At 68.5% G+C, this 40,903-nt stretch carries 38 protein-coding genes and 2 pseudogenes; 27 read left to right on the forward strand and 13 right to left on the reverse strand.

Translation table 11 applies throughout. The annotated features are described in order from the left end of the window. Nucleotides 1–925, forward strand: a 925-nt coding sequence (locus PO768_RS13315; protein WP_272646446.1) for an ATP-binding protein, incomplete at its 5' end; no start/stop codon positions are given. On the opposite strand, the gene PO768_RS13320 is transcribed toward PO768_RS13315, so the two are convergent. Then, on the reverse strand, nucleotides 912–2,198 hold the full coding sequence (locus PO768_RS13320) for a patatin-like phospholipase family protein (RefSeq protein ID WP_272646447.1): 1,287 nt from the start codon (nucleotides 2,196–2,198) through the stop codon (nucleotides 912–914). The two genes, PO768_RS13315 and PO768_RS13320, sit on opposite strands and share 14 nt — an antisense overlap. 84 nt (nucleotides 2,199–2,282) lie before the next feature. Continuing rightward, nucleotides 2,283–5,786, reverse strand: a complete 3,504-nt coding sequence (gene dnaE / locus PO768_RS13325; protein WP_272646448.1) for a DNA polymerase III subunit alpha — start codon at nucleotides 5,784–5,786, stop codon at nucleotides 2,283–2,285. Between the two features lie 37 nt (nucleotides 5,787–5,823). On the opposite strand from dnaE, the gene PO768_RS13330 reads away from it, so the two are divergent. From PO768_RS13330 to PO768_RS13365, 8 genes are all read left to right on the forward strand, one after another. Further along, nucleotides 5,824–6,744, forward strand: a complete 921-nt coding sequence (locus tag PO768_RS13330; RefSeq protein WP_272646449.1) for a peptidylprolyl isomerase — start codon at nucleotides 5,824–5,826, stop codon at nucleotides 6,742–6,744. Between the two features lie 40 nt (nucleotides 6,745–6,784). Further along, nucleotides 6,785–7,576: a sulfurtransferase gene (locus tag PO768_RS13335; RefSeq protein WP_272646450.1), complete on the forward strand. Its 792-nt coding sequence runs from the start codon at nucleotides 6,785–6,787 to the stop codon at nucleotides 7,574–7,576. Beyond that, nucleotides 7,573–8,541 (forward strand): alpha/beta fold hydrolase, encoded by a 969-nt coding sequence (locus PO768_RS13340; protein WP_272646451.1) that lies wholly within the window; start codon nucleotides 7,573–7,575, stop codon nucleotides 8,539–8,541. Before PO768_RS13335 ends, PO768_RS13340 begins: the two co-directional genes overlap by 4 nt. A 70-nt stretch (nucleotides 8,542–8,611) precedes the next feature. Next, entirely contained in the window at nucleotides 8,612–9,406 is a 795-nt protein-coding gene (locus PO768_RS13345) for an ABC transporter substrate-binding protein (protein WP_137940840.1), read from the forward strand. Between the two features lie 19 nt (nucleotides 9,407–9,425). Next, complete coding sequence (locus tag PO768_RS13350; RefSeq protein ID WP_272646452.1) at nucleotides 9,426–10,118, forward strand: ABC transporter permease; 693 nt, start codon at nucleotides 9,426–9,428, stop codon at nucleotides 10,116–10,118. Then, complete coding sequence (locus PO768_RS13355) at nucleotides 10,115–10,801, forward strand: ABC transporter permease (RefSeq protein ID WP_272646453.1); 687 nt, start codon at nucleotides 10,115–10,117, stop codon at nucleotides 10,799–10,801. The genes PO768_RS13350 and PO768_RS13355 overlap by 4 nt, the downstream gene beginning before the upstream one ends. Nucleotides 10,802–10,828: 27 nt before the next feature. Then, nucleotides 10,829–11,944 carry a succinylglutamate desuccinylase/aspartoacylase family protein gene (locus tag PO768_RS13360; protein WP_272646454.1) on the forward strand — a complete coding sequence of 372 codons (1,116 nt, stop codon included), beginning with the start codon at nucleotides 10,829–10,831 and terminating at the stop codon, nucleotides 11,942–11,944. Nucleotides 11,945–11,951: 7 nt separating this feature from the next. Continuing rightward, a complete protein-coding gene (locus PO768_RS13365; protein ID WP_272646455.1) occupies nucleotides 11,952–12,722 on the forward strand; it encodes an ABC transporter ATP-binding protein in 771 nt (256 codons plus the stop codon). A 16-nt stretch (nucleotides 12,723–12,738) separates the two neighbouring features. Here PO768_RS13365 and PO768_RS13370 read toward each other — a convergent pair whose 3' ends face one another. Together PO768_RS13370 and PO768_RS13375 are read right to left on the reverse strand one after the other, a co-directional pair. Next, a complete protein-coding gene (locus tag PO768_RS13370) occupies nucleotides 12,739–13,620 on the reverse strand; it encodes a YbgC/FadM family acyl-CoA thioesterase (RefSeq protein WP_272646456.1) in 882 nt (293 codons plus the stop codon). Continuing rightward, nucleotides 13,617–14,534, reverse strand: coding sequence for an alpha/beta hydrolase (locus PO768_RS13375; RefSeq protein ID WP_269840423.1), 918 nt, complete (start codon nucleotides 14,532–14,534; stop codon nucleotides 13,617–13,619). The genes PO768_RS13370 and PO768_RS13375 overlap by 4 nt, the downstream gene beginning before the upstream one ends. Nucleotides 14,535–14,631: 97 nt before the next feature. On the opposite strand from PO768_RS13375, the gene PO768_RS13380 reads away from it, so the two are divergent. Further along, entirely contained in the window at nucleotides 14,632–15,789 is a 1,158-nt protein-coding gene (locus PO768_RS13380) for an iron-containing alcohol dehydrogenase (RefSeq protein WP_272646457.1), read from the forward strand. A gap of 394 nt (nucleotides 15,790–16,183) precedes the next feature. On the opposite strand, the gene aceA is transcribed toward PO768_RS13380, so the two are convergent. After that, on the reverse strand, nucleotides 16,184–17,482 hold the full coding sequence (aceA, locus tag PO768_RS13385) for an isocitrate lyase (RefSeq protein ID WP_440401830.1): 1,299 nt from the start codon (nucleotides 17,480–17,482) through the stop codon (nucleotides 16,184–16,186). A 253-nt stretch (nucleotides 17,483–17,735) separates the two neighbouring features. After that, nucleotides 17,736–18,338 (reverse strand): MarC family protein, encoded by a 603-nt coding sequence (locus PO768_RS13390; RefSeq protein WP_137940848.1) that lies wholly within the window; start codon nucleotides 18,336–18,338, stop codon nucleotides 17,736–17,738. A gap of 38 nt (nucleotides 18,339–18,376) precedes the next feature. On the opposite strand from PO768_RS13390, the gene PO768_RS13395 reads away from it, so the two are divergent. After that, nucleotides 18,377–18,847, forward strand: a complete 471-nt coding sequence (locus tag PO768_RS13395) for an Lrp/AsnC family transcriptional regulator (RefSeq protein WP_272646458.1) — start codon at nucleotides 18,377–18,379, stop codon at nucleotides 18,845–18,847. On the opposite strand, the gene PO768_RS13400 is transcribed toward PO768_RS13395, so the two are convergent. After that, nucleotides 18,816–19,736 (reverse strand): LysR substrate-binding domain-containing protein, encoded by a 921-nt coding sequence (locus tag PO768_RS13400; protein WP_272646459.1) that lies wholly within the window; start codon nucleotides 19,734–19,736, stop codon nucleotides 18,816–18,818. The genes PO768_RS13395 and PO768_RS13400 overlap by 32 nt on opposite strands. A gap of 137 nt (nucleotides 19,737–19,873) precedes the next feature. Here PO768_RS13400 and PO768_RS13405 point away from each other — a divergent pair, with 137 nt between their 5' ends. Beyond that, nucleotides 19,874–20,278, forward strand: a complete 405-nt coding sequence (locus tag PO768_RS13405; protein WP_272646460.1) for a RidA family protein — start codon at nucleotides 19,874–19,876, stop codon at nucleotides 20,276–20,278. Beyond that, nucleotides 20,275–21,390 (forward strand): NADH:flavin oxidoreductase, encoded by a 1,116-nt coding sequence (locus tag PO768_RS13410; RefSeq protein WP_272646461.1) that lies wholly within the window; start codon nucleotides 20,275–20,277, stop codon nucleotides 21,388–21,390. The genes PO768_RS13405 and PO768_RS13410 overlap by 4 nt, the downstream gene beginning before the upstream one ends. 27 nt (nucleotides 21,391–21,417) lie before the next feature. Here PO768_RS13410 and xerD read toward each other — a convergent pair whose 3' ends face one another. The 3 genes and pseudogenes from xerD to PO768_RS13425 all read right to left on the reverse strand — a co-directional run bounded on the left by xerD (nucleotide 21,418) and on the right by PO768_RS13425 (nucleotide 24,049). Beyond that, nucleotides 21,418–22,332, reverse strand: a complete 915-nt coding sequence (gene xerD / locus PO768_RS13415) for a site-specific tyrosine recombinase XerD (RefSeq protein ID WP_272646462.1) — start codon at nucleotides 22,330–22,332, stop codon at nucleotides 21,418–21,420. 61 nt (nucleotides 22,333–22,393) lie between these two features. Continuing rightward, nucleotides 22,394–23,371: pseudogene (locus PO768_RS13420) on the reverse strand (tripartite tricarboxylate transporter substrate binding protein BugE). 114 nt (nucleotides 23,372–23,485) lie between these two features. Further along, nucleotides 23,486–24,049, reverse strand: a complete 564-nt coding sequence (locus PO768_RS13425; protein ID WP_272646463.1) for a chalcone isomerase family protein — start codon at nucleotides 24,047–24,049, stop codon at nucleotides 23,486–23,488. 154 nt (nucleotides 24,050–24,203) lie between these two features. On the opposite strand from PO768_RS13425, the gene PO768_RS13430 reads away from it, so the two are divergent. After that, nucleotides 24,204–25,112: an AEC family transporter gene (locus PO768_RS13430; protein WP_272646464.1), complete on the forward strand. Its 909-nt coding sequence runs from the start codon at nucleotides 24,204–24,206 to the stop codon at nucleotides 25,110–25,112. Here PO768_RS13430 and queG read toward each other — a convergent pair. Continuing rightward, complete coding sequence (queG, locus tag PO768_RS13435; protein WP_272646465.1) at nucleotides 25,062–26,192, reverse strand: tRNA epoxyqueuosine(34) reductase QueG; 1,131 nt, start codon at nucleotides 26,190–26,192, stop codon at nucleotides 25,062–25,064. The genes PO768_RS13430 and queG overlap by 51 nt on opposite strands. Between queG and tsaE the strand changes: the two genes are divergently transcribed. Then, entirely contained in the window at nucleotides 26,193–26,669 is a 477-nt protein-coding gene (gene tsaE / locus PO768_RS13440) for a tRNA (adenosine(37)-N6)-threonylcarbamoyltransferase complex ATPase subunit type 1 TsaE (protein ID WP_269840145.1), read from the forward strand. It abuts the gene before it with no gap. Next, complete coding sequence (locus PO768_RS13445) at nucleotides 26,666–28,072, forward strand: N-acetylmuramoyl-L-alanine amidase (RefSeq protein WP_272646466.1); 1,407 nt, start codon at nucleotides 26,666–26,668, stop codon at nucleotides 28,070–28,072. The genes tsaE and PO768_RS13445 overlap by 4 nt, the downstream gene beginning before the upstream one ends. 10 nt (nucleotides 28,073–28,082) lie before the next feature. Here PO768_RS13445 and PO768_RS13450 read toward each other — a convergent pair whose 3' ends face one another. After that, nucleotides 28,083–28,733 carry a DedA family protein gene (locus PO768_RS13450; protein ID WP_272646467.1) on the reverse strand — a complete coding sequence of 217 codons (651 nt, stop codon included), beginning with the start codon at nucleotides 28,731–28,733 and terminating at the stop codon, nucleotides 28,083–28,085. Nucleotides 28,734–28,794: 61 nt separating this feature from the next. On the opposite strand from PO768_RS13450, the gene mutL reads away from it, so the two are divergent. The 9 genes from mutL to PO768_RS13495 all read left to right on the forward strand — a co-directional run bounded on the left by mutL (nucleotide 28,795) and on the right by PO768_RS13495 (nucleotide 39,367). Further along, on the forward strand, nucleotides 28,795–30,681 hold the full coding sequence (gene mutL, locus PO768_RS13455; protein ID WP_272646468.1) for a DNA mismatch repair endonuclease MutL: 1,887 nt from the start codon (nucleotides 28,795–28,797) through the stop codon (nucleotides 30,679–30,681). A 33-nt stretch (nucleotides 30,682–30,714) separates the two neighbouring features. Then, entirely contained in the window at nucleotides 30,715–32,028 is a 1,314-nt protein-coding gene (locus PO768_RS13460) for a pseudouridine synthase (protein WP_272646469.1), read from the forward strand. Then, nucleotides 32,025–33,245, forward strand: a complete 1,221-nt coding sequence (locus PO768_RS13465) for a Bcr/CflA family efflux MFS transporter (RefSeq protein ID WP_272646470.1) — start codon at nucleotides 32,025–32,027, stop codon at nucleotides 33,243–33,245. The genes PO768_RS13460 and PO768_RS13465 overlap by 4 nt, the downstream gene beginning before the upstream one ends. Beyond that, entirely contained in the window at nucleotides 33,242–34,177 is a 936-nt protein-coding gene (gene miaA, locus PO768_RS13470) for a tRNA (adenosine(37)-N6)-dimethylallyltransferase MiaA (protein WP_272646471.1), read from the forward strand. The genes PO768_RS13465 and miaA overlap by 4 nt, the downstream gene beginning before the upstream one ends. Beyond that, nucleotides 34,164–34,829, forward strand: a complete 666-nt coding sequence (locus PO768_RS13475) for an ABC transporter ATP-binding protein (protein WP_272646472.1) — start codon at nucleotides 34,164–34,166, stop codon at nucleotides 34,827–34,829. The genes miaA and PO768_RS13475 overlap by 14 nt, the downstream gene beginning before the upstream one ends. Nucleotides 34,830–35,587: 758 nt before the next feature. Beyond that, a complete protein-coding gene (locus PO768_RS13480) occupies nucleotides 35,588–37,495 on the forward strand; it encodes an FtsX-like permease family protein (RefSeq protein ID WP_442953228.1) in 1,908 nt (635 codons plus the stop codon). Further along, nucleotides 37,496–37,933: a nucleotidyltransferase substrate binding protein gene (locus PO768_RS13485; protein ID WP_272646474.1), complete on the forward strand. Its 438-nt coding sequence runs from the start codon at nucleotides 37,496–37,498 to the stop codon at nucleotides 37,931–37,933. It abuts the gene before it with no gap. Beyond that, entirely contained in the window at nucleotides 37,930–38,277 is a 348-nt protein-coding gene (locus PO768_RS13490; RefSeq protein WP_272646475.1) for a nucleotidyltransferase family protein, read from the forward strand. Before PO768_RS13485 ends, PO768_RS13490 begins: the two co-directional genes overlap by 4 nt. A gap of 4 nt (nucleotides 38,278–38,281) precedes the next feature. Continuing rightward, a complete protein-coding gene (locus PO768_RS13495) occupies nucleotides 38,282–39,367 on the forward strand; it encodes a lipocalin-like domain-containing protein (RefSeq protein ID WP_272646476.1) in 1,086 nt (361 codons plus the stop codon). Here PO768_RS13495 and PO768_RS13500 read toward each other — a convergent pair. Further along, nucleotides 39,364–40,173: a GGDEF domain-containing protein gene (locus PO768_RS13500; RefSeq protein ID WP_272646477.1), complete on the reverse strand. Its 810-nt coding sequence runs from the start codon at nucleotides 40,171–40,173 to the stop codon at nucleotides 39,364–39,366. The two genes, PO768_RS13495 and PO768_RS13500, sit on opposite strands and share 4 nt — an antisense overlap. A gap of 107 nt (nucleotides 40,174–40,280) precedes the next feature. Here PO768_RS13500 and PO768_RS13505 point away from each other — a divergent pair, with 107 nt between their 5' ends. Beyond that, nucleotides 40,281–40,622 (forward strand): hypothetical protein, encoded by a 342-nt coding sequence (locus PO768_RS13505; protein ID WP_272646478.1) that lies wholly within the window; start codon nucleotides 40,281–40,283, stop codon nucleotides 40,620–40,622. A gap of 86 nt (nucleotides 40,623–40,708) precedes the next feature. Beyond that, nucleotides 40,709–40,903: pseudogene (locus PO768_RS13510) on the forward strand (hypothetical protein); the annotation flags it as partial.

The following is a 40,903-nucleotide window of genomic DNA, read 5'->3' on the forward strand; positions in this document are numbered from 1 at the left end:
GCCACCCGACGGCCCGGGCCGGCCGCCCCCGCAGGCGGCCGGCCTGCCCACCGATGCGCTGCTGCTGGACTACGGCGTGCGCCTGCTGGTGATCGCGCTGGCGGCCTGGTTCGGCTCGCGCTGGGTGGCCGCGCCGGTGCGCCGCCTGGTGCAGGCCTCGCAGACCCTGAGCGAGACCCTGGGCGACCAGCAGCCCCTGCCGGCACTCGATGAACACAGCGGCAGCCAGGAGGTGCGCGAGGCCGCCCGGGTCTTCAACCGCATGGCCCGCGAGCTGCAGCGCCAGTTCAGCGAGCGCGGCCTGATGATGGCGGCGATCTCGCATGATTTGCGCACCCCGCTGACGCGGCTGCGCATGCGGCTGGAAACCATGGACGCGGCACCGGCGCTGCGCGAGCGCTCGGTCGCCGACATCCGCGAGATGAACGGCCTGATCGACACGGTGCTCGAGTTGTTCCGCAGCCAGACCCAGGCCGCCGAACCGCTGCAGGACACCGATATCGACGCGCTGCTGCAGGCGCTCAGCGATGACCTGATCGAGCAGGGCCAGCCGGTGGTCTACACCGCCGCGCCGGCCATTGCGCGGGCCCATCCGCTGGCGCTGCGCCGGGTGCTGGGCAATCTGCTGGGTAATGCCCTGCGCTATGGCGGCCGCGCCGACATCGGTGTCGAGTCGCGGGGCCGCCAGGTCTGCATCCGCATCGACGACGCGGGGCCCGGCATCCCGCCGACCCAGCTGGAGGCGGTGTTCCAGCCCTTCTACCGGCTGGAGGGCTCGCGCAACCGCGACACCGGTGGCATGGGCCTGGGCCTCTATATCGCCCGCGACCTGATGCAGCGCCAAGGCGGCAGCCTCCAGCTGATCAATCGCCCCGAGGGCGGCCTGCGCGCCGAACTGCGGCTGCCGCTGGCTACGCCGGGCTGAGGGTCTCGGCAAAACCGGCGCGACGCTTGCGCATCGCGGCCGGATCGACGCTGGGCGCCTGGGCCGGCCAGCCGAAGAAGCGCTGCACATCGGCACGCCGCGCCAGCGTGTCGGCCATGCCCAGCATGATCAGCTCGCCGGTGAACGAGGGCTCGAACAGCAGATAGCTGGTCAGCGCCGAGCCGCTGGCGGCCTTGCCCTCGCCGGCCACGCCGACGCTGCGCAGCAGCGCCTTGATCGGCGGCGGCAGGCTGGCCTGGTGCTCGGCCGCCAGATCATCGAGGCGCCGGCTCGGCGCGATCACCAGCACATCGAGCGGCCGCAGCGGCGTCGCGCGGCGGGCCTCGGGCGTCAGCAGGCCCAGCGTGTTGTTGATGCGTTGCAGGCGCTCGACATCGACCGCCAGCGCATCCAGAAAGATGTTCGACAAGGCATGGCCGGCGATCTGCGCCATGCTCGGGTGGCCCTCGACCAGCACCTCGCGGCGCGCCCCCGGCGGCTCATGCATGCGACCCGCGCCTATCACCAGCACCCGGTCGGCGCCCAGGTGCACGGCCGGCGAGATCGGCGCGCTCTGGCGCATCGAGCCGTCGCCGAACCATTCCTGCCGGCCGTCCAGGTCCAGCAGCTCGGCCGGGAAGATGAAGGGGATGGCCGACGAGGCCATCAGATGCTCGATCGACAGCCGTGTCTTCACGGCCACCCGCTGCGAGCGCAGCCAGGGCTCGAACGGCAGCTGGGTCTGGTAGAAGGTCACATGCTGGCCCGAGGTGTAGCTGGAACCGCTGATCGCCAGCGCCTGCATATGGCCGGCCGCCAGCATCTCGTCGAGCCGCTCCATGCGCACCCAGCGGCGCAGCAGGGCACCGAGCGGCGCATTGTCCAGCAGGCTGCGCGGGCGCGAGCGCTTCCAGCGCGCCAAGGCCCAGCCCAGGCTCATCATCGTCATCCAGCGCGCGCCGGTGCGTATCACGCCGAAGGAGTCGGCCGCATAGACCTGCTCGACATGCAGGTTCTGCCACAGATGCGTCAGCCCGTCGACCGCACCATCGAAGTCGTCGGCATTGCAGGCCAGCGTGGCGGCATTGATGGCGCCGGCCGAGGTGCCGGCAATCACCTTGAAGGGATTGCCCTCGACGACGCCGGCATCGCGCTTGAGCTGGGCCAGCGCCGCCAGCACACCGACCTGGTAGGCGGCGCGCGCGCCGCCGCCGGTCAGTATCAGACCGGTGGTCGGAACAGGAACTTGAGCATAGGGCGGCACTTTCTTCACTGCGACAGCTTACGTCCTGTTGCAAGCTCGCAAAGCCAGAACTACGGGGGAGTCGCGGTCAAGCGACAGGATGTCCGAACCTGCTCAAGCCTCATAGACGATCTGCGGCGGCTCCGGGCTGATCGCTGCGAAGCGCTGCAGCGCTTCGTCGCAAGGCCAGAAGCGGCTGTCCTCGCCGAGGTCGATCTTGGCCTGGCCGCTGGCCAGGAAGTGGTGGGTCATGACCTTCAGACCCTGGTTGACGACGCCCTGTTCGCCCTGCTGCTGGCGCGCCGGCCATTGCTTGACCACCTCGTCCAGCGGCGGCAGCTTGTTCTTGACCGGCACATAGACATAGCGGCCGAAGCGTGCCCGCGCGCCGGCCAGATCCCAGACCGCCTGCACGGTCAGGCGCAGGCCGCCTGAGAAGCGGTCGTTCTGCACCTTGCCCTGCACGATGATCAGCTCGTCGTCGGCCAGCAACTCCTTGTGGGCATTGATCAGCTCCTCGTTGGCCACCGCCTCGATCGCGTCGCTCTTGTCGTCGAGCTTGAAGATCGCGACGCGGCCGCGGTGGCCGTTGATGATGCGCAGATCGCCGACGATGCCGGCCACCATGATGGGCTCGCGGCTGTCCTGCAGATCGGCGACGCGGCGCTTGACCATGCGCCGCACCTCCTCGCCGCTCTGGTCGAAGAGATGGCCGCTGAGGTAGTAGCCGATCGCGGTCTTCTCCAGGCTCAGCCGTTCCTTGATGCTCCAGGGCCCGGCCTGCACCAGCGGCGGCTCGGCGGTCGATGAGCCATGGGTGTCATCGAAGTCGAACAAGCCGCCCTGGTCGACGTTCTGCGCCAGACCCTCGGCATAGGTGTAGCCCAGCGCCACGCTGGCCAGCAGGCGGGCGCGGTCGGGTTCGATCGCGTCGAAGGCGCCGGCCGTGATCAAGGCCTCGACCACGCGCTTGTTGACCTGCTTGCGGTCGACCCGGGCGCAGAAGTCGAAGAAGCTCTTGAACGGCCCGCCCTCCGTGCGCGCCGCGACGATGGCGTGGATCGCGCCGACGCCGGTGCCCTTGATCGCGCCCAGGCTGTAATTGATCTTGCGTTCCGACAGCGGCTCGAAGCGGTGCACGCCCAGGTTCACATTGGGCGGTTCGAACTCGATGCCGAAGAGCTTGGCATCGTTCATCAGAACCTTGAGCTTGTCGGTGTCGTCCGACTCGATGGTCATGTTCGCGGCGAAGAACTCGGCCGTGAAATGCACCTTCAGCCAGCCGGTGTGATAGGCCAGCAGCGAGTAGGCGGCGGCGTGCGACTTGTTGAAGCCGTAGCCGGCGAACTTCTCCATCAGGTCGAAGACCTCGTCGGCCTTGTCCTGATCGATGCCCTTCTCGGCCGCGCCCTTGCGGAACAGCTCGCGGTGGGCGGCCATTTCCTCGGCCTTCTTCTTGCCCATCGCGCGGCGCAGCATGTCGGCGCCGCCCAGCGTGTAGCCCCCCAGCACCTGGGCGGTCTGCATCACCTGCTCCTGGTAGACCATGATGCCGTAGGTTTCGGCCAGCACGGCCTCGGCCAGCGGGTGCGGGTACTCGACCTTCTCCTTGCCGTGCTTGCGCGCGACAAAGGTCGGGATCAGGTCCATAGGCCCCGGCCGGTACAGCGCGTTCAGCGCAATCAGGTCTTCCAGCCGCGAGGGCTTGGCCTCGCGCAACATCTTCTGCATGCCGCTGGATTCAAACTGGAACACCGATTCGGTCAGGCCGTCGGAAAACAGCTTGTAGGTCTTGCGGTCGTCCAGAGGAATCGTCTCGAAGGCGAAGTCCTTGTGCTGCGGATAGCGCGTGGTGATGAATTCCTTGGCCAGCTCCATGATGGTCAAGGTCGCCAGGCCCAGAAAGTCGAACTTGACCAGGCCGATCGCCTCGACGTCGTCCTTGTCGTACTGGCTGACCGCCGAGCTCGAGCCGGGCTGCTGGTACTGCGGGCAGAAATCGGTGATCTTGCCCGGCGCGATCAGCACGCCGCCGGCATGCATGCCGATATTGCGCACCATGCCCTCGACGCGCGCGGCCAGTTTCAAGAGACCCGCCACCTCCTCGTCCAGCGCCTCGCGCTCCTCGATCTCGGGCGCTTCCTTGCGGGCGTAGATGATCTTGTCGTCGGGCTTCTCGGGCACCAGGGCCAGGGTCACGGTCTTGCCGGGGGGCGCCGGGATCAGCTTGGCGATTGAGTCGACCTGGCCGAAGCCCATGCCCAGCACCCGGCCGATATCACGCAGCGCCGCCTTGGCCGCCATCGTGCCAAAGGTGGCGATCTGGCTGACCGCCGGGCGGCCGTATTTGTCCTTGACGTAGTCGATCACCCGGTCGCGGTTGCCCTGGCAGAAATCGATGTCGAAGTCGGGCATCGAGACCCGCTCGGGGTTCAGGAAACGCTCGAACAGCAGGTTGTACTGCAGCGGGTCCAGGTCGGTGATCAAGAGCACATAGGCCACCAGCGAGCCGGCCCCCGAGCCCCGGCCCGGGCCCACCGGGCAGCCATTGTTCTTGGCCCACTGGATGAAGTCGCCCACGATCAGGAAATAGCCCGGGAAGCCCATCTTGATGATGGTGTTCAGCTCGAACTCCAGGCGCTCGACATAGCGCGGCCGCTCGGCATCGCGCTTGGCCGGGTCGGGGTAGAGCTGCTTGAGCCGGTGCTCCAGGCCGTCAAAGCTCTGCGCACGGAAATAGACGTCCATCGGCATCGGCGTGCCGTCGTCCTGCAGCGGCGTCGGGAAATCGGGCAGCTGCGGCTTGCCCAGCACCAGGGACAGGCTGCAGCGCCGCGCGATCTCCACCGTGTTGGCGATCGCCGAGGGCACATCGGCGAACAGCGCCTCCATATCCGCCTGCGGGCGGAAATACTGGCCCGGCAGGAAGCGCTTGATACGCTTGGGGTTGGCCAGGGTCTCTCCCTCGGCCACGCAGACCCGCGCCTCATGGGCCTCGAAGTCTTCCTCGGCCAGGAACTGCACCGGGTGGGTGGCCACCACCGGCAGGCCCAGCTCGGCGGCAAAGGGCACGCTGGCCAGCACCAGCGCCTCCTGGCCGGGCAGGCCGGCGCGCTGCAGCTCGATGTAGAAACGCTGTGGGAAGAGGCTTGACAGACGCTGCGCCCAGTCCAGCGCCCGCGCCTTGTCGCCCTGCAGCAGGGCCTGGCCCAGGCCGCCATGCTGGGCGCCCGACAGGCAGATCAGGCCCTCGCCCAGCTCCTGCAGCCATTCAAGCTTAAGGCAGGCCTGGTTGCGTATCACGTTCTGTATCCAGGCCCGCGACAGCAGCTCGCTGAGGTTCAGATAGCCCTGCTTGTTCTGGATCAGCAGCAGCACGCGCGAGGGTTGCTTGTCCGAACCCTCGGGTTCCAGCCAGCAGTCGGCACCCAGGATGGGCTTGACACCCTTCTTGCGGCAGGCGTTGTAGAACTTGACGCCGCCGAACAGATTGGCCAGGTCGGTGACGGCCAGTGCCGGCTGTCCGTCCTTGGCCGCCGCCGCTGCGGCATCGTCGATTCTCAGGGTGCCGTCGACGACGGAAAACTCGGTATGGGTACGCAGATGGACGAAGGGCATGGCGGGATTGTAGAGAGCGGCGCTATGCTCGCCGCCCATGCGCACGACAACACCGCCCGCCCTGCTGCTTCTGGCTCTCGCATCCGCTGCCTGGGCCGCCGATCCGCCGCCGACAGCGGCCAGACCCAGCAGCGCCGAGATCCTGGCCCAGTCACCGGCCGGCGACTGGCGCGGCTTGGACCCCGAGAACACCGTGCTGATGGAACTGCCCCAGGGTCAGGTCCTGATCGAGCTGGCACCGCGCTTCGCACCCCGCCATGCGGCCAATATCCGCCAACTGGCGCGCGGCGGCTATTACGACGGCCTGGCCGTCGTGCGCGTGCAGGACAATTTCGTCACCCAGTGGGGCGATCCGAACGGCGAGGACGAGAAGCTGGCCAAACCGCTGGGCAAGGCCGAGGCCAAGCTGCCGGCCGAGTTCTCGATTGCGCTGATGGGCCTGGCGCTGACCCGGCTGCCCGATGTCGACGGCTGGGCGCCGGTACCCGGTTTTGTCCACGGCTTCCCGGTCGCCGCCGACCCGAAGCAGGCCCGCGCCTGGCTGGCGCACTGCTACGGCATGGTCGGTGCCGGGCGCGGCAATGCGGTCGATTCCAGCAACGGCACCGAGCTCTATGCGGTGATCGGCCATGCGCCGCGCGGGCTGGACCTGAACATCACCGTGGTCGGCCGGGTGCTCAAGGGCATCGAGCTGCTGTCCAGCCTGCCGCGCGGCGGCCCGAATATGGGCTTTTACGACAAGCCCGAGCAGCGCCTGACGATACAGCGCACCCGGCTGCTGGCCGATATGCCCGAGAGCGAGCGCCCGGCTCTGCAGCTGCTGCGCACCGACAGCAAGACCTGGGGCGCGCTGCTGGACGCGCGGCGCTGGCGCAGCGGCTGGTTTGTGCACAGCCCGGGCCATATCGAGCTCTGCAGCGCCAGCGTGCCGACCCGGCCCGCGCCGCCTGTCAAATGAAGCTGCGGCGCGACATGCCTACAATCCCGGCCTGTCCGCCATGCAAAACGCTCCGATTCTGAACATCTCGGCCTATCTTTTCGTAGGCCTGCCCGACTGCCACGCGCTGCGTGAGCGCCTCCATGAGCTGGCCCTGAGCCTGGAGCTCAAGGGCACGGTGCTGCTGGCCGAGGAAGGCATCAATCTCTTTCTCGCCGGCACGGCCGAGGCGGTGCGCCGCTGGGTCGCGGCCCTGCACGAGGACGCCCGCTTCGCCCCGCTGAGCCCGAAGGAAAGCTGGAGCGAGACCGTGCCCTTCAAGAAGCTGCTGGTCAAGGTCAAGCCCGAGATCATCCGGATGAACCATCCGACGATCCGGCCGGACCAGGCCGAGCGCGCACCCGCCCTGCCCGCCGCCACGCTGGCGCGCTGGCTGGATCAGGGCCATGACGATGCGGGCCGGCCGGTCGTGACCCTGGACACCCGCAATGCCTTCGAGGTCGATTACGGCACCTTCGACGGCGCGATCGACTGGCGCATCCACAAGTTCAGCGAGTTCCCCGAGGCCGTGCGCCAGCACCGCGAGGAGCTGATGGGCAAGACCGTCGTGAGCTTCTGCACCGGCGGCATCCGCTGCGAGAAGGCCGCGCTGTATCTGCAGCAGCAGGGGCTGGACGGCCCCGTCTACCAGCTCGAGGGCGGCATCCTGAAATATTTCGAGGAGACCGGCGGCCCGCACTACCACGGCAGCTGCTTTGTGTTTGACCAGCGCGAGGCGCTGGACGCCGGCCTGCACCCGGCCATCGAGATCGAGCGCCCAGCCAGCGAGGCCCATCGAGCGCCCCAGCCATGAGACGTGAACGGACGGGGCCGGGCGGCTTGCTGCTGAAGCTGCTCGGCCTGCTATTGCTCGCGGCGGCGCTGATGATGGCCGCCTTCCGCGCGCCCGAGCGCTCGCTGGAGAGCCTGGTGGCGCGCTGGGCGCCGCCGCCCTCGGACTTCATCGAGCTGGGTGGCCAGCTGGTGCATCTGCGCGACGAAGGTCCCAGCGACGACCCGCAGCCCATCGTGCTGATCCATGGCACGGCGGCCAGCCTGCACAGCTGGGAAGGCTGGGCCGCCGCGCTGAAGCCGCGGCGCCGCGTCATCAGCTTCGACCTGCCCGGCTTCGGCCTCAGCGGCGCGCAGCCGCAGGGCGACTACAGCGACGAGGCCTATATCGCTTTCGTGCTGGCCCTGCTCGATCATCTGAAGCTGCCGAGCGTCGTGCTGGCCGGCAACTCGCTGGGGGGCCAGATCGCCTGGCAGCTGGCCGCCCAGGCGCCGCAGCGGGTCGCGGCCCTGGTGCTGATCGATGCCGCCGGCCATGATTTCAAACCCGACTCGGTGCCGCTGGCCTTGCAGCTGGCGCGCCTGCCGGTGCTGCGAGGCCTGGTCAGCGGCCTGCTGCCGCGCCGCCTGGTCGAGGCCAGCGTGGCCAATCTCTATGGCGACCCGGCCAAGGTCGACACCGCCCTGGTCGACCGCTATTTCGAGCTGACCCTGCGCGAGGGCAACCGCGCAGCGCTGCTGCAGCGCATCCAGCAGATGCGGCCGGGCCAGAACACGGCACGCCTGGCCGACCTGAAGCAGCCGACCCTGATCCTCTGGGGCGGCCGCGACCGGCTGATCCCGCCCGCCTATGGCCAGGCCTTTGCCGACGCGATTGCCGGCAGCCGCCTGGTGCTGTTCGAGGCGCTGGGCCATGTGCCGCAGGAGGAAGATCCGGCCGCCACCGTGGCCGTGATGCAGGAATTTTTACATTCGCTCAAACCCTGATGCCTTTTGCCTCATGGGCATTGCAATATCCTCACCTTGTTTTGCCATTCGCACATTTCTTGGAGAACGCATGCAACGTCGTCATCTGATCGCTCTGGCCGCCCTGGCCTGCAGCACCCTCACCGCCCTGAGCAGCCACGCCCAGGCGCCCGATTGGAAGAAGGTCCGCATCGGCGTCGAGGGTGCCTACCCTCCGTTCTCCGAGGTCGGCCCGGACGGCAAGCTCAAGGGCTTCGAGATCGACTACGCGCTGGCCCTGTGCGCCGAGATGAAGGCCGAGTGCACGCTGGTGCAGCAGGACTTCGACGGCCTGATCCCGGCCCTGCAGGCGCGCAAGATCGACGCCATCATCGCCTCGATGTCCATCACCGATGAGCGCAAGAAGGCCATCGCCTTCTCGAAGGCCTACTACAACACCCCGGCCCGCTTTGCCGCCAAGGCCGACGCCAAGCTGGACATCAGCGCCGCCGGCCTGAAGGGCAAGAAGATCGGCGTGCAGCGCGCCACCATCCACGAGAAGTTCGCCGCCGACCAGTTCAAGCAAAGCGAGATCGTGCGCTACGCCACCCAGGACCAGGCCTATCTGGACCTGAAGTCGGGTCGCATCGACGCCACCGTGGCCGACTCCGTCGCCATCGACACCGGCTTCCTGAAGACCCCGGGCGGCAAGGGCTATGCCTTCATCGGCCCGGCCTTTGACGACGTCAAGTACTTCGGTACCGGTTCGGGTGTGGGCATGCGCAAGGCCGACGAGAAGGCCCTGGGCAAGAAGTTCAACGATGCCATCGCCGCGCTGCGCGCCAACGGCACGTTCAAGAAGCTCAACGACAAGTACTTCGAGTACGACGTCTCGCCGAAGCAGTAAGCAAGCCGCTCATCAACGCATGTTTCTGCACGGCTTTCTGCCCAGCCTGCTGGAGGGTGCCCTGGTCACGCTGAGCGTGGCCCTGGCCTCTCTGGCCCTGGCCATGGTGCTCGGCATGGCCGGCGCCCTGGCCCAGCTCTCGCGCGTCCGGGCCGCGCGCGGCGGCGCCCAGGTCTATACCACGGTGATACGCGGTGTGCCCGATCTGGTGCTGATGCTCCTGATCTTTTTTGGCGGCCAGCTGGCCGTCAACGAGATCGCGCTGGCCCTGGGGCATGAGGACTATGTCGACGTCGACCCCTATCTGGCCGGCGTGCTGACGATAGGCTTCATCTTCGGCGCCTATCTGACCGAGGCCTTCCGGGGTGCCTTCCTGGCCGTGCCACCGGGCCAGCGCGAGGCCGGCCTGGCCTACGGCATGAGCGGCTGGCAGATCGCCCGGCGCATCACCTTGCCGCAGATGTTCCGCCATGCGCTGCCGGGCCTGTCGAACAACTGGCTGGTGCTGATCAAGAGCACGGCCATCGTCTCGGTGATCGGCCTGCACGACCTGATGACCCGCGGCTCGCAGGCGGCCGGCACGACGCGCGAGCCCTTTGTGTTCTACGCGGCCGTGGCCGTGATCTACCTGGCCTTCACCAGCGTCTCCGAGCTGGTGTTCAAGCATCTGCAAAAGCGCTTCTCCGTCGGCGTGCGCCAAGGACTGTTGTGAATCTGGACGCGATTGCCGAAAACCTGCCGCTGTATGTCAGCGGCGCCTGGACCACCCTGCAACTGCTGCTGATCTCGCTGGTGCTGGGCCTGGCAGTGGCCATCCCCTTGGCCCTGCTGCGCTGCATGCCCTCGCGCTGGGTGTCGGGCCCGGTCTGGCTCTACACCTATTTCTTCCGCGGCACGCCGATGCTGGTGCAGCTGTTCCTGATCTATTACGGCCTGGCCCAGTTCGAGGCGGTGCGCGCGAGCGCGGCCTGGCCCTATCTGAGTTCGGCCTGGTTCTGCGCCTGCCTGACCTTTGCGCTGAACACCTGCGCCTACACGGTCGAGATCATCGCCGGCAGCATCCGCGCGCTGCCGCACGGCGAGATCGAGGCGGCCAAGGCCCTGGGCATGAGCCGTGGCGTGATGCTGCGCCGCATCGTGCTGCCCTCGGCGCTGCGCCGCGCGCTGCCGGCCTACAGCAACGAGGCCATCTTCATGCTGCACGGCACCTCGCTGGCCAGCATCGTCACGATCACCGACCTGACCGGCGCCGCGCGCCAGCTCAACTCCACCTACTACCTGCCCTTCGAAGCCTTCATCACGGCGGCGCTGTTCTACTTCGTGCTGACCCTGGCCCTGGTGGGCCTGTTCCACAAGGCCGAGGCCCGCTGGCTCAAGCCGCTGATGCCACGCTGAAGTCCGGATGACGCCGCGCTGATTCCCATGCAAACCTCCCGCCACCCCCTGCTCTCGCCCGCCCCCGGCACCCAGCGAGAGCTGATCTCGCTGCACTACGGTCGTGCCGGTGCCCAGAAGGCCTATATCCAGGCCTCGCTGCATGCCGACGAGCTGCCCGGCATGCTGGTGGCCCACCATCTGCGCCAGCAGCTCGATGCGCTGGAAGCGTCCGGCCGCATCAATGGCGAGATCGTGTTGGTACCGATGGCCAACCCGATCGGCCTGTCGCAGTTTCTGCTGCACGGCCATCTGGGCCGCTTCGAGCTGAACTCGGGCGAGAACTTCAACCGCCACTACCCCGACCAGATCGCCAATGTCGCCGCCGCCATCGAGAGCGAGCTGGGCGACGACGCGACGCGCAATGTGCGGCTGCTGCGCCTGGCGCTGCGGGAGGCGGTGCTGCAGACCCCGGTGGACACCGAGCTGCAGTCGCTGCGCCGCACGCTGATGAGTCTGTCCTGCGACGCCGATATCGTGCTGGACCTGCACTGCGATGCCGAGGCCGTGCTGCACCTCTATACCGAGACGCCCTGCTGGCCCGAGTGCGAGGTGCTGGCGCGCTTTCTGGGAGCGCGCCTGACGCTGCTGGCCCAGGACTCCGGCGACCGGCCCTTCGACGAGATCTGCTCCCAGCCCTGGTGGCGCTGGGCCGAGCAGTTCAAGAATCGTTTCCCGATTCCGCAAGCCTGCCTGTCGGTCACGGTGGAGCTGCGCGGCCAGGCCGATGTCGACCACGCGCTGGCCCGGCGCGACGCGCAGCACATCATCGATTTCCTGACCCATCGCGGCCTGATCTCGGGCCAGGCGCCGGCGCTGCCGGCCGCCATCGGCGATGCCCGGCCGCTGGCCGGCAGCATCCCGGTCAAGAGCCCATCGGCCGGCGTGCTGACCTTTTTGCGCGATGCCGGCGCGATGCTCAGGGCCGGCGAGGTGCTGGCCCATGTGATCGATCCCCTCAGCAACCAGGTGAGCGAGCTGACCAGCCCGGTCGATGGTCTGTTGTTCGCGCGCGAGTCGGTGCGCTTCGCCCATGCCGGCATGAAGGTGGCCAAGGTGGCCGGCCTGACCGCACTGCGCACCGGTAAGTTGTTGGGTGATTGAGAGAAAAATGTCCGAAGCAAGCCTTGTCATTGAAAACCTGCACAAACGCTATGGCGAGCGCGAGGTGCTCAAGGGCGTTTCGCTGTCCGCGCGCACCGGCGATGTGATCACCCTGATCGGCTCCAGCGGCTCGGGAAAAAGCACCTTCTTGCGCTGCATCAACCTGCTGGAGCAGCCCTGGGAGGGCCGCTTCTCGCTGGGCGGCGAGCCACTGAAACTGGGCCGCGACCGCGACGGCAGCCTGAAGGCGCTGGACGCCAAGCAGCTGCAGCGCTGGCGCGCCCGCTTGGCGATGGTGTTCCAGAACTTCAACCTCTGGGGCCACCGCACCGTGATCGAGAACGTCATCGAGGCGCCCGTCTATGTCTTGGGCGTGCCCAAGGCCGAAGCGATGGAGAAGGCCGAGGCCCTGCTGGCCCGCGTCGGCGTGGCCCATCGCAAGGATGTCTACCCGGCCCAGCTCAGCGGTGGCGAGCAGCAGCGCGTTGCGATCGCGCGGGCGCTGGCGGTAGAGCCGGAGGTGATGCTGTTCGACGAGCCGACCTCGGCGCTGGACCCGGAGCTGGTCGGCGAGGTGCTGAAGGTGATGCGCGATCTGGCGGCCGAGGGCCGCACGATGATTGTCGTCACCCATGAGATGGGTTTCGCCCGTGAGGTCTCGACCCACACGATGTTTCTGCACCAGGGCAAGGTCGAGGAGGAAGGCAATCCGCGCGAGGTGCTGCTCAAGCCGCAGAGCCCGCGCCTGCAGCAGTTCCTCAGCGGCGGGCTGAAATAGGCCCACCCCCGAAGCGCTACAGCGCCCGGACCATCTCCACATGGGCGATGCCGGCCTCGTCGAAGACAGGGCCGCGGCGCTGGAAGCCGGCGCGGGTGTAGAAGCCCTCGGCCGACAGCTGGGCGTGCAGCAGCACCTCGCGGTAACCGCGCTCGCGGCCCGCCTGCATCAGCGCCTCCAGCACCTCGCGCCCGACCCGGCTGCCGCGCAGCGCCGCGATCACCGCCATGCGGCCGATCTTGGCGACACCGGGCACATGCTCGAGCAGGCGGCCGGTGGCCAGCGGCCGGCCCAGCCGGTTGTAGGCCACCGCATGCAGGCAGCTCGTGTCGGCGCTGTCCCACTCCATCTCGGCCGGGATCTTCTGCTCGTCCACGAAGACGGCCTGGCGGATGCGCTGGGCCTCGGCGCCCAGCTCGGCCCAGGCGCCGACGCGTACCCGCGCCATCGCCTCGCCCTTCTCGAAGCCGGTCAGCAGCTCGCGCAGGCCCTGCGGCACCGGCTTCGGCGTGCGGCTGGCGGCATCGGCAAACACATAGACCAGCTCGCCATGGACCAGGCAGTCTTCGCCACGGAACACCGCGCAGTGCAGGCTCATCGAGCTGTTGCCGACGCGCTCGCAGCGCACGCCCACATCGAGCAGTTCCTCGAAGCGGGCCGAGTCCAGATACTCCAGCGTAGCCTTGCGCACGAACAGATCGCCGCCCAGCTCGATCATCGTCGCCGAGTAAGGCAGGGCCAGCGCACGCCAATAGCCGCCGACCGCGGTGTCGAAATAGGTCAGGTAATGACCGTTGAAGACGATGTGTTGCGCATCGATCTCGGCCCAGCGCACGCGCAGTCGCTCGAAGAAGCGGAAGTCTCGACGACGCGGCGTGGATGTAGAAGTGGCGCTCATGGCTGCAAGGCCTCCTTGATGGCGAGGCCGCAGGCGTCCAGCGCCAGCAGGGCTTCGGGGATTTGGCGGCCCATCTTGATGAAGTCGTGGGTCACGCCGCGATAGAGCTCCAGCTGCACCTGGCCGCCGGCCGCGCGCAGCCGGTCGGCATAGGCAATGCCCTCGTCGACCAGCGGGTCGCATTCGGCCAGCAGCACGCAGGCGGGAGCCAGGCCGCCGTGGTCCTCGGCCTCCAGCGGCGCAAAGCGCCAGTCGCGCTTGTGGTGGTGGGCGATGTAGTGGTCGAAGAACCAGGCAATCGAGGCCGCATCGAGCAGGAAGCCGTTGGCAAACAGCTTGTGCGAGGCGGTGTCGGCATGGGCCGTGGTGCCCGGCGTGATCAGCAATTGCAACGCCAGCGGCAGGCCCAGATCTCGCGCATGCAGCGCGCAGACCGCTGCCAGCGTGCCGCCGGCGCTGTCGCCGCCGACCGCCAGCCGGCTGCCGTCCAGGCCCAGCGAGTCGGCCGCGCCCACCAGCCAGCGCATCACCGCCCAGCAGTCGTCGACGGCGGCCGGAAAGCGGTGCTCGGGCGCCAGCCGGTAGTCCAGCGCCAGCACCGCCGCGCCCGAGCGCAGCGCCAACTGGCGGCACAGGCTGTCGTGCGTCTCCAGGCTGCCTATCGTGAAACCACCGCCGTGCAGATAGAGCAGCACCGGCAACCGGGCCTCGTCCCGGGTCTTGGGCGCATAAAGCCGGGCGGCCAGCGGGCCTTCGGCACCGGGCACCTGCAGATTCTCGATGCGGGCCAGCGGCGCGCGCGGCAGATCCAGGATCTCGGCCCCCATCAGATAGGCGATGCGCGCCTGTTTCGGGCTCAGGCTGTGGAACGGCGGGCGATTGGCGCGGTGTATGCGCGTGAGCACACCGGCCATGCGCGGTGTCAACAAGGTGCTACTCAACAAGATCTCCAACAACTACGCTCGGGGCATTGGCGCGCAGTGTGCCAGAGCCCCCAAGGAGACGAGAGCGATGGCCCTGATCCAGTACCTGACCCAGATCCAGTTCGACTTCGGCGCCGCCGCGCTGCTGCCGCAGGAGTGCGAGCGCGTCGGCATCCAGCGGCCGCTGATCATCAGCGACGCCGGCGTGCGCGCTGCCGGCGTGCTGGCCAAGGCGCTCGCGGCCTGGGGCGCCGCCGACACCGCATGGCCGCCGGTGTTCGACGCCACGCCCGCCAACCCCACCGAAGCGGCGGTGCGCGCCGCTGCCCTGATGTATCAAGAACTCGGCTGCGACGGCCTGGTGGCCATCGGCGGCGGCTCCAGCATGGACCTGGCCAAGGGCGTCGCGATTGCCGCGACGCACGAGGGGCCGCTGAAGAGCTACGCCACCATCGAGGGCGGCAGCCCCAGGATCACCAAGGCGGTGGCGCCGGTGATCGCGGTGCCGACCACGGCCGGCACCGGCTCGGAGGTGGCGCGCGGCGCCATCATCATCGTCGACGATGGTCGCAAGCTGGGCTTTCACAGCTGGGAGCTGATGCCCAAGGCCGCGATCTGCGACCCCGAGCTGACCCTGGGCCTGCCGGCCCTGCTGACCGCCGCCACCGGCATGGACGCGATTGCGCACTGCATGGAGACCTTTATGTCGGCCGCCATCAACCCGCCGGCCGACGGCATCGCGCTGGAAGGCCTGCGCCGTGGCTGGGCCGCGATCGAGCGTGCCACCGGCACAGGTTCCGACCGCGAGGCGCGCTGGGCCATGATGAGCGCCAGCATGCAGGGCGCGATGGCCTTCCAGAAAGGGTTGGGCTGCGTGCATTCGCTCAGCCACAGCCTGGGCGGCGTCAACCCGCGCCTGCACCACGGCACCCTGAACGCGGTATTCCTGCCGGCCGTCGTCAAGTTCAATGCCCAGCACCCCAGCCTGCATCAGGACGACCGGCTGCAGCGCATGGCCCAGGCCATGGGCCTGCCCGGCTGCGATGCGGCCGGTAACGCGGTGGCCGAGGCGCTGCGCACGATGAATGCGCGGCTGGGCCTGGCCCCGGGGCTGGCGGCGCTGGGAGTGGGTGAAGACCTGTTCGAGCGCGTCATCGATGGCGCGATGCTGGACCATTGCCACAAGACCAATCCACGCCTGGCCACGCGCGAGGACTATCGCGAGATGCTCATCGCCTCGCTTTGACCCGGAGGCTCGCGTCAGGCAATGCCCGACAGGGTTTACAGCCGGTTTCCTATGCCCGGCGAGCGGCAGATCGGTTGCAATGGAGCGGTGTTCACAGGCAGGAGGCGGGTCATGGACCGAAGTCTTTTGTTTCCATTGCTGACACCCGCAGGCCGGCGTCATCGGCAGGATGTGTCCGGTATGAACCGCCATCCCAGCCTGCCAGCGCCTGCCGAGGCGACGCCTTTCTGCGGACGACGCACCGGGCGCCGCCGACAGATGCCCTTCTTCATCCGCTGGTGGCTGGCCCTGCAGGGCTGAGCGCGGACCGGCCAGCAAAAAGGCCGACCTCTTGTGGAGGCCGGCCCGGCGATACGAGCCCCGGATGCCGGGGCTCAATCACTTGAGGGGTGCATCAACCATGCTTGGCGTCGAAGAACTGCTCGTCCTCGGTCGAGCCCTTCAGCGCTGCAGTCGAGGCCTCGCGCTCGATGGTCGTGGTCACCGCGTCGAAGTAGCCGGTGCCGACCTCGCGCTGGTGCTTGACGGCCGTGAAGCCCTTCTCGGCGGCGGCGAACTCGGCTTCCTGCAGCTCGACAAAGGCGCTCATATTGTTGCGGGCGTAACCGTAGGCCAGGTTGAACATCGAGTAGTTCAGGCTGTGGAAACCGGCCAGCGTGATGAACTGGAACTTGTAGCCCATCGCACCGAGCTCGCGCTGGAACTTGGCAATCGTCGCGTCGTCCAGGTTCTTCTTCCAGTTGAACGAGGGTGAGCAGTTGTAGGCCAGCAGCTTGCCGGGGAACTTGGCATGGATCGCATCGGCGAACTGCTTCGCGAAGGCCAGGTCGGGCTTGCCCGTCTCGCACCAGATCATGTCGGCATAGGGCGCGTAGGCCAGGCCGCGGCTGATGGCTTGGTCCAGACCGTTCCTGGTGCGGAAGAAGCCTTCGACGGTGCGCTCGCCGGTGCAGAAGGGCTTGTCGTTGTCGTCGATATCGCTGGTCACCAGATCGCCGGCCTCGGCATCGGTGCGGGCCAGCAGCACCGTGGGCGTGCCCATCACATCGGCAGCCAGACGGGCAGCCACCAGCTTGGCCACCGCCTCGCGGGTCGGCACCAGCACCTTGCCGCCCATATGGCCGCACTTCTTGGCGGCGGCCAGCTGGTCTTCGAAGTGCACGCCGGCAGCGCCGGCCTCGATCATGGCCTTCATCAGCTCGAAGGCGTTCAGCACGCCGCCGAAACCGGCCTCGGCGTCGGCCACGATGGGCGCGAAGTAATCGATATCGTTCTTGCCCTCGCTCCACTGGATCTGGTCGGCGCGCGCGAAGGTGGCGTTGATCTTCTTGACGACCTTGGGCACCGAGTCCACCGAGTACAGCGACTGGTCGGGGTACATCTCGCCATTGCTGTTGGCGTCACCGGCGACCTGCCAGCCCGACAGATAGATGGCCTTCAGACCGGCCTTGACCTGCTGCATGGCCTGGTTGCCGGTCAGCGCGCCCAGCGAGTTGATGAAGGGCTCGGTATTGACCAGGCCCCAGAGCTTCTCGGCGCCGCGCTTGGCCAGGGTGTGCTCGATGGCCAGCGAGCCACGCAGGCGCACCACGTCGGCGGCCGTGTAGCCGCGGGTAATGCCCTTCCAGCGCGGGTTCTCGGCCCAGTCTTTTTCGAGGGCGGCGATTTGCTGTTCACGGGTCAAGGTGCTCATGAAGTACTCCTGCAAGCGGTTGGGGGTAGGAAGGAATCGATGGCTTAAGCGTAGTCCTCGCCTCCGCCTTGCGGAAGTGTTGTATCTTATATAAGACTAAAAATATTCTCCTTGAAAATCAACAACTTGCACTTTCAATGCCGGATCGTGAAAACAACTTCTCCATAATGAGAAAAAATGTCGCGGCGCAGCATGAAGAAAGATCACGATATGAAATGCCGTTTTCGTATCGTGGATTTGCAGCGACGCGATCTCAGAGCCCGCCGATGAAGTAGCGCTTCAGCCCGGCCAGCACCATCTCGACCGCGATCGCGGTCAGCACCAGGCCCATCAGCTTCTCGATCGCCGACACCACCGAGTCGCCCAGCAGCTTGCGGATGCGGTCGGCCAGGATCAGGGTCAGGCCAGAGACCACCATGGCCGCGGTGAGCGCGGCAATCCACTCCCAGATGCGGTCGGGCTGACGCGAAGCCAGCAGCAGCACGGTGGCCATCGCCGAGGGGCCGGCCAGCAAGGGCACGGCCAGTGGAAAGATGAAGGGCTCGCGACCGGGCTCCAGACCATAGGCCGACTCGCCGCTGCTGCCGAAGATCATGCGGATCGCGATGATCAGCAGGATCACACCGCCGGCCACCTCCAGCGAGCGCTCCGACAGATGCATCACCCGCAGGAAGGCGTCGCCGACGAACATGAAGGCGAACAGCACGCCGAAAGCGATGCCGACCTCGCGCAGCGCCACCAGCTTGCGCCGCGGCTTGGGGACCGCTCGCATGATGGGGATGAAGATCGGCAGGCTGCCCAGCGGGTCCAGCACCAGCAGCAAGAGGATGAAGGCGGAGAGAAAACTGTGGTCCATGGCTGGATTGTCGGCGCTGTTGGAGAATCCGCCGCACCATGAGCGAAGCCACACTCGACACCATAGACCGCCGCATCGTCGAAATCCTGCAGCGCGACGGCCGCCTGTCCAATGTGGACCTGGCGTCCCGCATCCATCTGTCGCCGCCGCAGACCCTGCGCCGTGTCAAGCAGCTGGAGGAACGCGGCGTGCTGCGCGGCTACCGGGCCATGGTGCAGCCGGCCACGCTGGGCCTGGGCGTGACCGCCTTTGTCAGCCTCAATATCGAGGCCGATGCCTTCGGTCGCGTGCGCGAGATCGAGGCCCTGATCCGCGACTTCCCCGAGATCCTGGAATGCCACACCGTCTCGGGCGACTGCGACTATCTGCTGAAGGTCGTCGCCGCCGACCTGAAGAGCCTGTCGCAGTTCCTGACCGACCGGCTGATGCAGCTGCCCGGCGTCGCCGACATCCGCTCGATGATCTGCCTGGAAGAGATCAAGCCGCCGGCCCCGCTGCCGGTGCGCTGAGCGGGCCGGCGAATTCCTGCCTGACCCATTCACGCAGCCGCACGGTGGCCGGACGCTCGGCCGCACGCGGGCTGTAGACCAGGTCGAAGCGGTAGCCCGGCAGCAAGGCCTCGAAAGGCCGCAACAGTGCACCCGAGGCCAGCTCCTCCGCCACCAGGGTCAGGCTCAGCAGGCCCACGCCCTGCCCTGCCAGGGTCGCTTGCACCGCATGGATCTCATCGGTGAAGGACAGGCTCTGCCCGAGCCCGATGTCGCCACCGCCCGTCAGATCGGCCCAGCGGCGCCAGCTGGGCGTGCGTGCATCGTCCCGCGCCCTGGCGCCCCAGTCGAAGTCCAGCAGGGCGACGCCGCTCAGCCCTGCCCTGGCGGCGGCGGCCAGGGCCGGCACGCACACCGGCGCGAAATAGTCCTGGATCAGGGGTTCGACGACCAGGCCCGGATAGTGCCCGCTGCCATAGCGGATCGCCGCATCGGCCTCGCCGTCGAGATCCACCAGCTCGTTGCTGGCGCTGAGCCGCAGCTGCCAGTCGGGATAGCTGGCATGGAAGGCACCGACGCGAGGCGCCAGCCGCCGGGCCATGAAGGCCACGGTGGACGACAGCGTCGCCAACTGCCCACCCGGCTTGTGACGCAGCGATTCCAGCGCCCGCTCGAAATCATCCAGCCCCTCGCGCAGCACGGGGTAAAGCCGCGCGCCCTGCGCGGTCAGCATCACCTTGCGGGTGCCGCGCTCGAAGAGCTTGAGGGACAGATAGCTTTCGAGCTGCTTGATCTGGTGGCTGACCGCCGTCGGCGTCACATACAGCTCCGCAGCTGCATCCTTGAAGCTCAGGCGCCGCGCCGCAGCCTCGAAGGCCCGCAACATGCCCAGGGGTGGTAGTTTTCGCATCGGTCGATAGCTTATTTCAATTCATCCATCACCTGAATATTGACCGTTTGTCAGGCCCAACACCCAGAGAGAAACTGGCTTTCACTGGTGGAGATCGGCTTCACCAGATGATCTCAAATCACCTATCGAGAAAGCCCATGAAACTCCAACAAGTCCACACCCAGCCCGATCCCTATGCGCCCTACCTGCTGTCCCAGGCCATCAAGGCAGGCGGTCTGGTCTATGTGTCCGGCCAGGCCGGCGTCGGCGATGACGGCCGCATCGTCGGCGACGGCGATTTCGACCGGCAGGCCGAGCAAGCGATGCTGAATCTGCGCCGCGCGCTGGTGGCCGCCGACTCCGACCTGTCCCAGATCGTCAAGGTGACGATCTTCCTGACCTCAATGAGCCATTTCCCCAAGATCGTCGCACTGCGTCGCCGCTGGTTCAGCGCGCCCTATCCGGCCGACACCATCGTCGAGGTCTCGGCCCTCTACACGCCGGAGGCGATGATAGAGATCGAGGCCATTGCCATCGCCGACACCGCCGGGACCGCAGCATGACGGCCCACGATGCCCTGTTCCAGCCCTGGCGCCTCGGCAGCCTGAGCCTGCCCAACCGCCTGGCCCTCGCGCCGATGACGCGGGTCAGCGCGACGCAGGACGGCCTGGCCAGCGCGGCGATGCAGCGTTACTACCTGCGTTTCGCGCAGGGCGGCTTCGGTCTGCTGATCACCGAGGGCCTCTATACCGACCAGGCCTTCTCTCAGGGCTATGCCGGGCAGCCGGGCCTCAGCGATGCCCGCCAGGCCAAGGCCTGGCGGCCCATCGTCGACGCCGTGCATGAGGCGGGCGGAGCCATCGTGGCGCAGCTGATGCATGCCGGCGCGCTGTCCCAGGCCAATCGCTTCCGCGACGCCAGCGTCGGCCCCTCGGCCATCCAGCCCAAGGGCGAGCAGATGGCTTCCTATCACGGCAGCGGCCCCTACCGGCTGCCGCAGGCCATGTCGGAGGCAGAGATCGCCGAAGTCGTGGACGGCTTCGCCCAGGCCGCGCGGCTGGCGGTAGAGGTGGCCGGTTTCGACGCTGTCGAGATTCATGGCGCCAACGGCTATCTGCTGGACCAGTTCCTGACCGACTACAGCAACCAGCGCGAGGATGGCTGGGGTGGCGACATCGTCGGCCGGGCCCGGCTGAGCCTCGAGGTCAGCCGGGCCGTGCGCCAGGCGGTCGGGAGTAAGGTGCCGGTGGGTCTGCGCCTCTCGCAGTCCAAGGTCAACGACTTCGAGCACCGCTGGGCCGGCGCCGAGGCCGATGCGCTGCGCCTGTTCGGCACGCTGGCCCAGGCCGATCTCGACTATCTGCACCTGACGGCCTACGAGGCCTGGCGTCCGGCCTTTGGCGGCGATGGCCCCAGCCTGACAAGCCTGGCCCGCCGCAGCCTGCCCACGCTGAGTCTGATCGCCAACGGCGGTCTGCACGAGCCCGAGCGCGCCCTGCAAAGCCTGGGCGACGGGGCCGATCTGGTGGCACTGGCGCGTGGCGCGCTGGCCAACCCCGACTGGCCGCAGCGGCTCAGGCGGGGCCTGGCGCTCAAGACATTCGATCCGGCGCTGCTGTCGCCACAGGCGGGAATCAAGGCCTCGGAGCTCGAGTCGCTGGAAGCGGCCGCATAGCTTGTCGGGCTTGGGCCTGCACCACGGTCAACCACGCGGATGATGCGCCGCGTGGATCGCCTTCAGCCGCTCGCGGGCCACATGGGTGTAGATCTGCGTGGTCGACAGATCGGCATGGCCCAGCAACAGCTGCACCGCGCGCAGATCGGCGCCGTGGTTGAGCAGATGGGTGGCGAAGGCGTGGCGTAGCGTGTGCGGTGACAGCGGCGCGGTGATGCCGGCCTGCAGCGCGTACTTCTTGACCAGCTTCCAGAACATCTGCCTCGTCATGCCTTCGCCGCGGATCGTGACGAACAGCGCGTCGCAGCGCTGGCCCTTCAGCAGGGCCGCTCGCGCCTCCTGCAAGTAGCGCAGCAGCCAGCTGTGCGCCTCCTCGCCGAAGGGCACGAGGCGCTCCTTGGCGCCCTTGCCGGTGATGCGCAGCACCGCTTCCTTGAAGCCCACATGCACGCTCTTGAGCTCGACCAGCTCGCTGACCCGCAGGCCGCTGGCATACATCAGCTCCAGCATCGCGCGGTCACGCAGGCCCAGCGTGTCCTCCACCTCGGGCGCGGCCAGCAAGGCCTCGACCTGGGCCTGGCTCAGCACCTTGGGCACGCGCAGCGGCTGCCGGGCATTGGCCAGACGCAAGGTCGGATCCTCGGCCAGCGCCTGCTCGCGCAAGGCCCAGCGGTAGTAGCGCTTGAAGACACTGAGGCGGCGGTTCGAGCTGGTCGCGCGGCTGCCCTCATGGCGGGCCGCCGCATAGCCCAGCAGATGCAGCTCCCGCGCGCCGTCCAGCGCCAGACCATGCTCGCGCGCCAGCCAGTCGGCCAGCAGGCTCAGATCACGCCGGTAGGCCGCCAGCGTGTTGGCAGCCAGACCGTCCTCGATCCACAGCATCTCGGCAAAGCGCGCGATCGACGCCTCGCTGGCGCTGCGCGCCGTCGATTCCTTGTCCATCCTTGCCTTCAAAGGAGAAAGGGCGCACGCGGCGCCCTTGGTCACTGGTGCAGCGCCCTGCTCAATCGAGCTTGAGCTTTTGCTGCTCGACCACCTTCTTGTAGACCTCAAACTCGGCCTTGGTCTGGGCCGCAAACTGCTCGGGCGTGTTGGCCACGATCAGCGAGCCGGTGGCCTCGATGCGGGCCTTGACATCGGGCATCTCAACCGTCTTCTTGACCGCCGCGGCAACCTTGTCGATCACCTCCTTGGGCAGGTTCTTCGGGCCATGGATACCGTAGTAAGCCATGCGGTTGACCGGCTCCAGGCCGACTTCCTTGAAGGTCGGCACATTGGGCAGCACCGCCAGACGGTTGGGCGCGGCCACAACGATGGGGATCAGCCGGCCGTCCTTGATGAAAGGCAGAGCCGAGGGCAGGTTGTCAAAGATGATGGGCACCTGGCCGGCCACCGTGTCGTTGAGCGCCGGGCCGGCGCCGCGCTAGGGGATGTGCAGCACGAAGACATGGGCCAGGCTCTTGTAGAGCTCCATCTGCAGATGGCCGATGCCGCCGGTGCCCGAGCTGGCGAAGCTGTACTTGCCGGGGCTCTTCTTCAGCTCGGCGACAAAACCCTTGTAGTCGCGCGCCGGGAAGGAGGGATGCACCGCGATCACATTGGGCGTGGCCGCCACATTGATGATCGAGGTGAAGTCGGTCAGCGGGTTGTAAGGGATCTTGGGGTTGATCGCCGGGTTGGACGCGGTGGTCGACACCGTGGCCATGCCCAGCGTGTAGCCGTCCGGCGCGGCCTTGACGATTTCGTTGGCGCCGATCGAGCCGCCGCCACCGGCGCGGTTGTCGACCAGCAGGTTCTGGCCCAGATTAGCCTGGATCTTCTCGGCCAGCACGCGAGCGACGATATCGGTGGTGCCGCCCGGCGCAAAAGGCACGATCAGGCGCACCGGCTTGGCCGGATAGCTCTGGGCCAGGGCCAGAGGGGCGACCAGGGTAGCGGCGCTCAAGGCCACACAACGACGTATCCAGACTCGACGGCTCATCAGCGGTCTCCTTTTATGGGGCAGTTCTCAGGGAAGTTCATTGATGCTTCTGGCGCGATGCTAACCACGCACACCGGGACCCATGCTAGCGGAACTACGTACAAGGCCCGGTCATCAGTCGCTCGCGGCGCCCAGCAGGCCGGCCTTGAGCCGCTTGTCGACGGGACGCTCGCCCAGAAAAACCTTCAGCAAGGCCAAATAGAACTCCGGCCCCGTGATCGCCGCGCCGATGACTTTGCCGTTCAGGCTGATCAAGGTGCCCTGATCGGGCAGATAGTCCATATCGATCAGATCCTTGCTGCGCACCTTGGCGACCGCGCGCAGCTGGGTGTTGAACTGCTCGATCTTGTCGGGCAGCGCGGCCTGCTCGGCCTCGCTGCAATTGCGGCGCACGCCCTTGGCGATGGCCTTGACAAACTCCTCGGTGCCGACATCCAGCAGCATGCGGATGCGGATTCGCTTGGGGCCAGGTGTTGCGTAGACCGCCGCCGGCGTGCTGGCGCTGCGGCCCAGGTAGAGGGCCGCCAGATAGCCCTTCAGCACCGCCACCGCCCGCATGCCCACGCCGTTGAGCGTCAGCGAGCTGCCGCCCAGCTGCAACTTCTCGTCGAAGTCATAGCCCTCGTAGCGGCGGGCCAGCGCCGGCGCATTGATGCCCAGACCCAGCAGTGCCGCCATGAGCAGGCGGCGCCGTCGGTTCGGCACAGCCTTGCTGCGCGCAGCTGCCTTGCGGGGGATCCCAGGGAAAAAAGCCATATCACTCTCCTTGCCCCAAGCCTAACGCAGCCGGCACAGCATCGGCCGACAGCGCCCCGATGGCACACTGCCGGCCATGCCTGCCGTTCCCGCTGTTCCCGACTTCCTGCTGCTACTGCCCGACGCGCTGTTGATACTTTGCGGTTTTCTGCTGTGCCGCTACACGGCGCTGAACCGGCCGATCTGGGAGGCCACCGAGAAGCTGGTGTACTACCTGCTGTTCCCGGTGCTGCTGTTCAATTCCATCGTGCGCACGCCGCTGCAGCCGGCCGAGACCCTGAGCCTGGCCGGTGCCGGTGTGGCCGTGGTGCTGGCCGGCGTCGGGCTGGCCTATGGGCTGAAGCTCTGGCCCGGTGTCGATGCGCGCGCCCATGCCTCCGGCGCCCAGGTGGCTTTCCGCTTCAATTCCTATATCGCGCTGGCGCTGGCCGAGCGGCTGCAGGGCGCGCAGGGCGTGGCCTGGGTGGCCCTGCTGGTGGCGCTGTGCGTGCCGATCTGCAATGTGGCCGCCGTCTACCCGCTGGCCCGACACGGCGGCCAGGGCCTGTGGCGCGAGCTGGCGCGCAACCCGCTGATCCTCAGCACCGTGGCCGGCCTGATCGCTAATCTGATGGGGCTGAAACTGCCCGAGGCTGCCGCGCTGACCTTGAACCGCATCGGCCTGGCCGCCCTGCCGCTGGGCCTGATGGCGGTGGGCGCCGGCCTGCGCTTTGGCGCACTGCGCGATGCACCACGGCTGGCCGCCGCGCTGCTGGCAATCCGCCATGCCGCCCTGCCCTTGCTGGCCCTGGGCCTGGGCCACGGGCTGGCCCTGCCGGCCGGCCAGCGCGTCGTGCTGCTGACCTTCGCGGCCCTGCCGACCGCCTCCAGCGCCTATGTACTGGCCGCGCGCATGGGCGGCCATGCGGCCTTCGTGGCAGGCCTGGTGACCCTGTCAACCGGGGTGGGCATGCTCAGCCTGCCGTTCTGGCTGAGCCTGTTGTAGCGCCCATTCGATGTGCTCGGCCAGCAGTTCGTTGGCGCTCGGCAGCGCCTCTCGCAAGGCCATGCTGATGCCCTGGTCCGAGCCGGCGCGCAGCGCATTGCCCATCGCCACGGCCAGATTGCGCCGCCAGCGCGCATGGCCGATGCGGCGGATCGCCGAACCCTCGGTGAAGCGCAAGAACTCGGTCTCGCTCCAGGCCCACAGCGCCAGCAGGCCGGGCGCGCGCAGCGGCTCGCGCTCGTCGAAGTCCGGCAGCGTGCTCTTGCCGGCGAACTTGTTCCAGGGGCAGATCAGCTGGCAGTCGTCGCAGCCGTAGATGCGGTTGCCCATCAGCGGCCGCAGCTCGATCGGGATGGCGCCATCATGCTCGATGGTCAGATAGGAGATGCAGCGCCGCGCATCGACCCGGTAGGGCGCCACGATGGCGCCGGTGGGGCAGGCCTCGATGCAGGCCGTGCACTGGCCGCAATGGGCGCTGATCGGCTCCGAGAGCGGCAACGGCAGGTCCAGATAGATCTCGCCGAGGAAAAACATCGAGCCATGCTCGCGGTGCAGGGTCAGCGTGTGCTTGCCGCGCCAGCCGATGCCGGAGCGCGCGGCCAGTTCCACCTCCAGCACCGGGGCCGAGTCGGTGAAGACGCGGTAGCCGAAGGGTCCGATGGCCTGCTCCAGCCGGGTCGCAAGCTGCTGCAGCCGGGCGCGCAAGACCTTGTGATAGTCGCGGCCCCGGGCATAGATAGACAGTTGTGCGCGCTGCGGATCACCCAGGCCCCGCCACTCGACGGCTTGCCAGTCCTCCACACTGCCGCGTGGCCGGTAGTCCATGCGCACGGTCAGCACCCGCAGCGTGCCGGGCACCAGTTCGGCCGGGCGTGCGCGCTTGAGGCCGTGGGCCTCCATATAGTGCATAGCGCCGTGAAAACCGGCCGCCAACCAGGCCGCCAGACCCGGCTCGGCGCTCGCGAGATCGATGCCTGCCACGCCAATCTGTGAGAATCCCAGCTCAAGCGCCCAGGCGCGCACTTGCAGCAGCAGCGCTTGCGCGTCCTTGTCACCGATTTGCTGTGGAGCCTCGTTCATTTGCGCATTCTAGAAAGCCGCCACCTGCTGTGGCCCGATGAAGCCGCCACCGAGGCCTTTGCCGCCCGGCTGGCCCAGGCGCCGGGCCTGATGAATGCCAGCATCGAGTTGCACGGCTCGCTGGGCGCCGGCAAGACCAGCCTGGTGCGCCATCTGCTGCGCGCACTGGGCGTGACCGGCCGCATCAAGAGCCCCAGCTACGCGGTGCTGGAGAGCTATGAGTTGCCCCAGGGCGATGTCAGCCATTTCGATTTCTACCGCTTCGCCGACCCGCGCGAGTGGGAGGACGCCGGCTTTCGCGAGATCTTCACCCGGCCCGGGCTCAAGCTCAGCGAGTGGCCGGAGAAGGCCGAGGGCATGCTGCCGACGCCCGATCTGCGCATCTGGCTCGCCACCCAGGACGACGACAGCCGCCGGGTCGAACTGCAGGCCTGCACCGCCGAGGGTCAGGCCTTGCTGAAGGGGCTGGCGCCATGAGCCGACGTCTCGCGCTGCGCCGCATGGGCAGCCTGGTGCTGCTGCTGCAGGCTCCCCAGCTGGTGCGGGCAGCCAGCAGTGCCAGCATTGTCGCGGTGCGGGTCTGGCCGGCACCCGATTACACCCGGGTGACGCTGGAATCCGACCGGCCGCTGGCTGCCAAACACTTCCTGGTCGACAGCCCGCACCGGCTGGTGATCGATATCGACGGGCTGGAGCTCAGCGCCGGCTTGCGCGAGCTGCTGGGCAAGATCAAGCCCGACGATCCCTATATCAGCGCGGTGCGGGTCGGCCAGAACCAGCCGCGCGTCGTGCGCATCGTGCTGGACCTGAAGCAGCCGGTGGCGCCGCAGATCTTCACGCTGGAGCCGGTCGCGGCCTACAAGGACCGCCTGGTCTTCGACCTCTACCCGCAGCAGGAACGTGATCCGCTGCTGGCCCTGATCCGCGAGAAGGAACAGGCCGAAACCCAGGCCGCGCAGGCGGTGCAGGACGCGCTCGGCGAGCTGATCGGCCGGATCGAGAAGCCAGCCGCCCTGCCCCCGGTGGCTGCAGCGCCATCACCCGCGCCGTCCCCTGCGCCCACCACACCGCCCGTCACACCGCCCGTCACAACGCCCGCCTCCACCCCATCGCTGCAGACCCCGGCACCAGCGCCAGCGCCCGGCCCGATCGACCGCAGCAAGCTGGACCGGCTGATCGTCATCGCGCTGGACCCCGGCCATGGCGGCGAAGACCCCGGCGCCGTCGGCCCCAGCGGGCTGAAGGAAAAGGATGTGGTGCTGGCCGTGGCGCTGAAGCTGCGCGACCGGCTCAACAGCAACCCCAATATCCGCGTGATGATGACGCGCGATGCCGATTTTTTCGTGCCGCTGCAGGAGCGGGTGCGCAAGGCCCGCCGTGTGCAAGCCGATCTGTTTGTCTCCATCCATGCCGATGCCTTCTTCACGCCGCAGGCGCGCGGCGCCTCGGTGTTCGCGCTGAGCCAGGGAGCGGCCACCAGCACGGCGGCGCGCTGGATCGCGGCCAAGGAGAACCGGGCCGATCAGGTCGGCGGCGTCAACGTCGCCTCGGTCAAGGACCGCGAGGTGCTGCGCGCGATGCTGGATATGAGCACCAGCGCCCAGATCAAGGACAGCCTGAAGCTCGGCTCCGAGGTGCTGGGCCAGATCGGCAAGGTCGGCCGCCTGCACAAGAAGGCGGTCGAGCAGGCCGGCTTCGCGGTGCTGAAGGCGCCCGACGTGCCCTCCATCCTGGTCGAGACGGCCTTCATCTCGAACCCTGAGGAAGAGGCCAAGCTGAGCGACCCCGACTACCAGGCCCAGCTCGTCAATGCGCTGGCCACCGGCATCGCGCGCTATTTCGCGAAGAACCCGCCGCTCGCGCGGCACCGCTCGCTGTAGCTCACCGGGCTCAGGCCGCCTTCTGTTGGCTCCGGCTGGCCTTCCAGCCGCCGTAGATCGCGATCAGGCCCGGGATGATGATCATCGCCCAGATGATCTTGCTCAGATGGGTCTGCACAAAGGGGATGTTGCCGAACAGATAGCCGGCCACAGTGATGCCCACGACCCAGATGAAGGCGCCGACCACGTTGTAGAGCGTGAACTTGCCACGGCTCATCTCGGCCACACCGGCCACAAAGGGAGCGAAGGTGCGGATGAAGGGCATGAAGCGGGCGATGATGATGGTCACGCCGCCGTTTTTTTCGTAGAACTCGTGCGCCGCATTGAAGGCGCGCTTATTGAAGAAGCGCGACTGCTCCCACTGGAACACCTTGGGGCCGAAGTAGCGCCCGATCAGGTAGTTGGTCTGATCACCCAGAATGGCCGCGATCAGCAAGATCGTGATGGCCAGCGGCAGGCTCATCACGCCGGTGCCGCACAGGGCGCCGACCACGAAGAGCAGCGAATCACCCGGCAGAAAGGGCATCACCACCAGACCGGTCTCGACGAAGACGATCAGGAACAGCAGGGCATAAACCCAGGCGCCATAGGCCTGCACGAACGCGGCAATATGCTTGTCCACATGCAGGATGAAGTCGATCAGAAAGCTCGCGAATTCCATGGCGGCGGATTATGACCGGGCTTGATACCGCCTCGATGACAGGACTTCTTACAATCGGCCCATGGATTTGTCTTCCCCCAGCGCGCCGGCGGCCCAGCGCCGCGCCATCCGCGAACTCCCCGATGAACTGATCAGCCAGATTGCCGCCGGCGAGGTGGTCGAGCGCCCGGCCTCGGTGGTGCGCGAGCTGGTGGACAACGCGCTGGATGCCGGCGCGACGCAGATCACCGTCAAGCTGATGGCCGGCGGCGTGCGCAGCGTCGTGGTCGAGGACGACGGCCTGGGCATCCCGGTCGAGGAGCTGCCGCTGGCGCTCAAGCGCCACGCCACCAGCAAGATCCGCAATCTGGACGAGCTGGAATCGGTCGCGACCATGGGTTTTCGTGGCGAGGCCCTGGCCGCGATCTCCTCGGTGGCCGAGATGGCGGTGTCCAGCCGCTGCGAGGGCGCGCCCCATGCCCACCGGCTCGATGCCCGCTCCGGCGAGCTGGCGCCGGCGGCGCGCGCCCGCGGCACCAGTGTCGAGGTGCGCGAGCTGTTCTTCAGCACGCCGGCGCGCCGCAAATTCCTGAAGACCGATGCCACCGAGCTGGCCCATTGCCTGGAATCGGTGCGCCGCCATGCGCTGGCCCGGCCCGATGTCGGCTTCACCGTCTGGCATGAGGGCAAGCTGGTCGAGCAGCTGCGCATCGCCAGCTCCGAGCAGCGCCTGGCCGATGTGCTGGGCACCGAGTTCATGGCCGAAAGCCGTGCGGTGTTCGCCGAGACCGGACCGCTGCGCGTCTACGGCCGCGCCGGCCTGCCGGAGGCCGCGCGCAGTCGCGCCGATATGCAGTACGTCTATGTCAACGGCCGTTTCGTGCGCGACAAGCTGATAGCCCACGGCATCCGCTCGGCCTATGAGGACGTGCTGCACGGTCACCGCCAGCCCTGCTATGTGCTCTTCATCGAGATCGCGCCCGACCGGGTCGATGTCAATGTGCACCCGACCAAGATCGAGGTGCGCTTTCGCGACGGCCGCGAGATGCACCAGAAGGTGCGCTATGCGGTGCAGGATGCGCTGGCGCTGTCGCGCAGCAGCGAGGCGACGGCCGCTGCACCCGCCATCGAGCAGGCCCAGCAGGCGGCCGCCGGTGCCACCGGTTTCCGCCCCGCACCCGGCCATCCGCCGGCATGGTTCGCTCAGCCGGCCGCCGAGCCCACGCCGAGTTACGGCGGCGCAGCGCCCAGCTGGCGCAGCCCCATTGCCAATAGCGCCCAGGTCTCGCTGGGCCTGGCCGAGGTGGCGACGCTGTACGGCCAGCCGGCAACACCTGCCCCCAGCCCAGCGTCTCACGCCGCTGCCCCCACCCTGCCCCAGCACGACTGGCCGCTGGGCCGTGCCATCGCCCAGATCCAGGGCGTCTATGTGCTGGCCGAGAACGCCCAGGGGCTGATCATTGTCGATATGCATGCCGCCCATGAGCGGGTGGTCTACGAGCGGCTCAAGGCCAGCCTGGGTGCCGCGGCGATCGAGTCGCAGCCGCTGCTGATCCCTGTCACCTTTGCCGCGACGCCGCAGGAGATCGCCACCGCCGAGGCCCAGGCCACGACCTTGGAGCGCCTGGGTCTGGATATCGCGCCGCTGTCGGCCAAGGTGCTGGCGGTGCGGGCCCGGCCGGCCGCGCTGGCCGGCGGCGATGTCGTCGAGCTGGCGCGCAGCGTGCTGGCCGAGCTGGCCCAGTTCGACGCCAGCCAGGCCATCGAACGCGCCCAGCACGAGATCCTCGCGACCATGGCCTGCCATGGCGCGGTGCGCGCGAACCGCCAGCTGACGCTGGACGAGATGAATGCCCTGCTGCGCGATATGGAGCGCACCGAGCGTGCCGATCAGTGCAATCATGGTCGCCCGACCTGGCGCCAGCTGACCATGCGCGAGCTCGATGCGCTGTTTTTGCGCGGTCGCTGATACGCAGCCGACCGCCACCCCGAAGGAGCCGTGATGGCCACATTGAAACTGAACAAGAAGAACAACAAACCCGGCGCCGTCGACAAACCCGAGGGCGAGCGCCGCGGCCCCTTGCGTGGCAAGGGCGTCTCGCGCCCCCGCCAGAGCCTGGCGGCGGCCCAGACCGAACGCGCCGAACGCCAGGCCGCTTTCGAGCAGCGCCGTGCCGCCGAGGAGGTTCAGCAGCAGCAACGCCCAGCCGCGGCACGGCCGCCGCGCCGCGATGATGGCCCGCGCTTCGAGGACCGTCGCCCGCAACGCCGCAGCGAAGGCGCGCAGCGTCCTTATGAGCGCCAGGACCGCCCCGAGCGCGGCCCCCGGCCCGAGTTTGCCGGTGAGCCGAGCCGGCGCGATCCGCGCCATGAGCCGCAGCGCCATGAGCAGCGCCCGGACGCCCGTCAGGAAGACCGCCAGGAGCCGCGCCGCGACCAGCGCCGCGCCACCGGTCCGCGCCCCAATGTCCGCCCGCCAGAGCCGCGTGCCTTCCCGCAGCGCCCGGCGCCGCGTCACCGGGACGACGACGATGACGACGACAACTACCGCGACCCGAGCAGCGAGGGCGAACGCCTGTCCAAGCACATGACCGCGCTGGGCATGGCCTCGCGCCGCGAGGCCGATGAGTGGATAGGCGCAGGCTGGGTCAAGGTGGACGGCAAGATGGCCGTGCTGGGCCAGCGCGTCCAGCCTGGCGTGAAGATAGAGATTGACCCGCGCGCCCACAAGGAGCAGGCCAAGCAGGTCACCCTCTTGCTGAACAAGCCGATCGGCTATGTCTCCGGCCAGGCCGAGGACGGCTATGAACCGGCTTCGGTGCTGATCAAGAGCGCCAACCAGTGGAGCGAAGACCCCTCGGGCCTGAAGTTCCATATCGGCCACAGCCGCGGCCTGGCCCCCGCCGGCCGTCTAGACATCGATTCGACCGGTCTGCTGGTGCTGACCCAGGACGGCCGCGTCGCCAAGACGCTGATCGGCGAGGACTCCAAGGTCGAGAAGGAATACCTGGGGCGCGTCGCGCTGGCCGGCGAAGGCGCGCCGATGGCACGCTTCCCGGCGCAAGACCTGGCCCTGCTGAACCATGGGCTGGAGCTGGATGGCGTGCAGCTCAAGCCGGCCAAGGTCAGCTGGATCAATGACGACCAGCTGCGTTTCGTGCTGCGCGAGGGCCGCAAGCGCCAGATCCGCCGCATGTGCGAGCTGGTCGGGCTCAAGGTCGTGGGCCTGAAGCGGGTGCGCATCGGCCGCATCAATCTGGGCCATCTGCCGCCCGGCCAGTGGCGCTTTCTGTCGCCCTGGGAGCGCTTTGATTGAAAACGCCCCTCGCACCGACGCTGGGCTGGCAGATCGCCGCGCTGGCCCTGCTGCTGGGCCTGCAGCCGATCAGCACCGATCTCTACCTGCCGGCCCTGCCCGCGCTGCGCGCCGATCTGGCCGCGCCGATGGCGGCCACCCAGCTGACCCTGTCGGCGCTGATGCTCTGCTTCGGCTTCGGCCAACTGCTGCTGGGCCCGCTCAGCGACCGCATCGGCCGCCGGCCGGTGCTGCTGGCCGGCCTCGCACTCTATGCCGGGGCCGCGGTGGCCGGCGCGCTGGCGGCCGACATCTGGCTGCTGGTGATCTGCCGCGCGCTGCAGGGTCTGGCCTTGGCGGCCGCCGTGGTCGGCGCGCGCGCCATGCTGCGCGACTGGTTCGAGCCGCAGCAGGGCGCGCGCGTGATGGCGCGGGCGCTGGGCGGCCTGGGCGTGCTGGCGATGCTGGCGCCGCCGCTGGGCGGGGCGCTGGCGGGGGCCTTCGGCTGCCGCTGGGCCCTGCTGGCCATTGCGCTGGCCGGCGCGGCGGCGCTGGCCCTGGTGACACTGCGCATCCCTGAGAGCCTGGCAAAGCCTGACCCCGAGGCGCTGCGGCCACGCCGCTTGCTGGCCAACTGGGCCCTGGTACTGGCCCACCCCTCGTTTCGCGCCTACACCCTGCTGACCAGCCTGGCCTACGGCACGCTCTACACCTTTCTGGCCGCCTCGGCCTTTGTCTTCATCGAGGTGCTGGGCCTGTCGCGCGGCCATTACGGCCTGCTGGTGGGTCTGGGCGCCGGTATCTATGTGCTGGGCACCCTGCTGTGCCGGCGCTGGCTGGCGCGGCTGAGCCTGGCCCGCACGGTGCGGCGCGGCGCCTTCTTCACCTTCACCGGTGCCTGCGGCCTGGGTCTGGCTGCCTGGGTCTGGCCGCCCTCGGTCTGGGCGCTGATGATTCCGCATGTCTTCATCATGCTGGGCCATGGCGTGCTGCAACCCTGCAGCCAGGCCGGCGCGGTCGGCCCCTTCCCGAAGCAGGCCGGCGCGGCGGCGGCGCTGTCGGGCTTCGCCTCGGCCCTGGTGGCCTTCGCGCTGGGCGGCTGGCTGGGCCTGAGCCTGGATGGCACGGTGCGGACCATGGCCGGGACGATGATGGTGCTGGGCCTGGCCGCTGCCGTCTGCGGCTGGACCCTGGTGCAGTCGCAGGAGCGGCACTTGCGGCCGGTGGTGCCCGCATGAAGCTCGGCCCGATCTGCCTGGCCGGCCCGACCGGCAGCGGCAAGACCGCCGGCGCGCTGGCGCTGGCCGAGGTGCTGCCCATCGAGATCATCAGCGTCGACTCGGCCCTGGTCTATCGCGGCATGGACATCGGCACGGCCAAGCCCACACCGGCCGAGCTGGCCGCCGTGCCGCACCACCTGATCGACATCCTCGACCCGCTGGACAGCTACAGCGCTGCCCAGTTCGCCAAGGATGCGCAGCGCCTGGCCACCGAGATCCTGGCGCGCGGCAAGCTGCCGCTGCTGGTCGGCGGCACCATGCTTTATTTCAAGGCCTTGTTCGACGGCCTGTCGACCCTGCCGCAGGGCGATGAGACCCTGCGCGCGCGGCTCGATGCCGAGGCCGCCGCGATCGGCTGGCCGGCCATGCATGCGAAGCTGGCCGAGGTCGACCCGGTCACTGCGGCCCGCCTGGCGCCCGGTGATTCGCAGCGCATCCAACGCGCGCTGGAGGTCTGGCATCTGGCAGGCAAGCCGCTGTCGGTGCTGCATGCCGAACAGGAGCGCAGCGCCGGCGTCGATTGGCCGCTGCTGTCGCTGGAGCCCAGCGACCGCGCCTGGCTGCACCAGCGCCTGGCGCAGCGCTTCGAGCAGATGCTGGACCAGGGCCTGATCGCCGAGGTCGAGCGCCTGCGCGCGCGCGGCGATCTGCATCCGGGCCTGCCGGCCATGCGCTGCGTCGGCTACCGCCAGGTCTGGGAGGCCCTCGACTCCGGTGATATGAAGACCCTGCCCGAGCGCGGCATCGCCGCGACCCGGCAGCTGGCCAAGCGCCAGCACACCTGGCTGCGCAGCATGCCGCAGCGCCAAGTGATCGCCTGCGAGTCGCCCGAGGCGCCGCTGCATCTGCTGGCCGCCGTGCACCGGCTGCTCCACGATGGCGGTGCTTGAGGCCCGTGGCCTGGCCAAGCGCTACGGCGACACCCCCGTGTTCGCCGGCATCGATCTGCGCCTGCAGGCCGGCGAACTGGTGGCGCTGCTGGGCGAATCGGGCTGCGGCAAGTCCACCTTGCTGAACTGCTTGGCCGGGCTGGACCGGCTGGATCAGGGCCAGGTCTTACTGGCCGGCCAGGACATCGCCGCGCTGCCCGAGCAGGGCCAGGCCTTGCTGCGCCGGCGCCACCTGGGCTTTGTGTTCCAGGCCTTTCATCTGCTGCCGCATCTGACGGTGGCCGACAACGTCGGCCTGCCGCTGCTGCTGATCGGCGCGCCCGACGCCGGCCGCGTGCGGCAGATGCTCGCGGCGGTGGGTCTGGACGGGCTCGATGCCCGCCTGCCGCGCCAGCTCTCCGGCGGGCAGCTGCAGCGTGTCGCGATCGCCCGCGCGCTGGTGCACCGCCCGGCCCTGGTGCTGGCCGACGAGCCCACCGGCAATCTGGACCCGCGTCACGCCGCCCAGGTGCTGGACCTGCTGCGCCAGCAGTGCAAGCAGGAGGGCGCGGCCTGCCTGCTGGTGACCCACTCCGAGCGCGCCGCCGCCGCTGCCGATCGCGGCCTGCTGATGAGCGACAGCCCCGGTCTGCAGCCATGGCACGCTGGCTGATCGCGCTGTCCTGGCCGGCGCTGAAGGCGCAGTGGGGCCGGCAGTTGCTGGCCTTGCTGGCGATCGCGCTGGGCGTGGCCCTGGCTTTCGGCGTGCAGCTGCTGAACAGCTCGGCGCTGGCCGAGTTCGGCGCGGCCCAGCGCAGCCTGGCGGGCACGCCCGATCTGCTGCTGCGCGGCAGCGACGGGCGGTCGCTGGACGAGGCCCTGCTGGAGCAGCTGATGCAAGAGCCCCAGGTCCAGCAGGCGGCGCCGGTCATCGAAGGGCAGGTCCAGGTCTTGATTGAAGAGCGCTTCAATTTGCGCCTGCTCGGCCTGGATGCCTTGCAAACCGCCCAGTTCAATCCGGCCCTGCTGCCGCAGACATTTGACAAGGGCCAGGCCCTGCAGTCGCTGCTGGCGCCGGACGCCCTCTTCCTGAACGAGGCGGCGCTGCGGCGCCTGCCCAGCCCGCGCCCTCTGCGCTTACGGCTGCGGCTGGTGGGCGAGGATGGCCTAGCTCGCGATGTCGAGCTGCGCCTGGCCGGCAGTGTCGCCGCGCCCGGCGCGCCGCTGGCGGTGCTGGACATCGCGGCGGCCCAGGCCCTGTTCGACCGGCTCGGCCGGCTGGACCGCATCGAGCTGCGCTTGCAGCCCGGGGCCCGGACTCAAGACCTGACCCTGCCCGAAGGCAGCATCGCTGCGGCGCCGCAGGACGAGGAGGACCAGATGGCGCGGCTGAGCCGCGCCTACCGCGTCAACCTGGGCGTGCTGTCGCTGATGGCCTTGTTCACCGGCGGCTTTCTGGTGTTCGCGGTGATCTCGCTGTCGGTAGCCCAGCGCCTGCCGCAGCTGGCGCTGCTGGGCGTGCTGGGCATGAGCGCGCGCGAACGCATGCGGCTGGTGCTGGCCGAGGCCGCACTGCTGGGCCTGCTGGGCAGCGGCCTGGGCCTGGCGCTGGGCGCCGGGTTGGCCGCGCTGGGCCTGCGCCTGCTGGGGGGCGATCTGGGCAGCGGCCTGCTCGGCGGCCCGCTGAGTGGCAATGGGCCAGCCTTGCGGCTTGACCCCTGGCAGATGCTGTTGTTCGGCGGCCTGGGGCTGGCGGTCAGCCTGCTCAGCGCGCTGCTGCCGGCCTTGGCCGTGCGGCGCATGGCGGTGGCCCAGGTACTCAAGGGCCTGGGCACCGAGTTGCAGACGCGGTTGCCGCGCGGGCTGGCGCCGGCTCTGCTGCTGGCCGGCGTGCTGCTGGCCCTGTTGCCGCCGCTGGGCGGCGTGCCGCTGGCCGCCTATCTGGCCATGCTCTGCCTGCTGATGGGCGGCATCGCGGCCATGCCCGGCCTGGTGCGCCTGCTGACCCGGCTGCTGCCCGCCCGGCGCAGCGCCGGTCTGATGCTGTTGACGAAGCGCGCCCGCGACCAGGCCGGCGCGGCCACGCAGATGCTGGCCGGCGTGCTGGTGGCGCTGGCGCTGTCGGTGGCGATGCTGGTGATGGTCCACAGCTTCCGCGCCTCGCTGCAGGACTGGCTGCGCCAGATGCTGCCGGCCGACCTCTATCTGCGCAGCAGCCTGCAGAGCAAGGGAAACACAGCCCCGCTGGCGCCGGACTTCATCGAGGCGGTGCGCGCCAGCGGCCTGGCGCAAGACCTGGCCCCGCAGCGCAGCCGCCGCGCCTGGACCGTTGATCAGACCGAGCTGAGCCTGCTGGCACGCGCCATCCGCGACGAGAACCGGCTGCCGCTGGTCGGGCCGCTGGCCGAGCCGCCGGCGCCTGGTTTGATGCCCATCTACATCAACGAGGCGATGCGCGACCAGCAGGCGCTGCGGCCCGGCGCGCGGCTGGCACTGAGCCTGAGCCCCGGTTCAGCGGTGCCGCCGACCCTGCAGTTCTTTGTGCGCGGCGTCTGGCGCGACTACAGCCGCCAGAGCGGCGCGCTGCTGATGTCGCTGGCCGACTACCAGCGCTGGAGCGGCGACACCCGCGTCACCGAGCTGTCGCTGTGGCTGGCGCCGGGTTCTGATCTCGTGCAGGCCCAGGCCAGGCTGCGCGCGCTGGCCGCCGACCCGGCCGATCTGGAACTGGCCGCCACCGGCGAGTTGCTGGCCCTGTCGCTGCGCCTGTTCGACCGCAGCTTTGCGGTCACCTACTGGCTGCAGGCGGTGGCGCTGGGCCTGGGCCTGTTCGGCATCGCCGCCAGCCTGTCGGCCCAGCTGCTGGCACGCAAACGCGAGTTCGGCCTGCTGCGCCATCTGGGCTTCACCCAGGCCCAGCTGCTGCGCCTGCTGGTGCTGGAGACGGGCCTGTTCACCGCAGCCGGCGCCCTGGCCGGCCTGGCCCTGGGCCTGGGCGTCAGCGCGGTGCTGGTCTGGGTGGTCAACCCGCAGAGCTTTCACTGGAGCATGGAACTGAGCCTGCCCACCGCCCGCCTGGCCGCGCTGCTGCTGGCGGTGATCGCCGCCTCGCTNGGTCAACCCGCAGAGCTTTCACTGGAGCATGGAACTGAGCCTGCCCACCGCCCGCCTGGCCGCGCTGCTGCTGGCGGTGATCGCCGCCTCGCTGTTGACCGCCTGGCTCAGCTTTGCCAAGGCCGGCAGGGTCGATGCGGTGCAGGCGGTAAGGGAGGATTGGTGAGCGTGGGCTGTGCAAGCACCCGACGGAGGCATCAAATCGGCGGACAATGCGAGGCCTGAGTGACGACTTCTGAGGGCGGGGGGAAGGAAATGGCGCTGGATCTGACATCCTTGAGCAATGCGGTGCAGCGTCTGCAGGAAGGTTTGGCGCGTTATCAATCCGACATCTCCGACACCCAGATTCGCGATGGGCTGATCCAGCGTTTCGAGTTCACTTATGAGCTCGCGCACAAGATGCTCAAGCGCTATCTGGAGTCCGCAGCGGCCGACCCGACAGAGTTCGACGTTGCCGATTTCCAGTACCTGATCCGCTCGGGCAACGAGCAGGGCTTGCTGTTGAGCCCTTGGGCCCAATGGCGCCACTACCGGGATATGCGCGCCAAGACCAGCCACACCTATGACGAGGCCACCGCCCTGCTCGTGGTCGCCAGCATCCCCGAGTTTCTGGACGAGGCCAGGTACCTGCTGCAACAGCTGCAAACGAGGGCGGGCGAATGAGCGTCAAACCGGCGCTGGACATCAGCGATACGCAATGGTCCATCGTCCAGAGCATTCTTCAGCGGCATGTGCCGAACCGCGAGGTCTGGGCCTTCGGCTCACGGGCCACGGGGAGGGCCAAGCCATTCTCCGACCTCGATCTGGCCATCATCGGCGAGCAGCCGCTGACGCTCGCGGTATCCGCCGCACTGGCCGAGGACTTTGCCGAGTCGGATCTGCCCTGGAAAGTGGATGTGGTGGACTGGGCAAGGACCGGTGCCGTCTTCCGCCAGATCATCGAGCGAGACAAGCTCGTGCTGCAATCATGGGCGATCAGCGATAGCCATGGTCGGGAAGGCTCCTGAGTGCATGCATCGGCGCCTCTTCCTGCTTCTGCAAGCCGCCGTCTGGCAGATCGCTCCGGCCTTGGCCGGCATCAGCCGCCGCCCGCTGCAGTTCCCGCGCGACTTCGGTGCGCACCCCGAGACCGGCATCGAATGGTGGTATCTGACCGGGCTGCTGGGTGCGGACGAGGCGCAGCCGCCGCTGTTCGGCTACCAGCTGACCTTTTTCCGCCTGCGCAACCGCGACCCAGCCGTGCAGTCGCATCCCAGCGCGCTGGCACCGCGCCAGTTGCTGCTGGGCCATGTGGCGCTGAGCGATCTGCGCGCCGGGCGCTTGCATCATGACCAGCGGCTGGCGCGCGCCAGCGCCGGCGGTATCCAGGCCGCCGAGGCCGACTGCGATCTGCGCCTGCGCGACTGGCGTCTGCGGCGCAGTGCCGATGACGACCGCTACCGTGCCCGCTTCGGCAGCGCCCATGCCGGATTCGCGCTTGACCTGGACCTGCACAGCGCGCTGCCGCCGCTGCTGCAGGGCGATGCCGGCTATTCGCGCAAAGGCCCCGAGGAGAGCCAGGCCAGCCACTACTACAGCCGCAGCCAGATGCAGACCCGCGGCCGGCTGAGCCTGGACGGGCGCTTGCTGACGCTGCAAGGCCGCTCCTGGCTGGACCACGAATGGAGCGACAGCCTGCTGGCGCCCGAGGCGGTCGGCTGGGACTGGCTGGGGCTGAATCTGCTGGACGGCAGCGCACTGACGGCGTTCCGGTTGCGCCGCGCCGACGGCAGCAGCCTGTGGACCGGCGGCAGCTGGCGCGAGAGCGGCGGTCGCGTGCGCAGCTTCGGCAATGGCGAGCTGAAGTTCCTGCCCGGCCGGCGTTGGCGCAGCCCGGTCAGCCAGGCCGAGTACCCGGTCGAGTGGGGGCTGAGCACGCCTGTGCAGGCCGGGCTGCAGGTCAGGGCGATGTTCGATGCCCAGGAGATCGATGCCCGCGCCAGCAGCGGCCTGCTGTACTGGGAGGGCGCCAGCGAGCTGTTCGATGCTGGCGGCCGGCTGATCGGGCGTGGCTATCTGGAGATGACCGGCTACAGCCGTCGCATGGTCCTGCCCTAGCCGCTGGTCACGCTGGAGCGGCCCGGCAGCAGGCCGGCGCCGGCACGCACACAGTTGCGGCCGGCCGACTTGGCCACATAGAGCGCCTCATCGGCGTCCGAGATCAGATGGTCAAGCGTGATGTGCTCGGCATGCAGGGCCGCCACGCCGAGGCTGGCGCTGACCGGCACCGGCTCGCCGCGCCAGCTGAAGTCCAGCGCCTCGATGCGCTCGCGGATGCGTTCGGCCACATCGAGCGCCCCGAGCGGATCGGTGTGCGGCAGGAAGACGATGAACTCCTCGCCACCGAAACGCGCCAGCACATCGGGCTGGCGCAGCGTCTCGATGCTGACCTCGGCAATCTCGCGCAGCAGCTGGTCGCCGCACAGATGGCCGAAACGGTCGTTGACCTGCTTGAAATGGTCGATGTCCATCAGCAGCAGCGCGCAAGACATCTCGTAACGCTTGGCGCGCGACCATTCGCGCTCGACCAGCTCGAGAAAATGGCGGCGGTTGAAGGTACCGGTCAGCGAGTCCAGCGTGGCGTGGCGGGTCATGTTCTTGTGGGCCTTGTCCAGGTGCTGGACCAGGCTCAGGAACAGGTAGCCGAACACGCTGGTGATGCTGATCGCACAGATGCTGGCGGCCAGCGTGGCGATCACGCGGTTGCCCTCGCCGAGCAGCGTGATGGCCAGCTGCGAGATGCCCACCGCCATCAGCCAGACCGCCCCCGCCAAAAGGGCCAGCGCACGCCACAGGCCCAGCTTCTGCACCCACAGGTTCAGGGCCGGCAGCCAGGCGGGTGCTTCGACATCGTATTGCTGCATCGCGGGCCCATCATTCTCGACAACAACGCTATTCGACCACAGGCCGCCCCCTCCGCAGCACCCCACCCCCAAGAGCGGGGCCCCAATATTGGCTACACTGCCGCCCCATGCGCCGCTTTGTGCTGATCCTGATGCTGACCTTGCTGCCGCTCCAGTGGACCTGGGCGGCCGCAGCCAGCTATTGCGAGCACGAAACCGAGGCCAGCGCCGCCGCGCATTTCGGCCATCACCAGCACGAGCACCAGGACAGCGGTGACGCTGATGTCGATGGCAGCGGCATCGATGCCGATTGCCCCAGCTGCCATGGCGCGGTGGCCGGCATCATGATGGTGCAGCCCCCGAAGCCGCAGGACTGGCCGGCCGACAGCCAGGCCACGCCCTACCGGCGCTCGGTCACCGACGGCCTGCCCGAACGGCTGATACGCCCCCCTCACACGTCCCCGGTCTGACGCTGCGACCGGGGCTGATCCAGCCCCGCGTCGACATCTGTTGTTGACCGGGCGGGCCTGTGCGCCCGTCCCAGACGAGGGACACCATGAAGATCACAAGACCCTGGATCACCCAGGGGGCGGGCTGTTGCGTCATCGCGATGGCCCTGAGCCTGCCCGCGCAGGCACAGACCGGCCTGGCCGAGCTGTTCGCGGCCGCCTGGCAGCGCCAGCCCGAGGCCCTGGCGGCTGCGGCCCATCGCGAGGCCGCCGAGGGGCGCCAGGCCAGCGCCCGCAGCTGG

Source organism: Paucibacter sp. XJ19-41, from assembly GCF_028462495.1.
GTDB lineage: Bacteria > Pseudomonadota > Gammaproteobacteria > Burkholderiales > Burkholderiaceae_C > Roseateles_E.

What these genes read in the sequence shown, in the direction of transcription:
- dnaE (WP_272646448.1), bottom strand. Translation starts at nt 5,786, where the DNA reads ATGCCCTTCGTCCATCTGCGTACCCATACCGAGTTTTCCGTCGTCGAC.
- PO768_RS13330 (WP_272646449.1), top strand. Translation starts at nt 5,824, where the DNA reads ATGCGCACGACAACACCGCCCGCCCTGCTGCTTCTGGCTCTCGCATCC.
- PO768_RS13335 (WP_272646450.1), top strand. Translation starts at nt 6,785, where the DNA reads ATGCAAAACGCTCCGATTCTGAACATCTCGGCCTATCTTTTCGTAGGC.
- PO768_RS13340 (WP_272646451.1), top strand. Translation starts at nt 7,573, where the DNA reads ATGAGACGTGAACGGACGGGGCCGGGCGGCTTGCTGCTGAAGCTGCTC.
- PO768_RS13345 (WP_137940840.1), top strand. Translation starts at nt 8,612, where the DNA reads ATGCAACGTCGTCATCTGATCGCTCTGGCCGCCCTGGCCTGCAGCACC.
- PO768_RS13350 (WP_272646452.1), top strand. Translation starts at nt 9,426, where the DNA reads ATGTTTCTGCACGGCTTTCTGCCCAGCCTGCTGGAGGGTGCCCTGGTC.
- PO768_RS13360 (WP_272646454.1), top strand. Translation starts at nt 10,829, where the DNA reads ATGCAAACCTCCCGCCACCCCCTGCTCTCGCCCGCCCCCGGCACCCAG.
- PO768_RS13365 (WP_272646455.1), top strand. Translation starts at nt 11,952, where the DNA reads ATGTCCGAAGCAAGCCTTGTCATTGAAAACCTGCACAAACGCTATGGC.
- PO768_RS13370 (WP_272646456.1), bottom strand. Translation starts at nt 13,620, where the DNA reads ATGAGCGCCACTTCTACATCCACGCCGCGTCGTCGAGACTTCCGCTTC.
- PO768_RS13375 (WP_269840423.1), bottom strand. Translation starts at nt 14,534, where the DNA reads ATGGCCGGTGTGCTCACGCGCATACACCGCGCCAATCGCCCGCCGTTC.
- PO768_RS13380 (WP_272646457.1), top strand. Translation starts at nt 14,632, where the DNA reads ATGGCCCTGATCCAGTACCTGACCCAGATCCAGTTCGACTTCGGCGCC.
- aceA (WP_440401830.1), bottom strand. Translation starts at nt 17,482, where the DNA reads ATGAGCACCTTGACCCGTGAACAGCAAATCGCCGCCCTCGAAAAAGAC.
- PO768_RS13390 (WP_137940848.1), bottom strand. Translation starts at nt 18,338, where the DNA reads ATGGACCACAGTTTTCTCTCCGCCTTCATCCTCTTGCTGCTGGTGCTG.
- PO768_RS13395 (WP_272646458.1), top strand. Translation starts at nt 18,377, where the DNA reads ATGAGCGAAGCCACACTCGACACCATAGACCGCCGCATCGTCGAAATC.
- PO768_RS13400 (WP_272646459.1), bottom strand. Translation starts at nt 19,736, where the DNA reads ATGCGAAAACTACCACCCCTGGGCATGTTGCGGGCCTTCGAGGCTGCG.
- PO768_RS13405 (WP_272646460.1), top strand. Translation starts at nt 19,874, where the DNA reads ATGAAACTCCAACAAGTCCACACCCAGCCCGATCCCTATGCGCCCTAC.
- PO768_RS13410 (WP_272646461.1), top strand. Translation starts at nt 20,275, where the DNA reads ATGACGGCCCACGATGCCCTGTTCCAGCCCTGGCGCCTCGGCAGCCTG.
- xerD (WP_272646462.1), bottom strand. Translation starts at nt 22,332, where the DNA reads ATGGACAAGGAATCGACGGCGCGCAGCGCCAGCGAGGCGTCGATCGCG.
- PO768_RS13425 (WP_272646463.1), bottom strand. Translation starts at nt 24,049, where the DNA reads ATGGCGGCACTGCTGGGTCTGGGCATCAATGCGCCGGCGCTGGCCCGC.
- PO768_RS13430 (WP_272646464.1), top strand. Translation starts at nt 24,204, where the DNA reads ATGCCTGCCGTTCCCGCTGTTCCCGACTTCCTGCTGCTACTGCCCGAC.
- queG (WP_272646465.1), bottom strand. Translation starts at nt 26,192, where the DNA reads ATGAACGAGGCTCCACAGCAAATCGGTGACAAGGACGCGCAAGCGCTG.
- PO768_RS13445 (WP_272646466.1), top strand. Translation starts at nt 26,666, where the DNA reads ATGAGCCGACGTCTCGCGCTGCGCCGCATGGGCAGCCTGGTGCTGCTG.
- PO768_RS13450 (WP_272646467.1), bottom strand. Translation starts at nt 28,733, where the DNA reads ATGGAATTCGCGAGCTTTCTGATCGACTTCATCCTGCATGTGGACAAG.
- mutL (WP_272646468.1), top strand. Translation starts at nt 28,795, where the DNA reads ATGGATTTGTCTTCCCCCAGCGCGCCGGCGGCCCAGCGCCGCGCCATC.
- PO768_RS13460 (WP_272646469.1), top strand. Translation starts at nt 30,715, where the DNA reads ATGGCCACATTGAAACTGAACAAGAAGAACAACAAACCCGGCGCCGTC.
- miaA (WP_272646471.1), top strand. Translation starts at nt 33,242, where the DNA reads ATGAAGCTCGGCCCGATCTGCCTGGCCGGCCCGACCGGCAGCGGCAAG.
- PO768_RS13475 (WP_272646472.1), top strand. Translation starts at nt 34,164, where the DNA reads ATGGCGGTGCTTGAGGCCCGTGGCCTGGCCAAGCGCTACGGCGACACC.
- PO768_RS13490 (WP_272646475.1), top strand. Translation starts at nt 37,930, where the DNA reads ATGAGCGTCAAACCGGCGCTGGACATCAGCGATACGCAATGGTCCATC.
- PO768_RS13495 (WP_272646476.1), top strand. Translation starts at nt 38,282, where the DNA reads ATGCATCGGCGCCTCTTCCTGCTTCTGCAAGCCGCCGTCTGGCAGATC.
- PO768_RS13500 (WP_272646477.1), bottom strand. Translation starts at nt 40,173, where the DNA reads ATGCAGCAATACGATGTCGAAGCACCCGCCTGGCTGCCGGCCCTGAAC.
- PO768_RS13505 (WP_272646478.1), top strand. Translation starts at nt 40,281, where the DNA reads ATGCGCCGCTTTGTGCTGATCCTGATGCTGACCTTGCTGCCGCTCCAG.